Raw genomic sequence first — 41,272 nt, forward strand, 5'->3', positions numbered from 1 at the left:
TTCTTCGGCTCCCCGCGCCCGTCCGTGTTGCTGGTGACCAGCCACAGCCCGCCGTCCCCGGCCGGCACGACCGTACGCAGCCGCCCGTACTCTCCCTTGAGGAACGCCTGCGGCGGCGCCGACGCCTCCCGCCCGGCGAGCGGAATCCGCCACAGCCGCTCGCCGCGCAGCCCCGCCATCCAGATCGACCCCTCGGCGTACGCGATGCCGCTCGGCGAGGCGTCCGCCGTGGCCCACTGCGCCACCGGGTCCACGAACCGCGCGTCGCCCCGTCCCTTGCCCTCCACCTCGGGCCAGCCGTAGTTCTTGCCCGGCTCGATCAGGTTCAGCTCGTCCCACGTGTTCTGGCCGAACTCGGCCGCCCACAGCCGTCCTTCGGCATCCCAGGCCAGACCCTGCACATTGCGGTGCCCGTAGCTGTAGACCACCGAACCGGCGTCGGGATTGCCTTGTGCCGGCTGCCCGTCCGGCGTCATGCGCAGGATCTTGCCGCCCAGCGACTTCTTGTCCTGCGCGAGGCCGGTGTCGCCGGTCTCGCCGGTGCCCGCGTAGAGCATCTTGTCCGGGCCGAAGGCGATCCGGCCGCCGTTGTGGACCTGTCCCTTCGGAATGCCCTTGAGCACCGTGTCGGGCGCGCCCAACTGCTGGCTGACGGGCTTCTTCTCGTCGTAGAGCATGCGGGCGACGCGGTTGTCGGACTCGGTGGTGAAGTACGCGTACACCTGGTGGTCCCGGCCGTACGACGGTGCCACCGCGAGCCCGAGCAGACCGCCCTCGCCGCCCGGCGCCACTCCCGGTACCGTCCCCAGCTCGGTCTTGCGGCCGCCGTCCGCCGCCACCCGCCAGATCTTGCCGGTGTCGCGCGAGGACACCAGCAGGTCACCGCCCGGCAGTGCGGCCACTCCCCAGGGTGAGGTGAGATCCGTGGTGAGGGTGCCGGTCACCGTCACCGAGCCCTTGGCGGGCGGGGCGGAGACGGAGGCGGAGGGCCGCGGGCCGCCCGGGGACGAGGCGGCGGCGGAGCCGGCCCCGCCCGGCGCGCCGCCGGACGAGCACCCCGCCGCGAACAGCAGCGAGGCGGCGGCCAACACGGAGGTCACGGAGCGTCGTTGCACGGCGAAGTCCTCTCGTCGACGGAACCCGCCTTACGACACCACACCCCACCCGCCAAGTCAGGCCCCCACTCCGGCCCGTCGCCCCGCGCCCGTCGACCGGCCGTCGTCGCCCCGTGCCCGTCAATCGGCTGCCGTAGTCCCATGCCCCCACTCCGGCCCATCGCCCCGCGCCCGTCAACCGGCCGTCGCAGTCCCGCGCCCGTCAACAGGCCGCTGTCGCGCCACGCCCGTCAACAAGCCGCCGTAGTCCCGTGCCCGTCAACCGACCGCCGCTGCCCCGCGCCCGTCAACCGGCAGCCGTAGTCTCACGCCCGTCAACTGGCCGTCGCCCCGCACCCGCCAACCGACCGCCGTCGCCCCGCGCCCCCACCCCCAGCGCCCCCCGCCCTGCTACGTTGACGCCAGCGCCCGGCCCCGGAATCAGTCCCAGGACCCCCGCGCCGGCGGCAGCGCCGCGATCTCCGCCAGGTCCCGGCGGTCCAGCACCAGGCCGGCCGCCGCGGCGTTCTCGGCGGCCCAACGTTCCTTCTTCGTCCCCGGTACGGGCACCACATGCCGCCCCTGTGCCAGTACCCACGCCAGCGCCACCTGCCCCGGCGTGGCCCCGTGGCGCGCGCCGACCCGGCGCAGGCCGGCCACCACCGGCTGGTTGGCGGCCATCATCTCGGCCGTGAAGCGCGGGTGCCGGGCCCGTATGTCCTCCGGTTCGAAGCCCTGGCCGGGCGTCAGCGTGCCGGTGAGGAATCCGTTGCCCAGCGGCATCGCGGCGAGGAAACCCACGCCCCGCGTGACGCACCACGGCAGCAGCTGCTCCAGCGCCTCCTTCGACCACACCGACAGCTCCGCCTGCACGCTGCTGACCGGGAACACCTGCTGGACGCGCTCCAGCTGGCGCAGCGTCCCGTCGTACAGCCGCGTGCCCCGGCGGCGTCCGGCGCGCGCGCCCACCGCGCACAGCCCCAGTGACCGCACCTTTCCGGCCGCCACCAGTTCCGCCATCGCGCCCCAGGTCTCCTCGATGGGCACCTCGGGGTCGGTCCGGTGCAGCTGGTAGAGATCGATCACGTCGGTCTGGAGGCGGCGCAGCGAGGCGTCGCAGGCTCGCTTGACGTACCCGGGCCGCCCGTTGGCGACGATGTGCTGCTCGCCCACCAGCAGCCCCACCTTGGTCGAGACGAAAGCCTCCGCGCGGCGCTCCTTCAGGGCCCGGCCGACCAGCAGTTCGTTGGTGAACGGGCCGTACATGTCGGCGGTGTCCAGCAGCGTGCAGCCCCGGTCGAGCGCGGCGTGCACGGCGCGCAGCGAGCCCTCCCCGTTGCGCTGCGACTCGGTGTACCCCCAGCTCATCGGCATGCAGCCGAGTCCGATAGCACCCACTTCGAGCGCTGTAGCCCCGATTGTCCTGCGCTCCACGCGGTCGTGCCTCCATCCCCTCGCCCCCGATCAAGGGCCTGACCAAACTAACGTCTGGGCACGGAGGGCATCGCATAGCCTCTGGCCATGGCACCTGAGGACCCGCGCACCGCCGCGAACGACGTATGGCTCCCGATCCCTCCCGACGAGGTCGGCGGACTCCCGGACCGCTTCCGCTACGTCCATTGGGACGCCGGGCCGGAGTTCCCCGCCGACCCCGCCCGCTGCGCCTTCTATGTGGTCCCGTACATGAAGGGCGCGGAGGCGTCCGTACGACCCTTGCCGGAGATGACCGGCCTGCGGGCTGTACAGACGCTGACCGCCGGCGTCGAGCACATGCTGCCCGCGCTGCCCCACATGCCCCCTGGGGCCCAGCTGTGCAACGCCCGTGGGCTGCACGATGCCAGCACCGCCGAGCTGGCGCTGACTCTCACGCTCGCCGCGCTGCGCGGCATCCCGGACTTCGTCCGCAGCCAGGACGAGGGTCGGTGGGCGACCGGCTTCCGGCCCGCTCTCGCCGACAAGTCGGTGCTCATCGTGGGTTACGGCTCGATCGGCAGTGCGATCGAGGACCGGCTCACGCCTTTCGAGTGTGCGCGGGTGGCACGCATTGCGCGCACCGCACGTGAGACCGTGCGCGGGCCCGTGCTTCCGCTCGCCGAACTGCCCGCCGTGCTGCCCGAGGCGGACGTCGTGATCATCGCGACGCCGCTCACCGACACCACCCGTGGCCTGGTGGGAAGCGATTTCCTGGCGCGGATGAAGGACGGGGCGCTGCTGGTGAACGTCGCGCGCGGCGCCGTCGTGGACACCAAGGCGCTGCTGGCGGAGCTGGAATCCGGGCGGCTGTGCGCGGCACTGGACGTCACCGACCCGGAACCGCTGCCCGCCGGACACCCGTTGTGGCACGCTCCCGGCGTGCTCATCACTCCACACGTCGGTGGCCCCAGCTCTGCCTTCCTGCCCCGCGCGAAGCGTCTCATAAGAGATCAGCTGTCGCGCTTCGCCACCGGCGAGCCCTTGCGCAACGTCGTGGCTACGGCCGGGTGAATCCTGCCCGGACCCCTTGCGGGTAGCTCTACGGGGCCGTACGACTGCACTGGGTATCCGCATCCCGTCCGCAGTCACGCTGCTTAGAGCGGCTATGTCCCTGAGTGACGATCCTGGTGTATCGTCCGAGCGGGGGCCGCGCCGGGAGTGATGCGGCGCAGTGCGAAAGACCGGAACCGAGGGGGGCGACGGGCGATGTACGGCCGATGGACGAATCGCGAAACAAGCACTCCGCGATCACCTGGAGGGACACCTCCGGGGCCCTGGGCGCGTCGGGTGCCACGCGCGCACCGACCACGACGAAGCCCCGCGGCGCACGGGAGGAGAGAGCGGTGAGCGCCACGGGCGCGGTCCTCACCCGGCCGCCGGTGCAGGCCGGCGGGGCCCCGGGCGTGGTGCCGCAGGTCGTGCTCGCGGTGGTCTGCGGCGGCTACGCCCTGGGCGCCGCGCTCGGCTGGGGTTCCTCCGAACTCGCGCTGTTCATGGGCGACTTCGGGCTGAGCCTGGCCGCCTTCGCGGCCGCTGGGTCCTGCTTCCTGTACTCCCGCAGGCACCACGGCCGGTTTCGACCCGCCTGGCTGCTGTTCGCCGCCTCCTCCACGATGGCGGGGCTCGGCAACGGCATCTGGGGCTGGTACGAATTCGTGCTGCGCGAGCCGGTCCCGAGTCCGTCGCTCGCCGACTTCTGCTTCCTGCTCTTCGCACCACCCGCCATCGTCGGCCTGCTCGTCCTTGCCAAGAGGCCCGTGACCAAGGCCGGCTGGGTGTGCCTGGGGCTGGACGCCTGGCTGATCGGCGGCTCGCTGCTGACGCTGTCCTGGAGTCTGGCGCTCGCGCACACCGCGCACTTCCAGGGCCAGAGCGTGCCGCAGGGCGCGCTCGCGCTGGCGTATCCGCTGCTGGACATCGTGCTGGTGAGCATGGTGCTCGCGCTGCACTTCAAGCGCTCCTCGGCGCACCGCTCGGCGATCAACACCGCCATCGCGGCGCTGGCCCTGACGGTGCTGTGCGACGCGCTGTTCAGCTCGCCGCTGCTGCGCGAGCACTACCGCTCCGGTCAGATCCTGGACGCCGGCTGGTTCGCCGGCTCGATGCTGCTGACGTACGCGCCGTGGGTGGCCCGACGGCTGCCCGGCGGCGACAGCGCGCCCGCCGCTCCCGAGCGCTCCGCGCCGCGCACACCGCCGGCGACCTCGGCGGCCACCCGGCCCATCGCCGGCTCGCTCGCCGCGCTCACCCCGTACCTGGCCGCCGCCGTGTGCACCCTGGGCATCCTGTACAACGTCCTGGACGGCCGCCGCATCGACCGCGTGGTGCTCTTCACCGGCTGCACGGTCGTCCTCGCCCTGGTCGTGCGTCAGGGCATCATGCTGCTCGACAACATCACCCTCACGCAGGAACTGGCCCAGAAGGAGAACCACTTCCGTTCCCTGGTCCAGGGCTCCAGCGACGTCATCATGATCGCCGCGCCGACCGGGATACTGCGCTACGTCAGCCCCGCCGCCGCGGGGGTCTACGGCCGGGACGCGGAGGAACTGGAAGGCTCCGAGCTGGCCTCCCTGATCCATCCCGAGGACCTGGGACGCGTGGTGCACGAGGTGCGCAGATTCCTTGCGGCCCGGCCCGAGGAGGAACCGACCACCCGTATCGAGTGCCGGTTCCGGGCGGGGGAGAACCGCCCCGGCGGGGAGAAGTGGCTCAATGTGGAGTCCACGGTCAACCGTCACCACGGCGGCCTGATCTTCAACTCCCGCGACGTCACCGAACGCGTCCGCCTCCAGGCGCAGCTCCAGCACAACGCCTCGCACGACGCGCTCACCGACCTGCCCAACCGGGCCCTGTTCACCGAGCGGGTCAGCCAGGCGCTGACCGGCCGCCGCGCCACCGATCCGGGCACCGCCGTGCTCTACATCGACCTGGACGGCTTCAAGCAGGTCAACGACACCATCGGCCATCAGGCGGGCGACGAACTGCTGATCCAGGCCGCCCGCAGACTGGCCGAATCCGTACGGGCCGGGGATACCGCGGCCCGGCTGGGCGGTGACGAGTTCGCCGCGCTGATCATGGGCGACGGCTCCCGTGACCACACCGCCCGGGAACAGCGCATCCTGGAGGTCGCCGACCGGCTGCGCATCCGGCTCTCCGATCCGTACAAGATCGACGGCCGGGACGTCCGGGTCGCCGCCAGCATCGGCGTCGCCTTCGCCGAGCCGGGCATCACCCCCGGCCCCCTGATGCGCAACGCCGACCTGGCGATGTACCGCGCCAAGCAGGCGGGCAAGGGCTGCGTCAAGCTGTACGCACCCCAGATGCAGGCCGATGTGGTGCGCCGCGCCGAGCTGGCCACCAAGCTGCGCACGGCGCTGCACGACGGCGAGTTCGCGCTGCTGCACCAGCCCGTGGTGGAGCTGGCCGACGGCCGGATCACGGCGGTCGCCGCGCTCGCCCGCTGGCGCTCCGCCCAGGGCATACTTTTCACCCCCGCCGAGTTCCTGCGGGTCGGTGACCGCGGCCGTCTCAAGGAGGACGGCGACCGCACCGCCGAGCTGGGCCGCTGGCAGCTGGAGGAGGCGGTGCAGCAGGCCGCCGGCCGGCACCGGGCGGGCCATCCGGTCCCGGTGGCCGTGCGGATCTCCGCCCACCGGCTGCTGGACCGCGCGCTGCCGCCCAAGAGCATCGAGGCGCTGCTGTCCCGGCACGGCCTGCCGTCCGGGTCACTGGTCCTGGAGCTGGCCGACACCGATCCGCGGATACCTCTGGAGGAGCTGGAGCGGCGTCTGGTCGCCCTGCGCCGCCTGGGGGTGCGGATCGCCCTGGACGGCTTCGGCAGCGGCGCGGCCGCCATCGGCGCGCTGCGCCGGCTGCCCGTCGACGTGCTGCGGCTGGACCGCGACCTGGTCGACGGGGTGGTGGACTCCGCCCGGCTGCACAAGATCACATCGGGGCTGCTGCGGATCGCCGCCGACCTCGGCATGCAGTCCGTCGCGGACGGCGTCGACCTGCCCGAGCAGGTCGTCGCGCTGCGTTCGATGGGCTGCACCCACGGCCAGGGCATGGCCTTCTCCGGGCCGCTGGACGAACACCGGCTGCGCCGCGCGCTGACCCAGGGCGGCTATCCGGTGCCGGGTCCGGGCAGCGAGGGCCGGGCGGTGGTGCTCAGCGGTACGGGCCTGCCCGTACGCCACGTCAAGAAGGGGCGCGAACCGGTGTCACCCGGACGGGTGCTGGGCGAACTGCCCAGGCGATTCGCGCCGGGGGACGGCCGGGACGCAGCGGAGGCGGCCCTGGCGCGGCCTCCGCTGCGCCCGAATAGTGAGACCTCCGTCCCACCCACTTGACACTCGGCTGGCCCCGGGGGGAGGGTCAGTTCCATGCGCACCCGAATTCTCGTACTTGGAAAGCGCGTCGGCTGAAGCTGGGTCCCCTGAAGAAACCCAGCGCTCCGCACCGGCGCGCTCCCCTCGCTTGCCTCACGGCACGAGGGGTTTTTTGTTGCATAACTGCCCCCATACCCCACCAAAACCCTCAGCTTCGAGAAGAGACGCAGATGACCGAGCAGGCCACCGGGGCCCACCATCCGCAGCCGCGGGCCCGTCACTCCGGCGGGGCGCACGCGCCCGCCACCGTGGAGCACGTCACGGGCGCGCAGTCCCTCATCCGTTCGCTCGAAGAGGTCGGGGCCGACACCGTGTTCGGCATTCCGGGGGGCGCCATCCTCCCCGCGTACGACCCGATGATGGACTCCTCGAAGGTCCGCCACGTCCTGGTCCGCCACGAGCAGGGCGCCGGCCACGCCGCCACCGGCTACGCCCAGGCCACCGGCAAGGTCGGCGTCTGCATGGCCACCTCCGGACCCGGTGCCACCAACCTCGTCACGCCGATCGCCGACGCCCACATGGACTCCGTCCCGCTGGTCGCGATCACCGGCCAGGTCGCCTCCAAGGCGATCGGCACCGACGCCTTCCAGGAGGCGGACATCTGCGGCATCACGATGCCGATCACCAAGCACAACTTCCTGGTCACCGACGCGGCCGAGATCCCCCGCACCATCGCCGAGGCGTTCCACATCGCCTCCACGGGCCGCCCGGGCCCGGTCCTGGTGGACATCGCCAAGGACGCCCTCCAGGCGCAGACCACCTTCTCCTGGCCGCCGCACACCGACCTGCCCGGCTACCGCCCGGTGACCAAGCCGCACGCCAAGCAGATCCGCGAGGCCGCCCGGCTGATCACCGAGGCCCGGCGCCCGGTCCTGTACGTCGGCGGCGGCGTGCTGAAGTCCGGCGCCACCGCCGAGCTGAAGGTGCTGGCCGAGCTGACCGGCGCGCCCGTCACCACCACCCTGATGGCCCTGGGTGCCTTCCCCGACACCCACCCGCAGCACCTGGGCATGCCCGGCATGCACGGCACGGTCGCCGCCGTCACGGCCCTGCAGAAGTCCGACCTGATCGTCGCGCTCGGCGCCCGCTTCGACGACCGGGTCACCGGCAAGCTGGACTCCTTCGCCCCGCTGGCCAAGATCGTGCACGCGGACATCGACCCGGCGGAGATCGGCAAGAACCGCGCGGCCGACGTGCCGATCGTCGGTGACGCCCGCGAGGTCATCGCCGACCTGGTCGTCGCCCTCCAGGCCGAGCACGCGGCCGGCCACGGCGCCGACTACAGCGCCTGGTGGAAGGACCTCAACCGCTGGCGCGAGACCTACCCGCTCGGCTACACCCACCCGGACGACGGCAGCCTGGCCCCGCAGCAGGTCATCCAGCGCCTGGGCGAGCTGGCCCCCGAGGGCACCATCTACGCGGCGGGCGTCGGCCAGCACCAGATGTGGGCCGCGCACTTCATCGACTACGACACGCCGTCCACCTGGCTGAACTCCGGAGGTGCCGGGACGATGGGCTACGCCGTCCCGGCCGCGATGGGCGCCAAGGCCGGCCGTCCCGACCGTACGGTCTGGGCCGTCGACGGCGATGGCTGCTTCCAGATGACCAACCAGGAGCTGGTCACCTGCGCGCTGAACAACATCCCGATCAAGGTCGCGATCATCAACAACGGCGCCCTGGGCATGGTCCGCCAGTGGCAGACGCTGTTCTACAACCAGCGCTACTCGAACACCGTCCTGCACAGCGGCCCCGAGGACTGCGCCGCGACGGCGGAGGTGGCCGGCGCCGGCACCCGCGTGCCGGACTTCGTCAAGCTGGCCGAGGCGATGGGCTGCGTCGCGATGCGCTGCGAGGACCCGGCCGAGCTGGACGCGGTGATCGCCAAGGCCAACGCGATCAACGACCGGCCGGTGGTGGTGGACTTCATCGTCCACGAGGACGCCCAGGTCTGGCCGATGGTCGCGGCCGGCACCTCCAACGACGAGGTCATGGCGGCCCGCGGCGTCCGCCCCGACTTCGGCGACAGCGAAGACGACTGAGCCACCGGGACGCGCGAGACGCGGATAGAAGGAAGAAGACCGACCATGTCCAAGCACACGCTCTCCGTCCTGGTGGAGAACACCCCCGGCATCCTGGCCCGGATCGCCGCGCTGTTCTCCCGCCGCGGATTCAACATCGACTCGCTCGCCGTCGGCGTCACCGAGCACCCCGACATCTCCCGCATCACCATCGTGGTGAGTGTCGAATCGCTCCCCCTGGAGCAGGTCACCAAGCAGCTCAACAAGCTCGTCAACGTCCTGAAGATCGTCGAGCTGGAACCCGGCTCCGCGGTCCAGCGGGAACTGGTGCTGGCCAAGGTGCGCGCCGACAACGAGACCCGCTCGCAGATCGTCGAGATCGTGCAGCTCTTCCGCGCCAAGACCGTCGACGTCTCCCCGGACGCGGTGACGATCGAGGCGACCGGCAGCAGCGACAAGCTGGAGGCGATGCTCAAGATGCTGGAGCCGTTCGGCATCAAGGAGTTGGTGCAGTCCGGCACCATCGCCATAGGGCGCGGCGCCCGGTCCATCACGGACCGCTCGCTGCGCGCACTGGACCGCTCCGCCTGAGCGTACGGGCCCGTACGGACCGTATCGCGAGACCCCTGAACCATTCCTGACGAGCCCGACGTAATGTGTCGGCAACCAGCTAGATCCAAGGAGATACCCGAAGTGGCCGAGCTGTTCTACGACGACGACGCCGACCTGTCCATCATCCAGGGCCGCAAGGTCGCGGTTCTCGGCTACGGCAGCCAGGGCCACGCCCACGCCCTGTCCCTGCGCGACTCGGGCGTCGACGTGCGCGTCGGTCTGCACGAGGGCTCCAAGTCGAAGGTCAAGGCCGAGGAGCAGGGGCTGCGCGTGGTCAGCCCCGCCGAGGCGGCCGAAGAGGCCGACGTCATCATGATCCTGGTGCCGGACCCGATCCAGGCCAAGGTCTACGAGGAGTCCGTCAAGGACCACCTCAAGGACGGCGACGCGCTGTTCTTCGGCCACGGCCTGAACATCCGCTACGGCTTCATCAAGCCCCCGCAGGGCGTCGACGTGTGCATGGTCGCCCCCAAGGGCCCGGGCCACCTGGTGCGCCGCCAGTACGAGGAGGGCCGCGGCGTGCCGTGCATCGCGGCCGTCGAGCAGGACGCCTCCGGCAACGCCTTCGCGCTGGCCCTGTCGTACGCCAAGGCCATCGGCGGCACCCGCGCCGGCGTCATCAAGACCACCTTCACCGAGGAGACCGAGACCGACCTCTTCGGCGAGCAGGCGGTGCTCTGCGGCGGCGCCTCGGCGCTGGTCAAGGCGGGCTTCGAGACGCTGGTCGAGGCCGGCTACCAGCCGGAGATCGCGTACTTCGAGTGCCTCCACGAGCTGAAGCTGATCGTGGACCTGATGTACGAGGGCGGCCTGGAGAAGATGCGCTGGTCGGTCTCCGAGACCGCCGAGTGGGGCGACTACGTCACCGGCCCGCGGATCGTCAACGACGCCACCAAGGCCGAGATGAAGAAGGTGCTCGCCGAGATCCAGGACGGCACCTTCGCGAACAACTGGATGGCGGAGTACAACGCCGGTCTGCCGAAGTACAACGAGTACAAGAAGGCCGACGAGGACCACCTGCTGGAGACCACCGGCAAGAAGCTCCGCAAGCTCATGAGCTGGGTCGACGAGGAGCAGTAAGCCGTTCGGCGCGGGGCCGTGGCACACGCCGCGGCCCCGTTCGCCATGACGGCCGGCCGCACCCGCACCGCGGTGTTGTCCATCCCGTCACACCACTGCCGGGTGATCCTTCCGAAACGGCGGATGAACGGAAGAGGCCCGCCACTACACTGCACAGCACAAGCGCGTCAGGCTCACAGCGTCGTGCGTCTTCCACGCGGCTGCCCCCCTTCACCGCCTTCGGCCGTCGGGACGGCCGTCCTCCCCCGTTGCCGCAAGGGGTACGGGAGGGGCCCCCAGGATTAGTGAGGATGAAGACCACGTGAGCTCGAAACCTGTCGTTCTGATCGCCGAGGAACTCTCGCCCGCCACCGTCGACGCCCTCGGCCCGGACTTCGAGATCCGGCACTGCAACGGCGCCGACCGCGCGGAGCTGCTGCCGGCCATCGCCGACGTCGACGCGATCCTCGTGCGCAGCGCCACCAAGGTGGACGCCGAGGCCATCGCCGCCGCCCGCAAGCTGAAGGTCATCGCCCGCGCCGGCGTCGGCCTGGACAATGTCGATGTCTCCGCCGCCACCAAGGCCGGCGTGATGGTCGTCAACGCGCCGACCTCCAACATCGTCACCGCCGCCGAGCTGGCCTGCGGCCTGCTGATCGCCACCGCCCGCAACATCCCGCAGGCCAACACCGCGCTGAAGAACGGCGAGTGGAAGCGCAGCAAGTACACCGGCGTCGAGCTGTCCGAGAAGGTCCTCGGCGTGGTCGGCCTCGGCCGGATCGGCGTGCTGGTCGCGCAGCGCATGTCCGCCTTCGGCATGAAGATCGTCGCGTACGACCCGTATGTGCAGCCCGCCCGTGCCGCGCAGATGGGCGTCAAGCTGGTCTCCCTGGAGGAGCTGCTGGAGGTCTCGGACTTCATCACCGTCCACCTCCCCAAGACCCCCGAGACCATCGGCCTGATCGGCGACGACGCGCTGCGCAAGGTCAAGCCGACGGTGCGCGTCGTCAACGCCGCGCGCGGCGGCATCGTGGACGAGACCGCGCTGGCCAGCGCCCTCAAGGAGGGCCGGGTGGCCGGCGCCGGCCTGGATGTGTACGCCACCGAGCCCTGCACCGACTCCCCGCTGTTCGAGTTCGACCAGGTCGTCGCCACCCCGCACCTGGGCGCCTCGACCGGTGAGGCGCAGGAGAAGGCGGGCATCGCGGTCGCCAAGTCGGTGCGCCTGGCGCTGGCGGGCGAGCTGGTGCCGGACGCGGTCAACGTCCAGGGCGGCGTGATCGCCGAGGACGTCAAGCCGGGGCTGCCGCTGGCCGAGCGCCTCGGCCGGATCTTCACCGCGCTGGCCGGCGAGGTCGCGGTCCGCCTCGACGTCGAGGTGTACGGCGAGATCACCCAGCACGACGTCAAGGTGCTGGAACTGTCCGCGCTCAAGGGCGTGTTCGAGGACGTGGTCGCCGAGACCGTCTCGTATGTGAACGCCCCGCTGTTCGCGCAGGAGCGCGGCGTCGAGGTGCGCCTGACCACCAGCAGCGAGTCGGCCGAGCACCGCAACGTGGTCACGGTGCGCGGCACCCTCGCGGGCGGCGACGAGATCTCCATCTCCGGCACGCTGGCCGGCAACAAGAACCAGCAGAAGATCGTCGCGGTCGGCGAGCACTCCATCGACCTCGCGCTCGCCGACCACATGGCCTTCCTGCGCTACGGCGACCGCCCCGGCGTGGTCGGCACCCTCGGCCGGATCCTCGGCGAGGCGGGCATCAACATCGCGGGCATGCAGGTCTCCCGGGCCGACGCGGGCGGCGAGGCGCTGGTCGCGCTGACCGTGGACGACACCATCCCGCCGGCGGTGCTGGCCGAGATCGCCGAGGAGATCGGCGCCACCTCGGCGCGCGCGGTCAACCTCACGGACTGACGCCACGGCCGGACCGTGCACCACCGGGCCCGGACCCCCGCTGCGGCGGGAGTTCGGGCCCGGTGCCGTACGGGTTGTCGGGGCCTATGGGGTGATCCCGCAACGATTCACCCGTTCGGCGTAGCGCGGGGCGATGCCCGGCGCCCCGGAAACACGCCGCCGGACCGGTGTTCCGGGGGTTTTCCGACTCGCTGCGCTTCGCGGGGCGACGCGCAATGGGAACTGCGCGTGCCCCCTGCCGGCGCGTGCGGAAGGAGAGCGACGCCATGAACGCACCCCTGGGTGAGAACCCTCAGGAGCTGACCGGCAAGAACGTGGTCGACGCGGAGGGCACCAAGGTGGGCTCGGTCCAGCAGGTATACCGGGACGACGCCACCGACAGGCCCGAGTGGATCACCGTGCGGACCGGTCTGTTCGGCATGAAGGAGACCTTCGTACCGCTCGCCGGTGCCCGGCGCGTGGGCGACGAATGCCAGGTTCCGTACACCAAGGACCAGATCAAGGACGCGCCGCGGATCGACGCGGACGGCCACCTGGAACCGGGCGAGGAGGAGCGGCTGTACCGGCACTACGGGATAGCGCGTCCGGGCACCGCGCCGTCCGGCACGGTACCGGGCCGCACCACGACCACCGGTGCCGGAATGGGCACCGCCGGAGCCGCCGGAGCGCCCGGCATGCGCCCGCCGGAGGAGCGCCGCCGGGAGCGGGCCGAGTCCAGGCCGCTGGCGGGTGCCGGGGCCGGTGCCATGGCCATGTCCCGCGGCCGGGACACCGACGCGCGCGCCAAGGAGCAGAACCCGGAGATGATCATCTCCGAGGAGCACGTCGAGCTGGGCACCGAGGCGCACGAGGCGGGCCATGCCCGGCTGCGCAAGCACGTGACCACCGAGGAGGTGCACCGCACCGTTCCGGTCAGCCACGACGAGGCGCGCATCCGGCGCGAGAAGATCAGCGAAGAGGAGCGCCGCAAGGGCCGCACCGAGCAGCCCGAGCTCGGCGACGGCGAGCTCGACGTCACGCTCTACGAGGAGCAGGTCGTCGTACGCAAGGAGAACGTGCCCGTCGAGCGCGTCCGGCTGGAGACCGAGCGGGTCACCGAGCAGCAGGAGGTCAACACCGAAGTCCACCGCGAAGAGGTGGAGTTCGACGACGGCAAGGGCACCGGCCGGCGCGGCCGCCGGGGCCGGGGCGGCCCGGGTCCGGAGCGGGGCGGCATGGGGCCCGAGCGGGGCCGGTAGGGAGGCACGCGAGGCGCCGCCGCTTCCGGCGGTTCCGCCGTACGGAGAGCCCGGCCCGCCGCACCGCGTGTGTGGCGGGCCGGTTCCGTACGGGCGGGGGCGTACCGCGGCCCTCCGTAGATATAAGGGCGTGTCATAGGCGGACAGCCGTATGAGACGCCCGTACAGGACAGGTGTCCGGCGGGCCTGGGCTGACCGCATGGGACACCGCGAAGACCTGTGGGAAGGCGCCAAGCGCTGCCTGCTCGACAAGGGGTACGCACGCACCACCGCCCGCGACATCGTGGCCGCCTCCGGCGCCGACCTGGCCTCCATCGGTTGCCACTACGGCCCCAAGGAGATCGACTCCCGTTCCCCGTGACGGCGACCCACTCGTGCGAGGTTCCTGACTGAATGTTCAGTCAGCACCTCTCCCAGGTCGAGGTGCTCGGCCTGCTTCCCCGCGACCCCGGGCTGCGCACCGCGCCGGCCTCGGTCCTGCCGGAGGGCGGCGAGGGGCTGGTCGCGGTCTTCGAGGGCGTGCCGGACAGCGCGGTCGACGCGGAGACGGCGCGCGTCGTCGGCTCCTTCTATCAGGCGCTGCTCACCGGTCTGATGGTGCAGTCCCTGATCACTCCCGGGTCGGTGCCCTCGGGCGGGGACCTCGTGGAGGCGATGCGGCGGGTCCTGTCGAGATCGGTGCTCGGGCCGCGCGCGGGGCCTGCGGAAGGTGAAGGCGGCGCGACGGGTGAGGAAAGTGCCGGGGGAAGGGCCGGGCGGTCTAGGACCGGGGTGGACCGGCCGGTTCCTGTTGGTACGAGGGTCCGCCCGCACCGCGTTCGCCCCTGGTGGTCAACCGGCCGATAGCGTTCGGTATTTGACCGTGTGCCACTTGTCCGGACGCGCCGCCAGGTTCTAGGCTCACCGTACGGGACCAGGCAGCAGCTGCCGCCGGGCCCGGATCTCCCAGACCCAGAGGTCGCCGAGCAGTTCCCACCCATGACCGGCCGGAGATCCGCGCCACGCAGCGAACGAAAGCGACTCCGGCCCCGCCCTTCCCGGCCTGTCCAGCCAGGGGCCCTCCCGCGCGCCCCCGGCCCACCAGGAAGGGCGGTCAGTGCCGGGTGAGGGGGAAGAGGAGCCCCGTCGCCCGGTACCGGTCGCCGCCGGTTCCGGTTCTTCTCCCGGCGGCGGCCGCACCCTGTGCGGACAGCCCGATTCCCCTCAGGATTCCGGATGCCCGCAGACTCACATCGTGCGTCCGGACCCCTCGTCTGTCCAGTACTCAACAATGCGTATTCGCGTGCGGGCCGTTGGGGGCGGAGGCCGTGCACGCTCGCGGCGCGCGAGCCGGAGCGATCTACAGCGCCGCCCCGCTCGACCACCGGACCGGGGCGCCCCCGGCACATGCCACCGCCACCCCACTACGGCGCCGGTGCCCGCCGCCATCGCCTCACAATCGCGCCGTCTTCAGCGCCATGTGCAGCAGCAGCCGGTCCCCGCCCTCGTCCAGGTCCAGTCCGGTCAGCTTCTCGACGCGGCCGAGCCGGTAGTAAAGCGTCTGGCGGTGGATACCGAGTGCCTGGGCGGCGCGGCCCGCCTGGCCCGCGCAGTCGAGGAACACCTCGGCGGTACGGGCGAGTTCGCTGTGCGCGGGCGTCAGCAAAGGGCGGACGGCCGAGTCCGGTTCGGCCGACGGCAGGCCGGTCAGCAGGCGGTACGAGCCGATGGCGGTCCATTCGGCCACCGGGCCCAGCCGCGGCTCGGCGCGCGCGGCCCGCGCCGCGGCCAGCGCCTCGTGCCAGGTGGTGGGCAATCCGGCCAACTCCCGTACGGGCGTACCGAGCCCGGCGGCGCCCGGCAACGTACGGGAACCGGCCCCGGACGGCGCCAGGCCCCCGCCCGCGCGCGGGGAGCGCAGCAGGTGCTCGGCCACCGTGTGGGCCGCGGCGAGGGAGGACGGCGAGCGCAGCCGTACGAGTGCCGCGAGGGACGGGGCGTCGGCGGTCGCGCGCGGCGGGGCGGAAGCGGTGCGGCGTGCCGCCGGGGAGGACGGGGCGGCGGACGGGGCCGGGTGCGGGGCCTCGGCGCCGTTCGCGGAGCCGTTCGCGGACGCATTGGTGGCGGGCAGTGCGCAGGCGGCGAGCAGCCCCGGCAGATTGGGCAGCGGGGCCTGATCGGCCTCCGGGACGTCCCACGGCGTCACTGCGACCACCACCAGGGGCGCGTCCGCAGGGGAGCGCAGCCCGTCGCGCAGTGCCGCCGCCGCGGAGGACCGCTCCCCGGGCCGCGACAGCAGCAGCGCGCGCAGCAGGTCGCCCAGCTCGGCGCCCGCGCGTGCCTCCGCCGCCAGCAGGGCGCCGATGCCCGCGGCCGACTCCATCGCCTGCTCGATCCGCGGGTCCGGCGGCGTCCCGCCCCCGCCCAGCTCCAGGTCGGTCAGGTGGCCGTCGTCCAGCAGCCAGACGTAGCCGTGGACGATGCCGCGATGGCGTACGGGCAGGCAGATGCGCCCCTTGAAGACGCCGGCCGCCGGGTCGGGCGGGATGCGCAGCGCCGTCGTCGCGCGGGCGATGCCGAACGCCTCGAACCAGGCCCGTACGGCCGCCGTCGAGCGGCGCTGGAGGATCGACCGGGTCCGTACCGGGTCCATGACCAGGTCGTCGTCGCCTTCGTGGGCGCCGAAGGCGATCAGCCCGAAATCGCGGTCCTCAAGGGTGGCCGGTGCGCCGAGGGCGGCCGAGATCTCGTCCACGAGCTGCTGGTAATCGCCCCGCATGCGCCGCGCGGCTCCTTTCCGGTCGCACTCCGGGGCCGTACGCCGCCGGTGTCCGTGCGGTCACCGGTGGACGGGTGTCCACCGGTGCCTTTGTGGTCGTTCTCCATTCTCATACATCTGTCTGAGATGTCGGCCACGAAGGCCAGACAGCTGTCCATGGCCGGGAAGTGGCGAGATCCTTAAGTTTCAGGTGGCTCATCTTGCCGTCGCGCCCGCCTGCCCGGCGCCCGTCCGGCAATGTCATCCTGAATCGTGGAGGTGCCCCGTGCTGGGTCCCGTGCTTCTCGCAGCAGCGCGCAGCGACAGCATCCGCCGTATCGTTTCGGCCGCTCCGGTCACCCGCCCGGTCGTGGACCGCTTCGTCGCCGGCGAGGAGCTGGACGCGTCCATGGCCGCCGTACGGTCCCTCGCCGACCGCGGTATGGAGGTCACCCTCGACCACCTCGGCGAGGACATCACCGACCCGGCCGAGGCGCTGCGCAACCGCGACGCCTACCTCCGCCTGACCGCCGCCCTGAAGGACCTGGGCCTCGGCGAGCGCGCCGAGATGTCGGTCAAGCTCTCCGCCTTCGGACAGGCCCTGCCCGGCGGCCACGACCTGGCGCTGAAGAACGTCACCCCGGTCGTCGAGGCCGCCGCCGAGGCCGGCACCACGGTCACCCTCGACATGGAGGACCACACCACGGTCGACTCGACCCTGGCGATCCTCGGCGAGCTGCGGGCCCGCTTCCCGCAGACCGGCGCGGTGGTCCAGTCCTACCTCTTCCGCACCGAGGAGGACTGCCACGCGCTGGCCGGGGAAGGCTCCCGCGTGCGCCTGGTCAAGGGCGCCTACAAGGAGCCCGCGACGGTCGCGTTCCAGGACAAGCGGGAGGTCGACAAGGCGTATGTACGCTGCCTGAAGATCCTGATGGCGGGCAAGGGCTACCCGATGATCGGGTCGCACGACCCGCGGATGGTGGCGATAGGCCAGGAGCTGGCCCGCCGCTTCGGCCGCAAGCCCGCCGAGTACGAATTCCAGATGCTCTACGGCATCCGCGAGGCCGAGCAGCAGCGCCTGGTCGCGGAAGGCCACCGGATGCGCGTCTACATCCCGTACGGCACCGACTGGTACGGCTACTTCATGCGGCGCCTCGCCGAGCGGCCCGCCAACCTCGCGTTCTTCCTGCGCTCGCTCGCCACCAAGGGCTGAGCCAGGCGTCCGGCCCCCGCCGGACCGCATGCGCCGGGCCGCCGCCGCGGCCGGGCGCCCCACAACTTGACGCACCCGCACACCCCCGACCGAAGGAGACGGCCGACATGGACGCCGTGACCCACGTCCCCGCCCCGTACAACGAGCCGGTGCACGGCTACGCCCCCGGTTCCCCCGAGCGGGCGCGCCTGGAGGCCAAGCTCAAGGAGCTGGCCGAGAACCCCATCGAGCTGCCGATGACCATCAACGGCGAGAAGCGGATGGGCGGCGGCGAGCGCTTCGACGTCGTGCAGCCGCACAACCACAAGGCGGTCATCGGCACGTACGCCAACGCCACCCGCCAGGACGCCCAGGACGCCATCGACGCCGCCCTGGCCGCCGCCCCGGCCTGGCGCGCCATGTCCTTCGACGACCGCGCCGCGATCCTGCTCAAGGCCGCGGACCTGCTGTCCGGCCCGTGGCGCGAGACCATCGCGGCCTCCACCATGCTCGGCCAGTCCAAGACCGCCCAGCAGGCCGAGATCGACGCGCCCTGCGAGCTGGTGGACTTCTGGCGCTTCAACGTCCACTTCGCGCGCGAACTGCTCCAGGAGCAGCCGCCCATCCAGCCGAACGGCGTCTGGAACCGCCTGGACCACCGCCCGCTGGAGGGCTTCGTCTACGCGATCACGCCCTTCAACTTCACCGCCATCGCCGGCAACCTGCCGACCGCACCCGCCCTGATGGGCAACGTCGTCGTCTGGAAGCCGTCCCCCACGCAGACCCACTCCGCGATCCTGCTCATGCAGCTCCTGGAGGAGGCCGGCCTGCCCAAGGGCGTCATCAACCTGGTGACCGGTGACGGCAAGGAGGTCTCCGAGGTCGCGCTGCCGCATCCGGAGCTGGCCGGCGTCCACTTCACCGGCTCCACCGCCACCTTCCAGTACCTGTGGAAGGCGGTCGGCGAGAACATCACGAACTACCGCTCCTACCCGCGCCTGGTCGGCGAGACCGGCGGCAAGGACTTCATCGTCGCCCACCCGACCGCCGACCCGGCGATCCTGAAGACCGCCATCACCCGTGGCGCCTTCGAGTACCAGGGCCAGAAGTGCTCCGCGGCCTCCCGCGCCTACATCGCGCGTTCCCTGTGGGAGGGCGGCTTCAAGGACGACCTGGTCGCCGAGGTCGAGGGCCTGACCATGGGCGACGTCACCGACCTGTCGAACTTCATCGGCGCCGTCATCGACGACCGCTCCTTCGCCAAGAACAAGGCCGCGATCGACCGCGCCAAGCAGGACCCGACGTGCGAGATCGTCGCGGGCGGCACGTACGACGACTCGGTGGGCTACTTCGTGCGCCCGACCGTGATCGTCTGCTCCGACCCGGAGAACGAGGTCTTCAAGACCGAGTACTTCGGCCCGATCATCGCCGTCCACGTCTACGAGGACGCCGACTTCGACGCGATGCTGGAGCAGATGGAGTCCGCCTCGGCGTACGCCCTGACCGGCGCCGTCCTCGCCCAGGACCGCCAGGTCCTCGTCGAGGCGTCGGAGAAGCTGCGCTTCGCGGCCGGCAACTTCTACCTCAACGACCGCCCCACCGGCTCCATCGTCGGCCAGCAGCCCTTCGGCGGCGGCCGCGCCTCCGGCACCAACGACAAGGCCGGCTCCAAGTTCAACCTCATCCGCTGGATGTCCCCCCGCGCCATCAAGGAGACGATGGTCGCCCCGACGGACTACCGGTACCCGCACATGGGCTGAGCTGTAGCCCCGTAGTACGCGGACGGCCCGGCGCCCCCTTGGTGGGGGGCCGGGCCGTCGGCGTGGGGTCAGCGGTCGGCGCATGGGGGGCGGTGAGTACGGTGACGGTGCCGCGACCGTCGTAGTCATCGATGAGGACGTACACGGGGATGCCCGCCCGCGCGTAGGCGCGACGCTTGCGGTAGCGGTCGCGGGTGATGTCGTCCTGGCCCGGGGCGACCACCTCGGCGATCACGGGGACGGCGGACGTACGGATGCCGACGTCCTGGGCGTCGTCCCCATCGGCGTTCCTGAGCGCGATCAGGACGTCCGGGGCCCAGACGCTCCGGCGATGCACCACGTACATGCACTGGTAGGGCATGTACGGACTGCCGGCCAGGTGTCCACCGAGAGCGTCGCGGAGCCTGTTGGCTCTCCGAGCCTGCGTACACTGCCCCGTCCGCCACACCTCGATGGCTCCCTCGACGATCTCCGCGCGAAAGCCCTCAGGGGCTTCCAGGGCCTCCCATGCCTGCCACAGGGCCTCATCGAGTTCCGAGGGAACGTCGGGGGCGAGCGCCGTCACGACGTGGCTTCTCCTTGCGTCCGGGAGCGCGCCCGGCCCCATGGCACAAGCGACGCCGTCACGCTACGGAGCCGTGTCCCCGCCCGCGCCCCGACCTCGAACAATCACCCGATCGTGCACCTCAGGCCATCGCCCGTCTCAAATAGTAGGAAGCCCAAGTAATTGTGCAGACAGCACGGCGTTGCTGGCTTAGCGTTGTAGAAGCTGAACGTTCCGCTCGATCGAGCGGTGGCGGGTGCGGCCCGGCTGTGTGGGCAGGTGATCCCTGCTGTGCCGAGGCCCCCGCGCTTTTCGGCCGTTTCCGGAAGGACGCTTCCGTTTCATTTCTCGGGGCTTTGGCGTTGGAGGCGCATCATGACCAAGACCGCTGTCCGCAGAATCCGGCACTCCGCCCGTGCGACCAACGAGGCCGACCGCAAGAACGCCGCCGCCGCGCTCCAGCGGGCGCTCGACCGCCGCGACAACGGCGGCTCGACCGGGCACTGACCTCCGGCCGTCCGGTGGGCGGGCGTGCGGCGCGCGGTGCGCGCGGGCACGCCCGCACCGGTCCGCTCAGCGGCGGCGGGTGACCTCGAAGCGGTCGATGCTCGCACCGGACTCGGCGAGCGCGGTGACCTTCATCCGCGGCCGGTGGCCCGGCAGGACCTCGACGGCGATGAAGGAGTAGCCGGTGTAGCGCACCCGCGACCACTGCACCGTCTCCTTGACCTTCTCCCTGCCCTTGGCCCAGTGGTAGGTGTCCACATGGTCGAGGTCCTTGACGTGGCCCTCGTAGCTGTCCGGCACCGGGAAGTCGTAGAGCGACTTGCCCGCCCCGCCGGCCGTCACGTACACGATGCCCTCGCGCGCGGAGTCCACCGTCTCGCCGATCGGCACCTTCTTGGAGACCCGGCCGCCCTTGATCGCGTCGGTCCGCTCGTAGACATGGTTGTGGCCGTTGACCACCAGGTCCACCTGGTGCTTCTCGAACAGCGGCAGCCACGCGTCGCGCACCCCGCCCTCCGAGGCGTGCGCGTTGGTGGTGGAGAAGGCGCAGTGGTGGAAGAAGACCACGATGAAGTCGATCCCGCGCGTGGCGCGCAGCTCGCCGAGCCTGCGGTCCAGCCACTTCGTCTGCCGGCCGCCGGTCACGCCGAGGTTGGCGGGGATCTCGTACGACACGTCGTTGGCGTCGAGCGCGACGACGGCGACGTTCCCGTACGTGAAGGAGTAGACGCCGGGCGCGCTCTCGGCGTCCGGCCCGTTGCCCGGCAGGGTCCAGCGCGCGTTCTGGCCGCCGTACCCGTTGGGGGAGTACCACGCCTCCATGTCGTGGTTGCCGGTCGTCACCATCCACGGCACGGTCTTGGCCACCGACTCGGTCTGCGCCAGGAACTGGTCCCACTGGCGCGCGTCGTAGGTGTCGTGGTCGGTGCCGCTGCCGTCCGGGTCGGCGTAGCAGATGTCGCCCGCGTGCAGGTGGAAGGACGGGTTCTGGCCCAGGATGAGCTGGTCGTTGGCGAGCGCGTGGTAGCTGACGCCCTGGTCGCCGAAGGCGGTGAAGACGAACCGCTCGGCGCGGGCCGGTGCGGTGCGGAAGGTGCCGAGGGTGCCGAAGTGCCGGGCGTCGGCGGGGTCGAAGCCGTCGTGGCCGACGCCGTAGTAGTACGTGGTGCCCGGCCGCAGCCCGTCGAGCGCCGCGTGCAGGTAGTACTGGTCCACCGCGGGCAGCTTCTTGCTCAGCGACGGCGTGTGCAGGTCCCGTACCTCGGCCTGGATCTTGCGGCTCAGGTCCCACGGCCGCAGTCCCACGCGCAGGAACGGCCGCTTGACCGCGAACGGCACCTGCCACGAGACGCGCATCTGGTGCCGGGGGTCCGCGCCGAACGCCAGGTGCCGGCCGAACGGCGCGACCAGCGAGCCGTGCACCGTGCCGGTGGCGGGGGAGGAGAGCAGGGTGGGGGAGGCGGCCTGGGCGGGGCCCGTCAGCAGCCCGCCGCCCGCGACGGCGCCCGCCGTGACGGCGGAGGTGCGCAGCAGTCCGCGGCGGGTCAGTTTCGTGCGGAGGTACTCGTGCTGCTCGGGCATGCTCAGGCGGCCGGCCAGCGGTTCGGGAATGCCCACGCGTGGTGTGTCCATGCTGCGCAACGTCGCATCGCTGTTCGACGGGGAGGGGTTCTGCGGGTGAACGGCAGGTGACCGGCTCCTCATGTGTCCGTATCCCGGACGGCACGTGTCAAGCATTGGGACGAAGAGTAGGGTCCAGGCATGTCTCGCAGCATTCGCCTCGCAGTGATTCCCGGTGACGGTATCGGCCAGGAGGTCGTGGCCCAAGGACTGAAGGTCCTCGGCGCGGCCCTCCCGCAGGACGTCAAGCTGGAAACCAAGGAGTACGACCTCGGCGCGCGGCGGTGGCACGCCACCGGCGAGACGCTGCCGGACGCGGACCTGGAGTCCCTCAAGGAGCACGACGCGATCCTGCTCGGCGCGATCGGCGACCCGTCCGTACCCTCCGGCGTCCTGGAGCGCGGCCTGCTCCTGAAGCTGCGCTTCGCCTTCGACCACTACGTCAACCTGCGCCCGTCGAAGCTCTTCCCGAACACCGCGACGCCGCTCGCCGGCCGTCCCGACATCGACTTCGTCGTCGTCCGCGAGGGCACCGAGGGCCCGTACACGGGCAACGGCGGCAGCCTGCGCACCGGCACCCCGCACGAGGTCGCCACCGAGGTCAGCCTCAACACCGCGTACGGCGTCGAGCGGGTGGTGCGGGACGCGTACGCGCGGGCCGCCGCGCGGCCGCGCAAGAAGCTGACGCTGGTCCACAAGAACAACGTCCTGGTGCACGCCGGCCACATGTGGAAGAAGATCTTCGACAAGGTGGGCGAGGAGTTCCCCGAGGTCACCACCGACTATCTGCATGTGGACGCCGCGACGATCTTCTTCGTCACGCAGCCCGAGCGGTTCGACGTGATCGTCACCGACAACCTCTTCGGCGACATCCTCACCGACCTCGCCGCCGCCGTGACCGGGGGCATCGGCCTGGCCGCCTCCGGCAACATCAACCCCACCGGCGCCTTCCCGTCCATGTTCGAGCCGGTGCACGGCTCGGCCCCGGACATCGCGGGCACCGGCAAGGCCGACCCGACGGCCACCGTGCTGTCCGTCGCCCTCCTCCTGCGCCACCTCGGTTACGAGGCCGAGGCGGCCCGTATCGAGGGCGCCGTCGCCGCCGACCTCGAAGCCCGCGGCATGGCCCCCCGCACCACCGGCGAGATCGGCGACGCGCTGGCCTCCCGGGTGGCGGGCTGAGGCCCCGGCCCGACCAGCGGCCGGCCGCCCACGGCGCCGGGGCGCACCGCCCCGGCGCTGTCACGCATGCCCGCGACTGTGCTGCCGCCGGATTCGGTGCGACCATCGAGCCCTGGCCAGCGCACACGGGTCCGGTTCCGGAGCCGGGGCGTCCCGTCCTCCGCAGCACGGCGTTTCCTCCCCGGCAGCCCGGGAGCGATAATCGAACGTGGAGCCGCCGTACGAGGGGAGTACCGGACGTCCTGTAACGGCAAGGAGTTCGTGAGCGCGGCCCCATAACCTCACCGGTGAAGGACACGCACCCATGACGACGCCCACGATCGAGCTCAAGCCCTCCTCCCACCCGCTGTCCGACGCGGAGCGGGAGAAGATCCTGGCCAGCCCCGGCTTCGGCCGGTACTTCACCGACCACATGGTGACGATCAAGTGGACGGAGGGCCGCGGCTGGCACGACGCCCAGCTGGTGCCGTACGCGCCGCTGTCCATGGACCCGGCCAACATGACGCTGCACTACGCGCAGACGATCTTCGAGGGCCTCAAGGCGTACCGCCAGCCCGACGGCACCGTCGCCACCTTCCGCCCGGACGCCAACGCCCGCCGCTTCCAGGCTTCCGCCCGCCGCCTGGGCATGCCCGAGCTGCCCGTCGAGACCTTCATCGAAGCCTGCGACGCGCTGGTCCGGCAGGACAAGAACTGGGTGCCCGCCTCCGGTGAGGAATCGCTCTACCTGCGCCCCTTCATGATCGCGAGCGAGGTCGGCCTGGGCGTCCGGCCGGCCAACGAGTACCTGTTCATCGTCATCGCCTCGCCCGCCGGCGCCTACTTCACCGGCGGCGTCAAGCCGGTCTCGGTCTGGCTGTCCCAGGAGTACGTGCGCGCCGTGCGCGGGGGCACCGGCGCCGCCAAGACCGGCGGCAACTACGCCGCCTCCCTCGTCGCCCAGGCCCAGGCCGCCCAGCACGGCTGCGACCAGGTCGTCTGGCTGGACGCGATCGAGCGCCGCTGGATCGAGGAAATGGGCGGCATGAACCTGTACTTCGTGTACGGGAACAAGATCGTCACCCCGGAGCTGTCCGGCTCCCTGCTCCCCGGCATCACCCGCGACTCCCTCCTGAAGATCGCCACCGACCTCGGCTACGAGGCCGCCGAGGGCCGCATCTCCGTCGAGGACTGGAAGGCCGCCACCGAGGACGGCTCCCTCACCGAGGTCTTCGCCTGCGGCACTGCCGCCGTCATCACCCCCGTCGGCTCCGTCAAGTCCGAGGCCGCCTCCTGGACCGTCGGCAACGGCAAGCCCGGCGAAGTCACCATGAAACTCCGCAAGGCCCTCCTGGACCTCCAGACCGGCGCCACACCGGACAGCCATGGCTGGATGCACCCGCTGGGCTGACCCGCCCCGCATATCGACGAACGGCCGTCCGGCGCTTGCCGGGGGGCCGTTCGGTGTTTCGGGGGGCGGGGCGGCGCGGGCCGCACCGGATTGAGCGCTGCTCTAAGTTTCTGAACTCGGTGCCCGGTATGTGGTTGGTGTAGGCGTCTAACATCGTTAGAGTGCCGCTCTAAAGCGCTGACAAGCGCCCCCGCCCCACCCCCGGAGGACCCCATGACCACCCCCGCCGCCGACGGCTTCCGTATGCCTGCTGAGTGGGCTCCGCATGAGCGGACCTGGATGGCCTGGCCGGGGCCCAATGCCACCTTTGGCGAGGAGGGCGGCGAGGGGCTGGAGCGGGCTCGGCGGGCGTGGGGGGCGGTTGCGCGGGCTGTGCGGCGGTTTGAGGCGGTCACGGTGGTGGCGGGTCCCGGGCAGGCGGATCGGGCGCGGCGGGTGCTCGGGTCGGGCATCGACGTCGTCGAGCGGGCGCTGGACGACGCGTGGATGCGGGACATCGGACCTACCTTCCTGGTCGGTGGGGGCGGGCAACTGGGCGCCGTTGACTGGGTGTTCAACGGGTGGGGTGCGCAGGACTGGGCGTGCTGGGAGCGGGACGCGGAGATCGGCGGGTACGTGGGCGGGCTGGCCGGGGCCCGTACGTACCGCTCGTCGCTGGTGAACGAGGGCGGCGGGCTGCATGTCGACGGCGAGGGGACGGTGCTGCTGACGGAGACGGTGCAGCTCGATCCCGGGCGTAATCCGGGCCGTACCCGGGAGGAGGTCGAGGCGGAGATTCATGCCTGCCTCGGCACCACGAAGGCGATCTGGCTGCCGCGCGGACTGACCGCCGACTACGGACGCTTCGGCACCCGCGGGCACGTGGACATCGTCGCGGCGTTCGCCCGTCCCGGCGTCGTCGTCGCGCACACCCAGCCCGACCCGGCCCACCCCGACCACGCGGTATGTGCGGAGATCGTCAAGCTGCTGCGTGCCTCGACGGACGCGCGCGGCCGACGGCTGGAGGTGGTCGAGGTGCCCGCGCCGACCGTGGTGGAGGTGGACGGCGAGCCGGTGGACTACTCGTACATCAACCACTATCTGTGCAACGGCGGCGTGGTGCTGTGCGCGTTCGACGACCCGCGCGACGAGGAGGCCGCCGGAATCTTCCGGCGGCTGTTTCCGGAGCGCGCGGTGGTGCAGGCCGACGCCCGTACGATCTTTGCTGCTGGCGGTGGCATCCACTGCATCACCCAGCAGCAGCCCAAGGTGGGCACCGTGTGACGTACCCGGAGGTTCTCGTGCCCGGACCGGTCCGCCGACCCCGGCGGCGGCTGACCCAGCCCCGCGAGCAGGTCCTCGCCGCGGCGATGGCCACCATCGCCGAAGCGGGCCTGGACCGGCTGACCATGGCCGGGCTGGGCCGCGAGGTCGGGATGAGCAGCGGGCACATCCTCTACTACTTCGGCACGAAGGACGAGCTGCTGCTCCAGACCCTTCAGTGGAGCGAGGAGCAGTTGGGCGCCCGGCGGCGAGCCGCGCTCGCGCAGCGGGTTCCGGCACGCGAACGGCTCGACGCGCTGGTGCAGCTGTACCTGCCCGAAGGGCGCCGGGACCCGCGCTGGACCCTGTGGCTTGAGGTGTGGAACCGCTCGCAGAACGCGGACGACGGGGCCCGCGAGCGCCAGCTCGACCTGGAACTGGCCTGGCACCGCGATCTGGTGGCGCTCCTGGCCGAGGGCGCCTCGACGGGCGAGCTGCGTACGGTGGACGCGGACCGCTTCGCCACCCGTACGCGCGCGCTGCTGGACGGCTTCGGCACGCATCTCGTCGTCGGTCTGCCGGGCCTGGACCGGGAGCAGGTGCTGCGGCACGTGGCGGAGTTCCTGGACGAGGCGCTGACGCCGGTGGAGGCCGCGAACGCGCCTTGAGGGGGCCGGACGGACACCCCAAACCCCGTGCCGGTTGTACGGAAAAGAGCGGATTGACCCTGTCGCCGGAGATGCGGTTGTATCCCCTCGCGCTCCGGCGCAGGGCCGGAGGCGGGTGTTTCCGGGGGGAAGCATGGGCGTGGACAGGGGCACGGGCAGCGGCAGACGTACGTTGACGGGTGCCGTCGTGGCCGCCGTGCTGGTGGGGGCGGTGGCGGCCGGCGGCCCGCCCGCGGCGGCGGGCGGTCAGGGGCCGCGCACCGAGCGGATGAACACCGCCCCCGACGGCTCCGAGGCGGTCGGCGGCGGCTCGTACAACGCCGCGATCAGCGCCGACGGCCGCTACGTCGCCTTCGACTCGGAGGCCGACAACCTCGTGCCGGGCGACGACAACGACGGCACCCTCGTCCGCGACGTCTTCCTGCGCGACCGCCGCACCGGCACCACCCGCCGCCTCAACGCCCCGCTCGGCCACGGCAACGCCGACTTCGCCACGATCAGCGCGGACGGCCGGTACGTGGCCTTCAACGCCGAGACGGGCGGTCAGTACCACGTCTACGTGTACGAGATCCGTACCGGCCGCCTGGAGCGCGCCGACCTCGGCATGGACACCGGCTACGACGGCGGCGAGTCGCCCGCGCTCAGCGCCGACGGCCGCTACGTCGCTTTCGTCGGCCGCCAGTCCGCCGTCCCGCCGGAGAAGGAGGAGCTGGGCCGCATCTACGTACGCGACCGCCGCACCGGGACGACACGCCGGGCCAGCCGGGTCCCCGCCAAAGAAGGGCGCGCCTACGACTCCCCGCGGATCAGCGCCGACGGCTCCCGCGTCGTCTACCGGGAGCGCAGCCGCCGCGGCGGCGGCCCCGGCGGCGACCGCGACTGGGCCGACATCCATCTCGCCGACCTGCGCACCGGCGAGCAGCGGCAGATCGACACCACCGCCGACGGCCTGCCCGCCACCTCGGGCTCCACCGACCCGCTGATCAGCGCCGACGGCCGCACCGTCGCGTTCAACTCCGCGGCCAAGAACATCGTGCCGGTACCGGACGAGGCACGCTCCTACGTCTTCGTACGGAACACCCGCACCGGCGCGATCCGGCGGGTGGACGGCATCAACGGCAACCAGTACGCCGACGCCGACGCGATCGGCCCGGACGGCCGACGGCTGCTGCTGCACTCCTACGGCGTCGAGTACGGGCTGTACGTCAAGGACCTGAGGACCGGGAAGGACACCCTGGTCAGCCCCGGCACCGACGGCAAGCCCAGGGCGGCCACCGCCGGGCCCGACGGGATGACGGCGGACGGCCGCAAGGTCGTCTTCGAGTCGCACCTCGACGACCTGGTCGCGGGCGACACCAACTACGAGACCGACGTCTTCCTGCGGCACACCCGCTGAGGGCACCGGCGGACGCGGCGATCCGTCCATCCGCAGGTAACGAAGCGTGATCGTTGCCCGCCGCACCCTTGCCGCGGCGGGCGCCGGTCGGCGACCGTGATCGGTCATGGGACGAGAGCAGTGGAAGAAGATCTGGGTCGGCTCGGCCGGCAACATGGTCGAGTGGTTCGACTGGTTCGTGTACGCCAGCTTCGCGGTGTACTTCGCCGACTCCTTCTTCCCGAAGGGCAACGACACCGCCAACCTCATGAACACCATGGGGATCTTCGCGGTCGGCTTCTTCATGCGGCCGGTGGGCGGCTGGCTGCTCGGCCGGGTCGGTGACCGCAAGGGCCGCAAGGCCGCGCTGACCCTCACCGTCACCCTGATGTCCGCCTCGGCCGTCCTCATCGCCGTCGCGCCCACCTACGCGGTGGCCGGCTACGGCGGCGTCGCGGTACTGCTCATCGCCCGCATGCTGCAAGGGCTCTCGGTCGGCGGCGAGTACGCGGCCAGCGCCACGTACCTCACGGAGGCGTCCGCGCCGGACCGCCGCGGCTTCGCCTCCAGCTTCCAGTACGTGTCCATGACCGCCGGCCAGCTCCTCGGCCTCGGCCTGCAGATCGTCCTCCAGCGCACCATGTCCGAGGACGCCCTGCACAGCTGGGCCTGGCGCATCCCGTTCATCATCGGCGCGCTCGGCGCCGCCATCGTCTTCTACCTGCGGCGCAACATGCTGGAGACGGAGGTGTACGCGCAGGACGACAGCGCGCACAGCGACCCGGCGCGCGGCACGATCAAGGCGCTGTGGGCGCACAGGCGCGAGGCGTTCCTCGTCATCGCGCTCACCATGGGCGGCACCGTCGCGTACTACACGTACACCACGTACCTCACCAAGTACCTGTCCGGCACCGCGGGCCTGGCCAAGCCCACCGCCTCGCTGGTCAGCTTCTGCGCGCTGTTCGTCTTCATGGGCGTCCAGCCGCTGGCGGGCCGGCTCTCCGACCGGATCGGCCGCCGCCCGCTGCTGATCACCTTCGCGGTCGGTTCGACCTTCCTGACCGTGCCGATCATGACGCTGCTCAAGCACGCCGGCAGCTTCTGGCCCGCGCTCGGCCTCTCCCTGCTGGCCCTCCTCGTCGTCACCGGCTACACCTCGATCAACGCCTGCGTAAAGGCCGAACTCTTCCCCACCGGCATCCGCGCCCTCGGCGTCGCCCTCCCCTACGCCATCGCCAACGCCCTCTTCGGCGGCACGGCGGAGTACGTCGCGCTGTGGTTCAAGAAGGGCGGCATCGAGTCGGGCTACTACTGGTACGTGGCGGGCTGCGCGGCGGTGTCACTGATCGTCTACGTCACGATGCGGGAGACGCGGACGATCGACTTGAACCGGGTGAAGCAGGTGCCGAACGAGCGGACGGGGATCCCTGGCACAACCGACCTTGCACCGTCCAAATCAAGCCCGTCCGGCGCTTGAGGACAATCAGGAACGGCCACCCCCAGCGGCCCGAACTCTGAGACACCCGGCCCCCCTCCGGGAACGTATGGCAAACTGGCCCCGTGCCCACCCTCGCCACGATTATTGGCAGCAGGCGCGCCGGTCCGCAGTGACCGCCCCGTACGTACCGAGTACGGCGCGGTCGCCGTCGTCCCAGACCCGCGCGCAGACCTCTCGCATCCGCGAGGGGTCTTTTCGTTTCCGGCCCACCCGTCGCCGGCGGCGGAGCGCGAGGGACCATGAGGGGGCGGTGGAACCGGTTATTCCGGTATACCGAGACCCGACAGGAGCCCTGAGCAGCATGACGGACGTACCCGAACCCTCACTGTCCGACGCCTTCCACGTCTTCGACACCACGCTGCGCGACGGCGCGCAGCGTGAAGGGATCAACCTGACCGTCGCCGACAAGCTGACCATCGCCCGGCACCTGGACGACTACGGCGTGGGTTTCATCGAGGGCGGCTGGCCCGGCGCCAACCCCCGGGACACCGAGTTCTTCCAGCGGGCCCGCGCGGAGATCGACTTCAAGCACGCCCGGCTGGTCGCCTTCGGCGCCACCCGCAAGGCGGGTGTGCGGGTCGAGGACGACCCGCAGGTCACGGCCCTGCTGGAGTCCGGGGCGCCGGTCGTCACGCTGGTCGCCAAGTCGCACGTACGGCATGTGGAACTGGCGCTGCGCACCACCCCGGAGGAGAACCTCGCGATGGTGCGGGACACCGTCGCATACCTGCGCGCGCAGGGCCGCCGGGTCTTCCTCGACTGTGAGCACTTCTTCGACGGGTACGCCCTCGACCCGGCGTACGCCAAGGAGGTCGTCCGGACCGCGAGCGAGGCCGGCGCCGATGTGGTCGTGCTGTGCGACACCAACGGCGGGATGCTTCCCGCGCAGGTCTCGGCCGTCGTACGGACGGTGCTGGCGGACACCGGGGCGCGCCTGGGCATCCACGCGCAGGACGACACGGGCTGCGCGGTGGCCAACACCCTCGCCGCCGTGGACGCGGGCGCCACGCACGTGCAGTGCACCGCCAACGGCTACGGCGAGCGGGTCGGCAACTCCAACCTCTTCCCGGTCGTGGCCGCCCTGGAGCTGAAGTACGGGCGCCGCGTGCTGCCGCCGGGCAAGCTGGCCGAGACCACCCGGATCTCGCATGCCGTCGCCGAGGTCGTCAACCTCACCCCGTCCACCCACCAGCCGTACGTCGGCGTCTCGGCCTTCGCGCACAAGGCCGGGCTGCACGCCTCCGCGATCAAGGTCGATCCGGACCTGTACCAGCACATCGACCCGGCGCTGGTCGGCAACAGCATGCGGATGCTGGTCTCCGACATGGCGGGGCGCGCCTCCATCGAGCTCAAGGGCAAGGAGCTGGGCTTCGACCTGAGCGGCGACCGGGAGCTGGTCGGCCGGGTGGTGGCGCGGGTCAAGGAACGCGAGCTGGCCGGGTACACCTACGAGGCCGCGGACGCCTCCTTCGAGCTGCTGCTGCGCGAGGAGGTGGAGGGCCGGCCGCGCCGCTACTTCGAGGTGGAGTCCTGGCGGGCGATCGTCGAGGACCGGCCGGACGGCACCCACGCCAACGAGGCGACCGTGAAGCTGTGGGCCAAGGGCGAGCGGCTGGTGGCCACGGCCGAGGGCAACGGCCCGGTGCACGCGCTGGACCGGGCCTTGCGGGTGGCCCTGGAGCGGATCTACCCGCAGCTGGCCGGGCTGGAGCTGGTGGACTACAAGGTCCGCATCCTGGAGGGCCGCCTCGGTACCGGTTCGACCACCCGCGTCCTGGTGTCCACCAGTGACGGGCAGGGGGAGTGGTCCACGGTCGGCGTCGCGGAGAACGTCATCGCGGCGTCCTGGCAGGCGCTGGACGACGCGTACGCGTACGGGCTGATGCGGGCGGGCGTCGAGCCGCAGGAGTAGCCGCCGGACGCGGGATGTGACCGCGGCCCCGTACCGGTCCTTGGGGGAGGACGGTGCGGGGCCGCGGGGTTTTCCGGGAGCCTCCGGCTCAGGCGGCGGCTTTGACCGCGGAGATGTCGAAGGTGAGCTTGACCTTGTCGCTGACCATCACGCCGCCGGTCTCCAGCGCCGCGTTCCAGGTCAGGCCCCAGTCGGAGCGCAGGATCTCGGCGCTGCCCTCGAAGCCGACGCGCTCGGCGCCGTACACGTCCGTCGCCGCGCCCTGGTACTCCAGGTCGATGGTGAGCGGCCGGGTGACGTCCTTGATCGTCAGGTCGCCGGTGACGCGGTAGGCGGTGTCGCCGACCCGCTCGGCGGCGGTGGAGCGGAACGTCATCAGGGGGAAGGCTTCGGCGTCGAAGAAGTCGCTGCCGCGCAGGTGGGCGTCGCGGTCGGCGATGCCGGTGTCGACGGACGCGATCGTGACGTCCACGGAGGCGGTGGAGCGGGCCGGGTCGGCGCCGTCGAGGTGGAGGGTGCCCTCGTGGGTGCCGAACGCGCCGCGGACGTTGGTGACCATGGCGTGCCGCACGGTGAAGCCGATCCGGCTGTGCGCGGGGTCGATGGTGTAGTCGCCGGTCAGCCGGGCGAGGGCCGGGTCGGCTTCGAGGGCGGCGGTGGTGCGGGCGGCGTCCGTGGCCGTGGCCGTGGCGCGCTTGCGGGTGAACAGAGCCATGGCTCCTCCTCGGAAGTGGGTTGTTAAACCTTCAACGAGAATGAGCGTAGCGGCATCTAGTTCAAGTTCAACATTTGGCTCCCGGGGGAGTGATGCGAGGTGCCCGCGACCGTCATGTCATGGGCATTGTCGGAGGGGCGGGGCCCGTGCTAGACCGTCGGACACCGTTCAACCAGACCGTTTCCGTACGCAGTTGACGTTCACGGAGAGGACGGACCGTGCCGCCTTACCCCCTGTGGTCCCGCCGCGGCTTCCTCGGCTTCTCCGGAGCGGGCGCGCTCGGCCTGGCGCTGGCGCCCGCGCTCACCGGCCCGTCCGCCGCCGCGCACGCCGCCGACGGCGATCCGTACGAGGTGCTGCGCCGCCGCTGGCTCGGCATCCAGCTCGGCACCGGCTACGACCCCGCCGCCGAGCCGTACGCCGCCCGCCTGAAGGAGACCGGCGAGCTGGCCCGCGGCTTCCGTACGGCGATGCGCCCGGCCGCAGGCTCGCTCTGGCCCGACAGCCCCTTCGATCCGCCGGCCGGGATCACGCGCAGCTACAACCGCCTCGCCACCATGGCCCGGGCGTACCTCCAGCCGGGCACCGGCCTGACCGGGGACACGGGCCTCGCCGCCGACATCGTCCGGGGCCTGGATCACGTACACGACACGGTCTACCACTCCGGCACCACGCGGTACGGCAACTGGTGGGAGTGGCAGATCGGCAGCCCCCGGCTCCTCCTGGACACCGTGGCGATGCTGTACGAGCAGCTCGGCCAGGAGCGGCGGGAGCGGTACCTCGCCGCCGTCGACCACTTCGTCCCCGACACCATGCTCGGCGACTACACCGGCACCAGCACCGGCGCCAACCGCGTCGACCTGTGCCGCGTCGTGGCCCTGCGCGGCATCCTCGGCCGGGCCCCGGCGAAGATCGTGCTGGCCCGCGACGCCCTGTCGCCGGTCTTCCCGTACGTCACCAAGGGAGACGGCCTCTACGCCGACGGCTCGTTCGTCCAGCACACCTGGGTCGCCTACTCCGGCACCTACGGATTCGTCCTGCTCGACGGGCTCGGCCGCCTCTTCCTGCTGCTCGGCGGGTCCGACTGGGCCGTCACCGACCCGAAGCGCCAGATCATCTTCGACAGCGTGGAGCACGCCTACGCGCCGCTGCTCCACAACGGCCTGATGATGGACAGCGTCAACGGTCGCGCCATAAGCCGCGGCTACCAGCGCGCCGACGAGCGCCGGGTGATGCGCAGCGACCACTTCCACGGTCACGCGCTGGTCGCGGCCGTCGCGCTGCTCGCGGAAGCGGCCACGACCCAGGAGCGGGAGCGCTGGCAGGCGATGGTCCGGGGGTGGATGCGGCGGGACATCAGCTATCCGGTCCTCGCCGACCGGCAGTACGAGATCGCCGACCTGGCCCGCCTCAAGGCGCTCGCGGACGACGGCGGTCCGGTCGCGCCGGAACCCGTCGCCCACCGGCTCTTCCCGGCCATGGACCGGGCCGTGCACCGCCGCCCCGGCTGGGCCGCCGGCCTGGCCAAGGCCTCGGATCGCATCACGTACTACGAGAACGGCAACGGCGAGAATCCGCGCGGCTGGCACACCGGCGCCGGAATGCTCTACTGGTGGGGCCGCGACTTCGGGGGCGACCAGTACACGGACGCGTTCTGGCCCACCGTCGACCCGTACCGCCTCCCCGGTACGACCGTCTCCACCAAGCGGCTGGCCGACAACGAGGGCGGCGGCTGGGGCGAGCCCAAGCCCGCCGCGCGGTGGGTCGGCGGGACCACCGACGGCGAGTTCGCCGCGGTCGGACAGGACGTGCGCGGCCTCTCCTCGACCCTGCGCGCCAAGAAGTCGTGGTTCTTCGCCGCGGACTGCGTGGTCTGCCTGGGCGCCGGCATCACCTCCCGCGACGGCGTACCCGCCGAGACGGTCGTGGACAACCGCAACCTGGGCCCGGACGGGACGCCCGTGCTGACCGTGGACGGCGTACGGCGCTCCGCGGAGCCGGGGCGGCGGCTGTCCTTCCCGCGCGCCCGCTGGATCCACCTCGCCGGGCACGGCGGGTACGTCTTCCCCCGCCTCCCCGGCGGCGCCGACCAGGTTCCGTACGCGCTCCGCGACACCCGGACCGGCGCCTGGAGCGACATCAACGCCGGCGGCTCGCCCGAACCCTTCACCCGCCGCTACCTGACCCTCTGGTTCGACCACGGCACCGACCCGGCGGACGCCGCGTACGCGTACCTGCTGATGCCCGGCGCGGGGCCGCGCGCCCTGGCCGCACGGGCCGCCGACCGCCGCTGGCTGACCGTCCTCGCCAACACCGGCGAGCGGCAGGCGGTCGCGATCCCGTCGCTCGGCCTGACCGCCGCGAACTTCTGGCAGGCCGGTTCGGCGGGCGGACTGGCCGTCTCGGCGCCCGCGAGCGTCCTGCTGCGCGAGCGCCCGGCACACGCCGCGCACGGGCGGCACGGCGGGCGGACCGCGTCACTGTGCGTGGCCGAGCCGCCGCGCACCGGCAAGCCGTTCGAGGTGGTCTGGGACCGCCCGGTCCGCGCCGTGCTCGCCGCCGACCCCGCCGTCACGGTCCTCGCGACCGCCCCGGCGCTACGGCTGCGCGTCACCCCGGGCACCGCCTGTACCACCCACACCTGTACGGTCGCCCCGCGCTGACCGGCCGTTCTCCCTGATCAAGGCCGGTTCCGGGGCGCGGCCGTGCCCCGGCGGCGCGTGGTCAAGCATCGGAGGACCACAACGTCACCTGGTCGCGCTTTGTCGGGCCCATACATACCGACCGGGCCTTCCGGCGTGCCCATCAGGCCGGACGCGGGCCACGTACAGGCGGCTTCTGTTCTGCCTGCCCACCAAATCGCTTCCGACGTTGTACGAAACCGACATCGGTTCCGGGGGCCCGGGCCACGTACCGTCGATACATGACCACTGTCGAAGATGTGCCCGCCGAGGCGAACGATGCCCGCGGGCGGGTCGCCGAGCTGCACGCCATCCGTGAGCAGGCCCGGCGCGGCCCCAGCGAGCGGGCGACCGAGGCGCAGCACGCCAAGGGCAAGCTCACCGCGCGTGAGCGGATCGAGCTGCTGTTGGACGAGGGCTCCTTCCGGGAGGTCGAGCCGCTGCGCCGGCACCGGGCGACCGGGTTCGGCCTGGAGGCGAAGAAGCCCTACACCGACGGTGTGATCACCGGCTGGGGTCTGGTGCACGGGCGGACGGTGTTCGTCTACGCGCATGACTTCCGTATCTTCGGCGGGGCGCTGGGCGAGGCCCACGCCACCAAGATCCACAAGATCATGGACATGGCGATCGCGGCGGGGGCGCCGCTGGTGTCGCTGAACGACGGGGCCGGGGCGCGCATCCAGGAGGGTGTCTCGGCGCTGGCCGGCTACGGCGGCATCTTCCAGCGCAACACCAAGGCGTCGGGCGTGATCCCGCAGATCTCGGTGATGCTCGGCCCGTGCGCGGGCGGCGCGGCCTACAGCCCGGCGCTGACCGACTTCGTGTTCATGGTCCGTGAGACCTCGCAGATGTTCATCACCGGCCCGGACGTGGTGCGCGCGGTGACCGGCGAGGAGATCACCCAGAACGGGCTGGGCGGTGCGGATGTGCACGCCGAGACCTCCGGGGTGTGCCACTTCGCCTACGACGACGAGCAGACCTGCCTGGAGGAGGTGCGCTTCCTGCTGTCGCTGCTGCCGCAGAACAACCGGGAGCAGCCGCCGTCGGTGGCCTGCGAGGACCCCGCCGACCGCTCGGGCGACGCGCTGCTGGACCTGGTGCCGGCGGACGGCAACCGGCCCTACGACATGCGGGCGGTGATCGAGGAGCTGGTCGACGACGGCGAGTTCCTGGAGGTCCACGAGCGCTGGGCGACCAACATCATCGTGGCGCTGGCCCGGCTGGACGGCGAGGTCGTCGGCCTGATCGCCAACCAGCCGCAGTCGCTGGCCGGGGTGCTGGACATCGAGGCGTCCGAGAAGGCCGCCCGCTTCGTGCAGATGTGCGACGCGTTCAACATCCCGATCGTCACGCTGCTGGACGTGCCGGGCTTCCTGCCCGGTGTGGACCAGGAGCACGGCGGCATCATCCGGCATGGCGCCAAGCTGCTGTACGCGTACTGCAACGCCACGGTGCCGCGGATCTCGGTGGTGCTGCGCAAGGCGTACGGCGGTGCGTACATCGTCATGGACTCGCAGTCCATCGGCGCGGACCTGACCTATGCCTGGCCGACCAACGAGATCGCGGTGATGGGCGCGGAGGGCGCGGCCAACGTGATCTTCCGTAAGCAGATCGCGGAGGCGGACGACCCGGAGGCGATGCGGGCGCGGATGGTCAAGGAGTACAAGTCCGAGCTGATGCATCCGTACTACGCGGCCGAGCGCGGTCTGGTCGACGACGTGATCGACCCCGCCGAGACCCGCGAGGTGCTCATCCGCTCGCTGGAGATGCTGCGCAACAAGCACGCCGACCTGCCTGCCCGCAAGCACGGCAACCCGCCCCAGTAGGCGCGGACGGCGACTGACCGATACCGACCGGACCTTTCGCAGACCGGAGAAGATGTGACCACTCCCGTTCAGACCAGCCCCATCCGCGTGGAGAAGGGCGACGCCAGCGAGGAGGAGCTGGCGGCGCTGACCGCCGTGCTGCTCGCCCGCGCCGCACACCGGCCCGCCGCGGTCCCGGGCCGCCGGCGCGCCACCAGCGCCCGCTGGCGCCGCCTGGAGCGCCAGCACGGCTTCCACGGCGCCGGCAGCTGGCAGCGCTGAACAACGGACAACGCCTCGGGCCCGGTACTCCCCGCGAGTACCGGGCCCGAGGCGTTGTCGTCCGCTTTGTTCGCCCCTTTCGCTCCGTTGCTGCGACGGCCGAATCAAGGCGTAGGTTCGCACCGACTCCGGTGCCGGGAGCTGTCCATTGCGTGCTCCCCGTGCTGACATGCGCTCGTCATGGCGCTCCCGGCGTCCCCGTACCGCCGACCCGGGAGCGGTCCCCGGACGACCGGAAGGAAAACCCATGCTCCGCACCCTGGGTGCCGGTGCCGCCGCGGCATCGCTGCTGATCCTCGCCGGCGTGGCGTCCCCCGCCTCCGCTCAGGCATCCCGGTTCGGCGACGTGCCGCCGGACGGCAAGATCACGATCAATGTCGCCACCGTCAACGGCTCCGGCTGCCGCCCCGGCAGCGCCGCGGTCGCCGTCGCGCCCGACAACACCGCGTTCACCGTGACGTACAGCGAATACCTCGCCCAGGCGGGCAAGGACAGCAGACCCACGGACTCCCGCAAGAACTGCCAGATCGCCCTGAACGTCCAGGTGCCGCAGGGCTTCACCTACGCCATCGCCCGCGCCGACTACCGCGGCTACGCCCAGCTCGCGCCCGGCGCCATCGGCCTCCAGCAGGCGGGCTACTACTTCCAGGGCAGCGCCCAGACCGACCGCAAGAGCCACCGCTTCACCGGTCCGTACGACGCCAACTGGCAGAGCTCGGACGAGACCGGGATCGACGCGCTGGTCTACGCCCCCTGCGGGGAGAAGCGCTACTTCAACATCAACACCGAGCTGCGGGTGGACGCCAAGGGCGCCGACCCCAAGCTGACCAGCTTCATGGCGATGGACTCCACGGACGGCAGCATCAACACCAAGTACCACTTCTCGTGGAAGCAGTGCCCCAAGCCGTAGCCGTTACGGAAGCCGGGCCCCGCCGGGCCCGGCTTCCGCGTACGGCGGTACGGGGGGAGCGGCGACGGCCGGGGCCGCCCCGCCGGCGTCCCCGCCCTGCCCTGCGGCGGGCTCCGGCAGCTTCAGGTACAGCGTCAGGCCGGCGGAGAGCACATACAGCGCGGCGAAGACGATCACGACGCCCGCCGGGCCGAACGGGCCGAGGAAGACGCTCACGATGGCCGGGCCGACGAAGGCCGCGCCGCCCGCGCCCAGGTTGAGCAGGGCCATCGCGCCGCCCTTGTTGTCCGGCGCGAGGGCCGGGATCAGCGCGGAGATCGGGACGAATCCGGCCAGCGTGATGCCGTAGAGCATGCCGACGGCGATGGCCACCCAGTAGTGCCCGCCGACGGCCTTCGGCACGAAGTAGAGGGTGAGGGTGGTGACGGCGCAGCCGAGGCCGCCGAAGGTGGCGATGGTGCGCCGCCAGCCGATCCGGTCGCCGATCACCCCGAACAGCAGGTTGCACAGCACATTGGTGCCGTAGATGACGGCCAGCAGGGTCAGCCAGCGGCCCTGCCCGAAGCCCAGCTCCTCGCCGAAGAATGTCGGCAGGAACACCAGGAAGCCGAACTCCGGCGCCGTGTTGATGACGCGCACCACGCAGCCGACGGCGACCTTCGGGTGCGTCCAGGCGATGGACAGGCTGGACATCAGCGACTGCACGGGCCGCACCTCCGGCGGCGCGAGCCGGGCGAAGCCGGTGCGCTCGCGGACGCCGAGCAGACAGCACACGCCGCCCAGGACGATGATGCCGAGCGCCACCCACAGGGTGCCGAACTGGCCGAACCACGGGTTGGCGGCGCCCGCGACGAGCGAGCCGAGGGTGGGCAGGCCGCCGGTGAAGGCCACGTAGAACCAGCCGACCGCGGTGCCCATCCGGGCCGCCGGCGCGGTGGCGGTGATCCACACCAGGAAGCCGAAGGCGAAGAGCGGGTAGCCGAAGCCGCGCAGGCCGTAGAAGACCAGCATCAGCGGGTAGTTGCCCGGCCCCAGCGCGAGGACCAGGAAGAGCACGTCGAAGACGACCCACACGGCCAGGCCCAGCTGCATCACGCGGCGCGGGCCCCACAGGTCCGACAGCGCGCCGGAGAGCCAGGACGCGAGCATGACGGTCACGCCGTACGCGGTGATCACGTAGGAGGCGTGCACCTCGGTGCCCGCGCCGTGTCCGGCCATGTACGGGGCGATGAAACCGGATTCGACACCGTCACCGACCATGAACAGCAGCACGCCGAGGTAGCCGAGGACCAGGGGCCGGGGAATGCCCAGCCGGTCGGGGAGCGAGAGCTGCGGTGGGGCCATGGCTGCCTCCGGGCGGTGCGGTCCGATGTGATGCAGGCAGCATGAACCTTGTTAACTTCACATGCAAGGTGTGATGCGGAGGCTTTTCTAGGGGTTTCTTCGCAACAAGTGCGGCAGTTTTAGTCGAGAGGGGTGACGGATATGTGATCCGGGTGTTAAATCCAACAAGGGACGAAACAAAGGAGTGAGCCCGATGACCACCACCCCCGCCGGCCCCGGCCATGACCCCGGGACCTTCCGTGAGGACTGGCTGGAGGGCCTGGCCGACGCCTACGCCCGCACGGTGCGCCGGGTCCCGGACACCTACGGGGTCGTCGGGCGGCACGCGCCGCGCCCCGGCAAGGTCGCGGTCGTCATCGGCGGCGGCTCCGGGCACTACCCCGCCTTCGCCGGGCTGGTCGGCCCCGGCCTCGCGGACGCTGCGGCCGTCGGCGACGTCTTCGCCAGCCCCAGCGCCGAACAGGTCTACCGCACCGCACGGGCCGCGGACGGCGGCGCGGGCGTGCTCTTCAGCTACGGCAACTACGCCGGCGACGTGATGCACTTCGGCCTCGCCGCGCGCCGCCTGGCCGCCGAGGGCGTCGATGTCCGTACGGTCCTGGTCACCGACGACGTGGCCAGCGGACCGCCGCCGGTCGAAGGGCAGCCGGTCGACCCGTCCCGCGACCGGCGCGGCGTCGCCGGCGACTTCTTCGTCTTCAAGGTGGCGGGCGCGGCGGCCGAACGCGGCGACGACCTGGCGGGCGTGGCCCGGCTCGCGGCCCGCGCCAACGCGATGACCCGCACCTTCGGCGCCGCCTTCGCCGGCTGCACGCTGCCGGGCGCGAACGAGCCGCTGTTCACCGTCGACGCCGGGACGACCGAACTCGGCATGGGCATACACGGCGAACCCGGCCTGCGCACCACCCGCCACCTCACCGCGTCCGGACTCGCCGACGCGCTCGTCGACAACCTCCTGCGCGAACTTCCGGAGCCGCCCGCCGGGGGAGACGGGCGCGTCGCCGTGCTCCTCAACGGCCTCGGCCGCACCAAGTACGAGGAGATGTTCGTCGTCTACCGCCAGGTCAACCGCCGGCTGCGCGCCGCAGGACTGCACCCGCACCGCCCCGAGGTCGGCGAGTTCGTCACGTCCTTCGACATGGCGGGCGTCTCGCTGTCCGTGATGCTCCTGGACGACGAACTCGCCGAACTGTACGACGCGCCCTGCGACACCCCGGCGTTCCGCAGCGTGCCGGGGCACCACGACGACCTGCGCCCGGAGGAGTCCGTACCCGCCGCATCGGCGGCCCCCGTCCGTACGACCCCTGCCAACGACCTCCCCGCCACCGCCGCCCTCCAGGCCGCCCTCGACCTGATCGCCGCCAACGAGGACGAACTCGGCCGGCTGGACGCCGTCGCCGGGGACGGCGACCACGGCATCGGGATCGTCCGGGGCCTGCGCGCCGCCGTCGCCGCGGCCCGCGCGGCCGAACCGGGACCGGCCGCAGACCCCCGCTCGGCGGGCGCCGCGCTGCTCGCCGCCGGCCTCGCCCTGGCCGACGCCTCGGGCGGCGCGTCCGGGGCCCTGTACGGCACGCTGCTGGCCGAGACCGGCGCCGTACTCGCCAAGGCGGACACCTACTCCACCGCGCTGCTCGCGGACGCCGCCGAGGCCGCGCAGCGGGCCGTCTCGGACCTGGGCGGTGCGCAGGTGGGCGAGAAGACGATGCTCGACGCGCTGGACCCGTTCCGTACCGAACTCCGCGCCCGCGCCGCCGAACCCCTTCCCGGCGCCTGGAAGGCCGCCGCCCAGTCCGCCACCCGCGCCGCCTCCGCCACCGCCGGCCTCACCCCCTCGCGCGGCCGTGCGGCCCGCATGGGCACCCTGGGGCACGGCCACCCGGACGCCGGGGCGGTGTCGCTGTCGCTGCTGGTGACGGCGGTTGGTGACTATCTGAACGGTTAGCGTGCCCAAACCCAAAAACCCCCGCACCCGAGGTGCGGGGGTTGTCGCGTCGAGGGGCCGGTCAGCGCAGGCGGGCCATGAGGGCGTGTTCGACGAGGGTGATGAGGGCGCTCTTGGCTTCGCTGCGGTGGCGGGCGTCGGTGGTGATGATCGGTGCGTCGGGGCC

At 71.8% G+C, this 41,272-nt stretch carries 30 protein-coding genes and 2 pseudogenes (1 of these 32 running past the window's edge); 24 read left to right on the top strand and 8 right to left on the bottom strand.

What is annotated here, in order from left to right:
* Together ADK86_RS18730 and ADK86_RS18735 are read right to left on the bottom strand one after the other, a co-directional pair.
* Positions 1-1,100, bottom strand: partial view of a PQQ-dependent sugar dehydrogenase gene (locus tag ADK86_RS18730; protein WP_053697600.1) — the 5' portion only. The gene continues 37 nt to the left of window position 1, outside the view; the window shows 1,100 of its 1,137 coding nt (coding positions 1-1,100); it begins with the start codon at positions 1,098-1,100; its stop codon lies beyond the left edge, outside the window.
* 435 nt (positions 1,101-1,535) lie between these two features.
* Entirely contained in the window at positions 1,536-2,528 is a 993-nt protein-coding gene (locus ADK86_RS18735) for an aldo/keto reductase (protein ID WP_078575493.1), read from the bottom strand.
* 87 nt (positions 2,529-2,615) lie between these two features.
* On the opposite strand from ADK86_RS18735, the gene ADK86_RS18740 reads away from it, so the two are divergent.
* From ADK86_RS18740 to ADK86_RS18775, 9 genes and pseudogenes are all read left to right on the top strand, one after another.
* The gene (locus ADK86_RS18740; protein WP_053697601.1) at positions 2,616-3,578 is read left to right on the top strand and encodes a 2-hydroxyacid dehydrogenase; all 963 of its coding nucleotides are present in this window, start codon (positions 2,616-2,618) and stop codon (positions 3,576-3,578) included.
* Positions 3,579-3,910: 332 nt separating this feature from the next.
* Positions 3,911-6,916 carry a putative bifunctional diguanylate cyclase/phosphodiesterase gene (locus ADK86_RS18745; protein ID WP_053697602.1) on the top strand — a complete coding sequence of 1,002 codons (3,006 nt, stop codon included), beginning with the start codon at positions 3,911-3,913 and terminating at the stop codon, positions 6,914-6,916.
* Positions 6,917-7,125: 209 nt separating this feature from the next.
* Positions 7,126-8,994, top strand: a complete 1,869-nt coding sequence (locus ADK86_RS18750; RefSeq protein ID WP_030592823.1) for an acetolactate synthase large subunit — start codon at positions 7,126-7,128, stop codon at positions 8,992-8,994.
* A 45-nt stretch (positions 8,995-9,039) separates the two neighbouring features.
* On the top strand, positions 9,040-9,564 hold the full coding sequence (gene ilvN / locus ADK86_RS18755) for an acetolactate synthase small subunit (protein ID WP_003986033.1): 525 nt from the start codon (positions 9,040-9,042) through the stop codon (positions 9,562-9,564).
* Between the two features lie 102 nt (positions 9,565-9,666).
* Complete coding sequence (gene ilvC, locus ADK86_RS18760; protein ID WP_030592820.1) at positions 9,667-10,665, top strand: ketol-acid reductoisomerase; 999 nt, start codon at positions 9,667-9,669, stop codon at positions 10,663-10,665.
* Between the two features lie 301 nt (positions 10,666-10,966).
* Positions 10,967-12,559: a phosphoglycerate dehydrogenase gene (serA, locus tag ADK86_RS18765; RefSeq protein ID WP_030592817.1), complete on the top strand. Its 1,593-nt coding sequence runs from the start codon at positions 10,967-10,969 to the stop codon at positions 12,557-12,559.
* Positions 12,560-12,825: 266 nt separating this feature from the next.
* Complete coding sequence (locus tag ADK86_RS18770; RefSeq protein WP_063789029.1) at positions 12,826-13,797, top strand: PRC and DUF2382 domain-containing protein; 972 nt, start codon at positions 12,826-12,828, stop codon at positions 13,795-13,797.
* Positions 13,798-13,996: 199 nt separating this feature from the next.
* Positions 13,997-14,137: pseudogene (locus ADK86_RS43835) on the top strand (TetR/AcrR family transcriptional regulator); the annotation flags it as partial.
* A gap of 53 nt (positions 14,138-14,190) precedes the next feature.
* Positions 14,191-14,643: a hypothetical protein gene (locus tag ADK86_RS18775; protein WP_053697603.1), complete on the top strand. Its 453-nt coding sequence runs from the start codon at positions 14,191-14,193 to the stop codon at positions 14,641-14,643.
* A 586-nt stretch (positions 14,644-15,229) separates the two neighbouring features.
* Here ADK86_RS18775 and ADK86_RS18780 read toward each other — a convergent pair.
* Positions 15,230-16,555 carry a PucR family transcriptional regulator gene (locus ADK86_RS18780; protein WP_053697604.1) on the bottom strand — a complete coding sequence of 442 codons (1,326 nt, stop codon included), beginning with the start codon at positions 16,553-16,555 and terminating at the stop codon, positions 15,230-15,232.
* 265 nt (positions 16,556-16,820) lie between these two features.
* On the opposite strand from ADK86_RS18780, the gene ADK86_RS18785 reads away from it, so the two are divergent.
* Both ADK86_RS18785 and pruA read left to right on the top strand, forming a co-directional pair.
* Positions 16,821-17,747, top strand: a complete 927-nt coding sequence (locus tag ADK86_RS18785) for a proline dehydrogenase family protein (RefSeq protein ID WP_030592808.1) — start codon at positions 16,821-16,823, stop codon at positions 17,745-17,747.
* A 107-nt stretch (positions 17,748-17,854) separates the two neighbouring features.
* Entirely contained in the window at positions 17,855-19,486 is a 1,632-nt protein-coding gene (gene pruA, locus ADK86_RS18790; RefSeq protein WP_030592806.1) for an L-glutamate gamma-semialdehyde dehydrogenase, read from the top strand.
* Here pruA and ADK86_RS18795 read toward each other — a convergent pair.
* On the bottom strand, positions 19,434-20,051 hold the full coding sequence (locus ADK86_RS18795; RefSeq protein ID WP_053697605.1) for a Uma2 family endonuclease: 618 nt from the start codon (positions 20,049-20,051) through the stop codon (positions 19,434-19,436). The genes pruA and ADK86_RS18795 overlap by 53 nt on opposite strands.
* 354 nt (positions 20,052-20,405) lie before the next feature.
* On the opposite strand from ADK86_RS18795, the gene ADK86_RS45210 reads away from it, so the two are divergent.
* Entirely contained in the window at positions 20,406-20,537 is a 132-nt protein-coding gene (locus tag ADK86_RS45210; RefSeq protein ID WP_003985226.1) for a hypothetical protein, read from the top strand.
* Between the two features lie 66 nt (positions 20,538-20,603).
* Here ADK86_RS45210 and ADK86_RS18800 read toward each other — a convergent pair whose 3' ends face one another.
* Positions 20,604-22,169, bottom strand: coding sequence for a purple acid phosphatase family protein (locus ADK86_RS18800; RefSeq protein ID WP_053697606.1), 1,566 nt, complete (start codon positions 22,167-22,169; stop codon positions 20,604-20,606).
* 129 nt (positions 22,170-22,298) lie between these two features.
* Here ADK86_RS18800 and ADK86_RS18805 point away from each other — a divergent pair, with 129 nt between their 5' ends.
* From ADK86_RS18805 to cimA, 7 genes are all read left to right on the top strand, one after another.
* Entirely contained in the window at positions 22,299-23,339 is a 1,041-nt protein-coding gene (locus ADK86_RS18805; protein ID WP_053697607.1) for a 3-isopropylmalate dehydrogenase, read from the top strand.
* A 304-nt stretch (positions 23,340-23,643) separates the two neighbouring features.
* Positions 23,644-24,729, top strand: coding sequence for a branched-chain amino acid aminotransferase (locus ADK86_RS18810; protein WP_053697608.1), 1,086 nt, complete (start codon positions 23,644-23,646; stop codon positions 24,727-24,729).
* A 213-nt stretch (positions 24,730-24,942) separates the two neighbouring features.
* The gene (locus tag ADK86_RS18815) at positions 24,943-25,992 is read left to right on the top strand and encodes an agmatine deiminase family protein (RefSeq protein ID WP_053697609.1); all 1,050 of its coding nucleotides are present in this window, start codon (positions 24,943-24,945) and stop codon (positions 25,990-25,992) included.
* A gap of 17 nt (positions 25,993-26,009) precedes the next feature.
* Positions 26,010-26,639 carry a TetR/AcrR family transcriptional regulator gene (locus ADK86_RS18820; RefSeq protein WP_053697626.1) on the top strand — a complete coding sequence of 210 codons (630 nt, stop codon included), beginning with the start codon at positions 26,010-26,012 and terminating at the stop codon, positions 26,637-26,639.
* Between the two features lie 139 nt (positions 26,640-26,778).
* Positions 26,779-28,035 carry a TolB family protein gene (locus tag ADK86_RS18825; protein WP_159393885.1) on the top strand — a complete coding sequence of 419 codons (1,257 nt, stop codon included), beginning with the start codon at positions 26,779-26,781 and terminating at the stop codon, positions 28,033-28,035.
* Positions 28,036-28,141: 106 nt separating this feature from the next.
* Positions 28,142-29,491, top strand: coding sequence for an MFS transporter (locus ADK86_RS18830; protein ID WP_063789031.1), 1,350 nt, complete (start codon positions 28,142-28,144; stop codon positions 29,489-29,491).
* Between the two features lie 322 nt (positions 29,492-29,813).
* Entirely contained in the window at positions 29,814-31,424 is a 1,611-nt protein-coding gene (gene cimA / locus ADK86_RS18835) for a citramalate synthase (protein WP_030592779.1), read from the top strand.
* 88 nt (positions 31,425-31,512) lie between these two features.
* Here the strand turns inward: cimA and ADK86_RS18840 are convergent, their stop codons facing one another.
* Positions 31,513-32,139 carry a YceI family protein gene (locus ADK86_RS18840; RefSeq protein ID WP_053697611.1) on the bottom strand — a complete coding sequence of 209 codons (627 nt, stop codon included), beginning with the start codon at positions 32,137-32,139 and terminating at the stop codon, positions 31,513-31,515.
* 218 nt (positions 32,140-32,357) lie between these two features.
* On the opposite strand from ADK86_RS18840, the gene ADK86_RS18845 reads away from it, so the two are divergent.
* The 4 genes from ADK86_RS18845 (at position 32,358) to ADK86_RS18860 (ending at position 37,817) form a co-directional block, all read left to right on the top strand.
* Positions 32,358-34,802, top strand: a complete 2,445-nt coding sequence (locus ADK86_RS18845; RefSeq protein WP_107088507.1) for a polysaccharide lyase 8 family protein — start codon at positions 32,358-32,360, stop codon at positions 34,800-34,802.
* Between the two features lie 260 nt (positions 34,803-35,062).
* Positions 35,063-36,646 carry an acyl-CoA carboxylase subunit beta gene (locus ADK86_RS18850; RefSeq protein WP_030179102.1) on the top strand — a complete coding sequence of 528 codons (1,584 nt, stop codon included), beginning with the start codon at positions 35,063-35,065 and terminating at the stop codon, positions 36,644-36,646.
* 54 nt (positions 36,647-36,700) lie between these two features.
* Positions 36,701-36,907: an acyl-CoA carboxylase epsilon subunit gene (locus tag ADK86_RS18855; protein WP_030592771.1), complete on the top strand. Its 207-nt coding sequence runs from the start codon at positions 36,701-36,703 to the stop codon at positions 36,905-36,907.
* Positions 36,908-37,154: 247 nt separating this feature from the next.
* Positions 37,155-37,817, top strand: a complete 663-nt coding sequence (locus ADK86_RS18860) for a DUF4360 domain-containing protein (protein ID WP_053697612.1) — start codon at positions 37,155-37,157, stop codon at positions 37,815-37,817.
* A 3-nt stretch (positions 37,818-37,820) separates the two neighbouring features.
* Here the strand turns inward: ADK86_RS18860 and ADK86_RS18865 are convergent, their stop codons facing one another.
* The gene (locus tag ADK86_RS18865) at positions 37,821-39,161 is read right to left on the bottom strand and encodes an MFS transporter (RefSeq protein WP_053697613.1); all 1,341 of its coding nucleotides are present in this window, start codon (positions 39,159-39,161) and stop codon (positions 37,821-37,823) included.
* 193 nt (positions 39,162-39,354) lie between these two features.
* Here ADK86_RS18865 and ADK86_RS18870 point away from each other — a divergent pair, with 193 nt between their 5' ends.
* Positions 39,355-41,106 (top strand): dihydroxyacetone kinase family protein, encoded by a 1,752-nt coding sequence (locus tag ADK86_RS18870; protein ID WP_053697614.1) that lies wholly within the window; start codon positions 39,355-39,357, stop codon positions 41,104-41,106.
* A 61-nt stretch (positions 41,107-41,167) separates the two neighbouring features.
* Here ADK86_RS18870 and ADK86_RS18875 read toward each other — a convergent pair.
* Positions 41,168-41,272: pseudogene (locus ADK86_RS18875) on the bottom strand (ATP-binding protein); the annotation flags it as partial.

The organism is Streptomyces sp. NRRL F-5755, from assembly GCF_001279365.1.
GTDB classification, from domain to species: Bacteria; Actinomycetota; Actinomycetes; order Streptomycetales; family Streptomycetaceae; genus Streptomyces; species Streptomyces rimosus.

Coding starts and splice junctions, on each gene's coding strand:
- ilvN (WP_003986033.1), top strand. CDS start 9,040: ATGTCCAAGCACACGCTCTCCGTCCTGGTGGAGAACACCCCCGGCATC.
- ADK86_RS18750 (WP_030592823.1), top strand. CDS start 7,126: ATGACCGAGCAGGCCACCGGGGCCCACCATCCGCAGCCGCGGGCCCGT.
- ADK86_RS18815 (WP_053697609.1), top strand. CDS start 24,943: ATGACCACCCCCGCCGCCGACGGCTTCCGTATGCCTGCTGAGTGGGCT.
- ADK86_RS18860 (WP_053697612.1), top strand. CDS start 37,155: ATGCTCCGCACCCTGGGTGCCGGTGCCGCCGCGGCATCGCTGCTGATC.
- ADK86_RS18840 (WP_053697611.1), bottom strand. CDS start 32,139: ATGGCTCTGTTCACCCGCAAGCGCGCCACGGCCACGGCCACGGACGCC.
- ADK86_RS18775 (WP_053697603.1), top strand. CDS start 14,191: ATGTTCAGTCAGCACCTCTCCCAGGTCGAGGTGCTCGGCCTGCTTCCC.
- ADK86_RS18770 (WP_063789029.1), top strand. CDS start 12,826: ATGAACGCACCCCTGGGTGAGAACCCTCAGGAGCTGACCGGCAAGAAC.
- ADK86_RS18865 (WP_053697613.1), bottom strand. CDS start 39,161: ATGGCCCCACCGCAGCTCTCGCTCCCCGACCGGCTGGGCATTCCCCGG.
- ADK86_RS18870 (WP_053697614.1), top strand. CDS start 39,355: ATGACCACCACCCCCGCCGGCCCCGGCCATGACCCCGGGACCTTCCGT.
- ADK86_RS18780 (WP_053697604.1), bottom strand. CDS start 16,555: ATGCGGGGCGATTACCAGCAGCTCGTGGACGAGATCTCGGCCGCCCTC.
- ADK86_RS18800 (WP_053697606.1), bottom strand. CDS start 22,169: ATGGACACACCACGCGTGGGCATTCCCGAACCGCTGGCCGGCCGCCTG.
- ADK86_RS18805 (WP_053697607.1), top strand. CDS start 22,299: ATGTCTCGCAGCATTCGCCTCGCAGTGATTCCCGGTGACGGTATCGGC.
- ADK86_RS18850 (WP_030179102.1), top strand. CDS start 35,063: ATGACCACTGTCGAAGATGTGCCCGCCGAGGCGAACGATGCCCGCGGG.
- ADK86_RS18830 (WP_063789031.1), top strand. CDS start 28,142: ATGGGACGAGAGCAGTGGAAGAAGATCTGGGTCGGCTCGGCCGGCAAC.
- cimA (WP_030592779.1), top strand. CDS start 29,814: ATGACGGACGTACCCGAACCCTCACTGTCCGACGCCTTCCACGTCTTC.
- ADK86_RS18810 (WP_053697608.1), top strand. CDS start 23,644: ATGACGACGCCCACGATCGAGCTCAAGCCCTCCTCCCACCCGCTGTCC.
- ADK86_RS45210 (WP_003985226.1), top strand. CDS start 20,406: ATGACCAAGACCGCTGTCCGCAGAATCCGGCACTCCGCCCGTGCGACC.
- ADK86_RS18740 (WP_053697601.1), top strand. CDS start 2,616: ATGGCACCTGAGGACCCGCGCACCGCCGCGAACGACGTATGGCTCCCG.
- pruA (WP_030592806.1), top strand. CDS start 17,855: ATGGACGCCGTGACCCACGTCCCCGCCCCGTACAACGAGCCGGTGCAC.